Source organism: Xanthobacter sediminis (genome assembly GCF_043195015.1).
GTDB lineage: Bacteria > Pseudomonadota > Alphaproteobacteria > Rhizobiales > Xanthobacteraceae > Xanthobacter.
Genome location: NZ_JBAFWH010000007.1, coordinates 113437 through 170690 on the forward strand (window position 1 = coordinate 113437; position 57254 = coordinate 170690).

At 69.6% G+C, this 57254-nt stretch carries 48 protein-coding genes (1 of these 48 running past the window's edge); 23 read left to right on the forward strand and 25 right to left on the reverse strand.

The window, feature by feature from the left end; genetic code table 11:
* Positions 1–241: 241 nt before the first annotated feature.
* The 3 genes from V5F61_RS11325 to V5F61_RS11335 all read right to left on the reverse strand — a co-directional run bounded on the left by V5F61_RS11325 (position 242) and on the right by V5F61_RS11335 (position 3135).
* Positions 242–1147, reverse strand: a complete 906-nt coding sequence (locus V5F61_RS11325; RefSeq protein WP_393988086.1) for a TorF family putative porin — start codon at positions 1145–1147, stop codon at positions 242–244.
* A 211-nt stretch (positions 1148–1358) separates the two neighbouring features.
* Positions 1359–2099, reverse strand: a complete 741-nt coding sequence (locus V5F61_RS11330; protein ID WP_393988085.1) for a protease inhibitor Inh/omp19 family protein — start codon at positions 2097–2099, stop codon at positions 1359–1361.
* A gap of 79 nt (positions 2100–2178) precedes the next feature.
* Positions 2179–3135, reverse strand: a complete 957-nt coding sequence (locus tag V5F61_RS11335; protein ID WP_393988084.1) for a 2-hydroxyacid dehydrogenase — start codon at positions 3133–3135, stop codon at positions 2179–2181.
* A 196-nt stretch (positions 3136–3331) separates the two neighbouring features.
* On the opposite strand from V5F61_RS11335, the gene V5F61_RS11340 reads away from it, so the two are divergent.
* From V5F61_RS11340 to V5F61_RS11355, 4 genes are all read left to right on the forward strand, one after another.
* Positions 3332–3832, forward strand: a complete 501-nt coding sequence (locus tag V5F61_RS11340; RefSeq protein WP_393988083.1) for a TIGR00645 family protein — start codon at positions 3332–3334, stop codon at positions 3830–3832.
* Between the two features lie 232 nt (positions 3833–4064).
* Entirely contained in the window at positions 4065–4205 is a 141-nt protein-coding gene (locus V5F61_RS11345; RefSeq protein ID WP_393988082.1) for a DUF3096 domain-containing protein, read from the forward strand.
* 129 nt (positions 4206–4334) lie between these two features.
* The gene (gene ppdK, locus V5F61_RS11350) at positions 4335–7004 is read left to right on the forward strand and encodes a pyruvate, phosphate dikinase (protein ID WP_393988081.1); all 2670 of its coding nucleotides are present in this window, start codon (positions 4335–4337) and stop codon (positions 7002–7004) included.
* A gap of 96 nt (positions 7005–7100) precedes the next feature.
* Positions 7101–7676 carry a hypothetical protein gene (locus V5F61_RS11355; RefSeq protein WP_393988080.1) on the forward strand — a complete coding sequence of 192 codons (576 nt, stop codon included), beginning with the start codon at positions 7101–7103 and terminating at the stop codon, positions 7674–7676.
* Positions 7677–7854: 178 nt separating this feature from the next.
* On the opposite strand, the gene V5F61_RS11360 is transcribed toward V5F61_RS11355, so the two are convergent.
* From V5F61_RS11360 to leuS, 9 genes are all read right to left on the reverse strand, one after another.
* The gene (locus V5F61_RS11360; RefSeq protein ID WP_393988079.1) at positions 7855–7983 is read right to left on the reverse strand and encodes a hypothetical protein; all 129 of its coding nucleotides are present in this window, start codon (positions 7981–7983) and stop codon (positions 7855–7857) included.
* 226 nt (positions 7984–8209) lie between these two features.
* The gene (gene rplI / locus V5F61_RS11365) at positions 8210–8791 is read right to left on the reverse strand and encodes a 50S ribosomal protein L9 (protein WP_393988078.1); all 582 of its coding nucleotides are present in this window, start codon (positions 8789–8791) and stop codon (positions 8210–8212) included.
* A gap of 43 nt (positions 8792–8834) precedes the next feature.
* Positions 8835–9782 carry a DUF2232 domain-containing protein gene (locus tag V5F61_RS11370; protein WP_393988077.1) on the reverse strand — a complete coding sequence of 316 codons (948 nt, stop codon included), beginning with the start codon at positions 9780–9782 and terminating at the stop codon, positions 8835–8837.
* Between the two features lie 148 nt (positions 9783–9930).
* Positions 9931–10191 (reverse strand): 30S ribosomal protein S18, encoded by a 261-nt coding sequence (rpsR, locus tag V5F61_RS11375; RefSeq protein WP_393988076.1) that lies wholly within the window; start codon positions 10189–10191, stop codon positions 9931–9933.
* Positions 10191–10628: a 30S ribosomal protein S6 gene (rpsF, locus tag V5F61_RS11380; RefSeq protein ID WP_393988075.1), complete on the reverse strand. Its 438-nt coding sequence runs from the start codon at positions 10626–10628 to the stop codon at positions 10191–10193. The genes rpsR and rpsF overlap by 1 nt, the downstream gene beginning before the upstream one ends.
* A 239-nt stretch (positions 10629–10867) precedes the next feature.
* Positions 10868–11530: a hypothetical protein gene (locus tag V5F61_RS11385; RefSeq protein ID WP_393988074.1), complete on the reverse strand. Its 663-nt coding sequence runs from the start codon at positions 11528–11530 to the stop codon at positions 10868–10870.
* Between the two features lie 157 nt (positions 11531–11687).
* Positions 11688–12719: a DNA polymerase III subunit delta gene (gene holA / locus V5F61_RS11390; RefSeq protein ID WP_393988073.1), complete on the reverse strand. Its 1032-nt coding sequence runs from the start codon at positions 12717–12719 to the stop codon at positions 11688–11690.
* Positions 12720–12722: 3 nt separating this feature from the next.
* A complete protein-coding gene (locus tag V5F61_RS11395; protein WP_393988072.1) occupies positions 12723–13352 on the reverse strand; it encodes a hypothetical protein in 630 nt (209 codons plus the stop codon).
* The gene (leuS, locus tag V5F61_RS11400; RefSeq protein WP_393988071.1) at positions 13339–16002 is read right to left on the reverse strand and encodes a leucine--tRNA ligase; all 2664 of its coding nucleotides are present in this window, start codon (positions 16000–16002) and stop codon (positions 13339–13341) included. Before leuS ends, V5F61_RS11395 begins: the two co-directional genes overlap by 14 nt.
* A gap of 294 nt (positions 16003–16296) precedes the next feature.
* On the opposite strand from leuS, the gene V5F61_RS11405 reads away from it, so the two are divergent.
* Entirely contained in the window at positions 16297–17754 is a 1458-nt protein-coding gene (locus tag V5F61_RS11405) for a sodium:proton antiporter (RefSeq protein WP_393988070.1), read from the forward strand.
* 175 nt (positions 17755–17929) lie between these two features.
* On the opposite strand, the gene V5F61_RS11410 is transcribed toward V5F61_RS11405, so the two are convergent.
* Positions 17930–19201 (reverse strand): class I SAM-dependent methyltransferase, encoded by a 1272-nt coding sequence (locus tag V5F61_RS11410; RefSeq protein WP_393988069.1) that lies wholly within the window; start codon positions 19199–19201, stop codon positions 17930–17932.
* Between the two features lie 469 nt (positions 19202–19670).
* On the opposite strand from V5F61_RS11410, the gene V5F61_RS11415 reads away from it, so the two are divergent.
* A complete protein-coding gene (locus V5F61_RS11415) occupies positions 19671–20252 on the forward strand; it encodes a YqaA family protein (protein WP_393988068.1) in 582 nt (193 codons plus the stop codon).
* A 69-nt stretch (positions 20253–20321) separates the two neighbouring features.
* Here the strand turns inward: V5F61_RS11415 and V5F61_RS11420 are convergent, their stop codons facing one another.
* Positions 20322–21143 (reverse strand): hypothetical protein, encoded by an 822-nt coding sequence (locus tag V5F61_RS11420; RefSeq protein ID WP_393988067.1) that lies wholly within the window; start codon positions 21141–21143, stop codon positions 20322–20324.
* A 556-nt stretch (positions 21144–21699) separates the two neighbouring features.
* Here V5F61_RS11420 and gltB point away from each other — a divergent pair.
* Both gltB and V5F61_RS11430 read left to right on the forward strand, forming a co-directional pair.
* Complete coding sequence (gene gltB, locus V5F61_RS11425; RefSeq protein ID WP_393988066.1) at positions 21700–26412, forward strand: glutamate synthase large subunit; 4713 nt, start codon at positions 21700–21702, stop codon at positions 26410–26412.
* A gap of 281 nt (positions 26413–26693) precedes the next feature.
* Positions 26694–28115, forward strand: a complete 1422-nt coding sequence (locus V5F61_RS11430) for a glutamate synthase subunit beta (RefSeq protein WP_393988065.1) — start codon at positions 26694–26696, stop codon at positions 28113–28115.
* A gap of 196 nt (positions 28116–28311) precedes the next feature.
* Here V5F61_RS11430 and V5F61_RS11435 read toward each other — a convergent pair whose 3' ends face one another.
* Positions 28312–29301 carry an AraC family transcriptional regulator gene (locus tag V5F61_RS11435; protein ID WP_393988064.1) on the reverse strand — a complete coding sequence of 330 codons (990 nt, stop codon included), beginning with the start codon at positions 29299–29301 and terminating at the stop codon, positions 28312–28314.
* 163 nt (positions 29302–29464) lie between these two features.
* On the opposite strand from V5F61_RS11435, the gene V5F61_RS11440 reads away from it, so the two are divergent.
* From V5F61_RS11440 to V5F61_RS11470, 7 genes are all read left to right on the forward strand, one after another.
* Positions 29465–31132: an acyl-CoA synthetase gene (locus V5F61_RS11440; RefSeq protein ID WP_393988063.1), complete on the forward strand. Its 1668-nt coding sequence runs from the start codon at positions 29465–29467 to the stop codon at positions 31130–31132.
* Positions 31133–31224: 92 nt separating this feature from the next.
* Positions 31225–31992, forward strand: coding sequence for an SDR family NAD(P)-dependent oxidoreductase (locus V5F61_RS11445; protein ID WP_393988062.1), 768 nt, complete (start codon positions 31225–31227; stop codon positions 31990–31992).
* Between the two features lie 126 nt (positions 31993–32118).
* Positions 32119–33309 (forward strand): acetyl-CoA C-acyltransferase, encoded by a 1191-nt coding sequence (locus V5F61_RS11450; protein WP_393988061.1) that lies wholly within the window; start codon positions 32119–32121, stop codon positions 33307–33309.
* Positions 33310–33476: 167 nt separating this feature from the next.
* Positions 33477–34604, forward strand: a complete 1128-nt coding sequence (locus tag V5F61_RS11455; protein WP_393988060.1) for an acyl-CoA dehydrogenase family protein — start codon at positions 33477–33479, stop codon at positions 34602–34604.
* Positions 34605–34730: 126 nt separating this feature from the next.
* A complete protein-coding gene (locus tag V5F61_RS11460) occupies positions 34731–35918 on the forward strand; it encodes a CaiB/BaiF CoA transferase family protein (RefSeq protein ID WP_393988059.1) in 1188 nt (395 codons plus the stop codon).
* A 352-nt stretch (positions 35919–36270) separates the two neighbouring features.
* Positions 36271–36924, forward strand: a complete 654-nt coding sequence (locus V5F61_RS11465; RefSeq protein ID WP_393988058.1) for an FABP family protein — start codon at positions 36271–36273, stop codon at positions 36922–36924.
* A gap of 503 nt (positions 36925–37427) precedes the next feature.
* On the forward strand, positions 37428–38189 hold the full coding sequence (locus V5F61_RS11470; RefSeq protein WP_393988057.1) for a sulfotransferase domain-containing protein: 762 nt from the start codon (positions 37428–37430) through the stop codon (positions 38187–38189).
* 108 nt (positions 38190–38297) lie between these two features.
* Here V5F61_RS11470 and V5F61_RS11475 read toward each other — a convergent pair whose 3' ends face one another.
* The 6 genes from V5F61_RS11475 to V5F61_RS11500 all read right to left on the reverse strand — a co-directional run bounded on the left by V5F61_RS11475 (position 38298) and on the right by V5F61_RS11500 (position 44501).
* On the reverse strand, positions 38298–39422 hold the full coding sequence (locus V5F61_RS11475) for an NAD(P)/FAD-dependent oxidoreductase (protein ID WP_393988056.1): 1125 nt from the start codon (positions 39420–39422) through the stop codon (positions 38298–38300).
* A gap of 111 nt (positions 39423–39533) precedes the next feature.
* On the reverse strand, positions 39534–40292 hold the full coding sequence (locus V5F61_RS11480; RefSeq protein WP_393988055.1) for an iron ABC transporter ATP-binding protein: 759 nt from the start codon (positions 40290–40292) through the stop codon (positions 39534–39536).
* A complete protein-coding gene (locus V5F61_RS11485) occupies positions 40289–41185 on the reverse strand; it encodes an iron chelate uptake ABC transporter family permease subunit (RefSeq protein ID WP_393988182.1) in 897 nt (298 codons plus the stop codon). The genes V5F61_RS11480 and V5F61_RS11485 overlap by 4 nt, the downstream gene beginning before the upstream one ends.
* 61 nt (positions 41186–41246) lie before the next feature.
* Complete coding sequence (locus tag V5F61_RS11490; RefSeq protein WP_394104041.1) at positions 41247–42194, reverse strand: ABC transporter permease; 948 nt, start codon at positions 42192–42194, stop codon at positions 41247–41249.
* A 65-nt stretch (positions 42195–42259) separates the two neighbouring features.
* The gene (locus tag V5F61_RS11495) at positions 42260–43234 is read right to left on the reverse strand and encodes a siderophore ABC transporter substrate-binding protein (RefSeq protein ID WP_393988054.1); all 975 of its coding nucleotides are present in this window, start codon (positions 43232–43234) and stop codon (positions 42260–42262) included.
* A 934-nt stretch (positions 43235–44168) separates the two neighbouring features.
* Positions 44169–44501: a DUF2934 domain-containing protein gene (locus V5F61_RS11500; RefSeq protein ID WP_393988053.1), complete on the reverse strand. Its 333-nt coding sequence runs from the start codon at positions 44499–44501 to the stop codon at positions 44169–44171.
* A 288-nt stretch (positions 44502–44789) separates the two neighbouring features.
* Here V5F61_RS11500 and amaB point away from each other — a divergent pair, with 288 nt between their 5' ends.
* The 3 genes from amaB (at position 44790) to V5F61_RS11515 (ending at position 48190) form a co-directional block, all read left to right on the forward strand.
* Positions 44790–46328, forward strand: coding sequence for an L-piperidine-6-carboxylate dehydrogenase (amaB, locus tag V5F61_RS11505; protein WP_393988052.1), 1539 nt, complete (start codon positions 44790–44792; stop codon positions 46326–46328).
* A gap of 327 nt (positions 46329–46655) precedes the next feature.
* Positions 46656–47522: a DUF2092 domain-containing protein gene (locus V5F61_RS11510; RefSeq protein ID WP_393988051.1), complete on the forward strand. Its 867-nt coding sequence runs from the start codon at positions 46656–46658 to the stop codon at positions 47520–47522.
* Positions 47522–48190, forward strand: a complete 669-nt coding sequence (locus V5F61_RS11515; protein WP_393988050.1) for a hypothetical protein — start codon at positions 47522–47524, stop codon at positions 48188–48190. The genes V5F61_RS11510 and V5F61_RS11515 overlap by 1 nt, the downstream gene beginning before the upstream one ends.
* 293 nt (positions 48191–48483) lie before the next feature.
* On the opposite strand, the gene V5F61_RS11520 is transcribed toward V5F61_RS11515, so the two are convergent.
* A complete protein-coding gene (locus V5F61_RS11520; protein ID WP_393988049.1) occupies positions 48484–49086 on the reverse strand; it encodes a TetR/AcrR family transcriptional regulator in 603 nt (200 codons plus the stop codon).
* Between the two features lie 423 nt (positions 49087–49509).
* Here V5F61_RS11520 and V5F61_RS11525 point away from each other — a divergent pair, with 423 nt between their 5' ends.
* From V5F61_RS11525 to V5F61_RS11535, 3 genes are all read left to right on the forward strand, one after another.
* The gene (locus V5F61_RS11525; protein WP_393988048.1) at positions 49510–50706 is read left to right on the forward strand and encodes an acyl-CoA dehydrogenase; all 1197 of its coding nucleotides are present in this window, start codon (positions 49510–49512) and stop codon (positions 50704–50706) included.
* A 181-nt stretch (positions 50707–50887) separates the two neighbouring features.
* A complete protein-coding gene (locus V5F61_RS11530) occupies positions 50888–52078 on the forward strand; it encodes a CaiB/BaiF CoA transferase family protein (RefSeq protein WP_393988047.1) in 1191 nt (396 codons plus the stop codon).
* Between the two features lie 141 nt (positions 52079–52219).
* Positions 52220–53848, forward strand: a complete 1629-nt coding sequence (locus tag V5F61_RS11535) for a cisplatin damage response ATP-dependent DNA ligase (RefSeq protein WP_393988046.1) — start codon at positions 52220–52222, stop codon at positions 53846–53848.
* A 102-nt stretch (positions 53849–53950) separates the two neighbouring features.
* Here the strand turns inward: V5F61_RS11535 and V5F61_RS11540 are convergent, their stop codons facing one another.
* Positions 53951–54631 carry a S24 family peptidase gene (locus V5F61_RS11540; RefSeq protein ID WP_393988045.1) on the reverse strand — a complete coding sequence of 227 codons (681 nt, stop codon included), beginning with the start codon at positions 54629–54631 and terminating at the stop codon, positions 53951–53953.
* 153 nt (positions 54632–54784) lie between these two features.
* On the opposite strand from V5F61_RS11540, the gene V5F61_RS11545 reads away from it, so the two are divergent.
* Positions 54785–55138 (forward strand): DUF952 domain-containing protein, encoded by a 354-nt coding sequence (locus V5F61_RS11545; protein ID WP_393988044.1) that lies wholly within the window; start codon positions 54785–54787, stop codon positions 55136–55138.
* 131 nt (positions 55139–55269) lie between these two features.
* Here the strand turns inward: V5F61_RS11545 and V5F61_RS11550 are convergent, their stop codons facing one another.
* A complete protein-coding gene (locus tag V5F61_RS11550; RefSeq protein WP_393988043.1) occupies positions 55270–56607 on the reverse strand; it encodes an MATE family efflux transporter in 1338 nt (445 codons plus the stop codon).
* A 9-nt stretch (positions 56608–56616) separates the two neighbouring features.
* Positions 56617–56889: a DUF6460 domain-containing protein gene (locus V5F61_RS11555; RefSeq protein WP_393988042.1), complete on the reverse strand. Its 273-nt coding sequence runs from the start codon at positions 56887–56889 to the stop codon at positions 56617–56619.
* 158 nt (positions 56890–57047) lie between these two features.
* Between V5F61_RS11555 and V5F61_RS11560 the strand changes: the two genes are divergently transcribed.
* Positions 57048–57254 carry the 5' end (the start) of a VWA domain-containing protein gene (locus tag V5F61_RS11560; protein ID WP_393988041.1) on the forward strand. 444 nt of this gene lie beyond the right edge of the window, so only the first 207 of its 651 coding nucleotides appear in the window; it begins with the start codon at positions 57048–57050; its stop codon lies off the right edge, out of view.

Genomic DNA, 57254 nt, shown 5'->3' on the forward strand with positions numbered 1-57254 from the left:
CAAGGCCGCCGGCGGCGGACGTGCCGCGAGAAGGCCGGCGGATCTACACCGCCCGATCGCACGTGCCGGGCGCGCCACCCCCACATGAAATCCCTGCACCACAATGGTGCCGTGGGGCGCGACAGCGCACGGCGCCCTCGGCGGCCTTTCCGGCAAAGCAGCGCTTGAGAGGGCTCGCGCAACAAAAAAGGCGCCGCGCGATCGCGCGGCGCCCGGTTCCGTCGGGAGACGGAAGTTCAGATCACTTCAGCGCGTTCAGGCTGGTGTCGATCGAGAGGCTCGCCACGAAGCGGTCGCCGCAGGCGTTCGAGAGGCCAGACACCTGGCCGCAGGTGTTGAACGAGCCGTTGGGCAGGTAGCCCTCGGAGAGATCCGAGCCGTAGTAGCGCAGGTCGAGGGTGGCAGCCTTGTAGGTGAAGGCGGCACCGACGTTCCAGGTGGTGTAGGACGGCAGCTCGTAGTTCGCAACGAAGATGTTGCTGTAGTTGGTCGTGCCCAGCCACTGGTAGCCGACCTCGCCCGACACGTAGAAGCCGACGTCCTTGACGGGGCTCCACTTGGAGAAGTCAACCTTCAAGGTACCGGACAGGTAGGTGTCGTCCGAGCCGGTGCCCACATAGTTGCTGGAGTAGTACAGGTTACCGCCAACGGTGAAGATGTCATTGATGACATAGGTCGGCTTGAAGTACACTTCCCAGTAATTCATGTTCGCGGCGGGCACACCCAGCGCGTAGGAATTCTCGGAGAGCTGGCCGGGATAGTAGTAGTAGACGTAACCGACGTCGAGGGTGAGGCCACCCCAGGTGTGACGCAGGCCGCCGTAGATATCCATCTCGGCGGACGGATCGGTGAGGCCGGTGACCTGGTAGTTGTTGATGACCGCCGGGAAGTTCACGCTGGACATGAACAGGCCGCCGTACACCCAGTCGAACAGGCGCAGCTCGGCATAGCCCTGCACGGCCGGATCGCCGTTGGTCTGGGTCATGCCGCGGAAGATGTAGTCGCTGGTGAGCTTGGCGCCGAACGCGAGATCCCACACGGGAGTGGGCTCAGGAGCAGGGGCCGCCTTCACGGGCATGGTCAGGTCGGCGGCCGAGGCCGAACCGGCGATGAGCATGGAAGCGGCGACCAGTGCAATCTTCTTCATATGTGTTTACCCCCGCAGAGATTTAAGGTGATAAAAACCAGCTCTGCCTCCGAAGTCCAATGCGAAAATTCAGGCACGCCATGCTCGCCGAATAGGCAAAACCGCATGAATGCTGAATTCTCGTGTTGCTTTTGAGCAACGCAGGATGCGGAAGTGAAATTCGCATCTCTTCCTGAGAGGAAACTCCTCTGCCCAGGGACGTCCTCAGCCGTCACGGACGCGTCATGAGGAGGGGGCGATTCCGCTCCGGAACCCGTGCCCAAGCACCGTCTTCCTGCCGTGCGAAGCGAATCGTCGACCCATCGGCCACACCCCGCACCAGGATGTTACCCCCCGACAGTTCCCAGCTCACGGCACCGAACCGGGTGAGGGATTCGTCGCAGTCCGGCGCCACTTCCATTCGATAGCCGCCGCCGGGCGCGCGCGCCTCGCGCAGGGTCCAGCGGCATACCGCAACGCCCGGCCCGCGCGAGAGCAGCCATTCGCCCATCACCTCCTCGGGCGTGGCGGGCAGCCCCTCCCCGGTGCCGGGCGGCCCCAGGAAATAGACCCCGTCCCCCTCGCGCAGCGCCTCGAAGCTACCTCCGGTCGCCTCGGTGAACTCGGCGATCGTACGCCCCTGCGCGCCCAAAAGGCGGATGGAGCCGGCCGCGTCCGGCGTCCAGGCCCGCACCAGGGCGGCGAAGGAGATGGCGGCGCACGCCGCCGGATCGAGCGCTACCGCAAAGCCGCCCTCCACCGGCTCGGCGGCCAGGGCGAGGTCGCAGCGGCGCTCTCCATCGGCGCTGGCAAGGCGAAACGGCCCGGCGAGCCGCTTGGCCGCCTCGTCCGCACGGAAGGCCGGAGCCGCCGCTGGTGCGCTCTCGCGCGGCTGCGCGCGCACCGCCTGCGGCGCCCACCAGCACGCCATCATGAGCGCTGCAGCAGCGGCAACCCTGGACCGGACCGGCATCACATCCCTCCCTCGACCCATGCGCGCGAAGATTAGAGCGTTCCGCGCTCGCGCGCGTGCTTATTGACGGCCGGCGGCCTCAGGGCCTCGGCCAGGGGGTTTCAGGCACCGGTGTCAGGGGGCCCTTGCCGTCGAGCCACGAGAACAGATTGTCCACTACCAGCTGGCCCATCGCCTCGCGCGTGAAGGTGGTGGCGGAGCCCACATGGGGCAGCAGCACCACGTTTTCGAGGGCGAAGAAGGCTTCCGGCACCCGCGGCTCGTCGGCGAACACGTCGAGCCCGGCGGCGAGGATGGTGCCGGCCTCGAGCGCCGCGAGCAGCGCCCCTTCGTCCACCACGGAGCCGCGCGCCACGTTCACCAGCACGCCCTGCGGCCCCAGAGCCGCCAGCACCCCGGCATCCACCATGTTGCGAGTGGCGGGGCCGCCGGGCACGATCACCACCAGCGTGTCCACCGCCGCCGCCATGGCCGTGAGGTCCGGATAATGGGGATAGGCCACTTCCGGCACCGGCCGGCGGCTGTGATAGGCGAGGCCGACCCCGAACGCCTCCAGCCGGTGGGCGATGGCGCGGCCGATGCGGCCCATGCCCACCAGCCCCACCGTGCGCCCGCGCAGGGTGGCGGTGAGCGGGAAGGCGCCCTTCAGCCAGCCGCCCGCGCGCACGAAGCGGTCCGCCTGCGGCAGGCGACGCACGGCGGCCAGCAGCAGGCCCACCGCGAGGTCCGCCACCTCCTCGTTCAGGACATCTGGCGTATGAGTAACCGTGACGCCGCGCGCGGCGGCGGCAACGGCGTCCACGGTGTCGTAGCCGACGCCGAAATTGGCGACGATCTCCAGGGCCGGCAGGCGGCTTATCAGCGCCGCGTCCACCGGCCGGCCGCCGCGGGTGGCGATGGCGCGCACCGTTGCCGCGTCCAGCCGGTCGAGATCGGCGAGGCTCGCCAGGGTGAAGCGTCCGGCGAGCTGGCGCTCCACCACGGATTCCATGATGGGGCCGGTGAGCAGGAGGGTCGGGCGGGTGCTGGAGGTCATGGCGGTTTCGGCTCCCGGTGCGTCGCGACCTCCTGTTTACGGCATTTGCGCGCGCGGGGGAGCCCGGCCGCAGGGGAAGCCGCCCCTTCCCCTGCGAAGCTTTGACCGCTTGCCGCGCGGCGCGGCCCATGGCACCCCTGGGGCAACAGGCCGGCGCGCGGCGCGGCGTTTCCATTCAGGCGAGAGGGCGAGGGTGATGGTCGAGCGGGTGATCGAGTCGATACTGTTCCGCAGCCGCTGGATCATGGCGCCCTTCTACCTCGGGCTGGTGGTCGCGCTGTTCGTGCTGCTGTTCAAGTTCGGCTCGGAGGTGGTGCATTTCGTCACCCACGCCCTCGGCGCCTCGGAGAGCGACACGATTCTCGGCATCCTGGCGCTGGTGGACCTGACCCTCACCGGCAACCTCGTGCTCATCGTCATCTTCTCGGGCTACGAGAACTTCGTCTCGAAAATCGACCCCGCCGGCCACCCCGACTGGCCGGAGTGGATGACGCGGGTGGACTTCACCGGCCTCAAGCAGAAGCTGCTCGCCTCCATCGTCGCCATCTCCGCCATTCAGCTCCTGAAGGCGTTCATGGACCTGCCCAAGGGCTTCAGCCAGGACACGCTGACCTGGCTCGTCGTCATCCACGTGGTGTTCGTGGGGTCGAGCCTGCTGCTCGCGTGGTCGGACAAGCTCTCCAGCGACAAGCACTGAGGATGGCCAGGGAGCGGTAGCGGCGTGCTCCAAGAACGCCGCTCGCGCCACGGGGCAAGAAACAGGCACGCCCTGTTCTTCGGCAAAAGGGAACATTGCGCGAGACGAAAGGGGGCGCGGCAGCCCTCTTCCTGCCGCAATGCGAAAATCCCCGAGCCGGCGCCGCATCTCACCTTGAGAAATCCTGCGTGAGGGTGCAGAACGTTGCGCGCCCAGGGGCGGAGCGTTCACGATGCATTTCGACATGGTCATCATCCAGCCGGCGGTGGCGCTGATCGCGGGGGTGCTGATCCTCGTCTTTCCCCGCCTGCTCAATGTGCTGGTGGCGCTCTACCTGATCATCGTCGGGGTCACTGGCCTGCTGGGCCACTAAGGATTTCGCGCAAACAGGACGAAAGGAGCGCCCTAGAACCTGCCGGTGCGGTTGATGCCTTGCGTGCCGCAAGCTAAAGCATCCGCCCATCCCGCATGTCCCGCGCCCCTCCACAAGGGATCTCTCTAGATGACGAAATGGGTCTACACCTTCGGCGACGGCAAGGCCGAGGGCAAAGCCGACATGAAGAACCTGCTCGGTGGCAAGGGCGCCAACCTCGCCGAGATGTCCAACCTCGGCCTGCCCGTCCCGCCCGGCTTCACCATCACCACCGAAGTGTGCACCTATTACTACGCGCACGGCGAGACCTATCCGGCCGAGCTGAAGGGCGACGTGGAGAAGGCCCTTGCCCAGGTGGGCGAGCTCACCGGCAAGTCCTTCGGCGACGCCGCGAACCCGCTGCTGGTCTCGGTGCGCTCGGGCGCCCGCGCCTCCATGCCCGGCATGATGGACACGGTGCTCAACCTCGGCCTCAACGACGAGACCGTCGAGGCCGTGGCTAAGCTCGCCGGCGACCGGCGCTTCGCCTATGACAGCTACCGCCGCTTCATCACCATGTATTCCGACGTGGTGATGGGGGTCGCGCACCACCACTACGAAGAGATCCTCGAGCACTACAAGGCCCAGAAGGGCTACACCCTCGACACCGAGCTCTCGGCGGACGACTGGGCCTTCCTCATCACCAAGTACAAGGCCAAGTACCAGGAAGAGCTGGGCAAACCCTTCCCGCAGGACCCGAACGAGCAGCTCTGGGGAGCCATCGGCGCCGTGTTCGGCTCCTGGATGAACAACCGCGCCATCACCTACCGCCGCCTGCACTCCATTCCGGAGAGCTGGGGCACCGCGGTGAACGTCCAGTCCATGGTGTTCGGCAACATGGGCGAGACCTCGGCCACCGGCGTCGCCTTCACCCGCAACCCGTCCACCGGCGAGAACGCGCTCTATGGCGAGTTCCTGGTGAACGCCCAGGGCGAGGACGTGGTGGCGGGCATCCGCACCCCCCAGGACCTCACCGAGAAGGCCCGCATCCACGCCGGCTCCGACAAGCCCTCCATGGAAGCGGCGCTGCCGGACGCCTTCAAGGAGTTCGAGCGCATCTCCCACGTGCTTGAAAACCACTACCGTGACATGCAGGACCTTGAGTTCACGGTGGAGAAGGGCAAGCTCTGGATGCTGCAGACCCGCTCCGGCAAGCGCACCGGCAAGGCCGCCCTGCGCATCGCCGTGGAGCTGGCCAACGAAGGGCTCATCACCCAGGAGGAGGCCGTGGGCCGCGTCGAGGCCAGCGCGCTCGACCAGCTCCTGCATCCCGCCATCGACCCCAAGGCCGACCGCACCATACTCACCACCGGCCTTCCCGCCTCTCCCGGCGCCGCCTCCGGCGCCATCGTGTTCTCAGCCGACGAGGCGGAGGCCTGGAAGGAGAAGGGCCGCAAGGTCATTCTCGTCCGCGCCGAAACCTCGCCCGAGGACATCAACGGCATGCACGCGGCCGAGGGCATCCTCACCTCCCGCGGCGGCATGACCTCCCACGCCGCCGTGGTGGCCCGCGGCATGGGCAAGCCGTGCGTCTCCGGCGCCGGCGCCGTGCGCATCGACTATGCCGCCCAGACCATGACGGTGACCGGCCAGACCTTCAAAAAGGGCGACCTCATCACCATCGACGGCGGCAACGGCCAGGTGCTGAAGGGCGAGGTGCCCATGCAGCAGCCCGAGCTTTCCGGCGAGTTCGCCACCCTCATGGGGTGGGCCGACAAGGTGCGCCGCCTGAAGGTGCGCGCCAATGCCGAGACCCCGGCCGATGCCCGCATGGCCCGCTCGTTCGGCGCCGAGGGCATCGGCCTGTGCCGCACCGAGCACATGTTCTTCGATGCCGGCCGCATCCTCGCCGTGCGCGAGATGATCCTGGCCGACGACGAGGCCGGCCGCCGTGCCGCCCTCGCCAAGCTGCTGCCCATGCAGCGCGACGACTTCGTCGAGCTGTTCGAGATCATGAAGGGCCTGCCGGTCACCATCCGCCTGCTCGACCCGCCGCTGCACGAGTTCCTGCCCCACACCGAGGCGGAAACCCTTGAGGTGGCCAAGAGCCTCGGCGTGGACGCGGAGCGCATCGAGCGGCGCAACAAGGAGCTGCACGAGACGAACCCGATGCTCGGCTTCCGCGGCTGCCGCATCGCCATCGCCTATCCCGAGATCGCCGAGATGCAGGCCCGCGCCATCTTCGAGGCGGCCGTCATCGCCGCCAAGAAGACCGGCGAGACCGTGGTGCCTGAGATCATGGTGCCGCTCATCGCCACCAAGGCCGAGCTGGACATCGTGGGCGCCGTCATCCGCAAGACCGCCGCGGCGGTGGAAGAGGAGACCGGCACCAAGCTCACCTTCCAGGTGGGCACCATGATCGAGCTGCCGCGCGCCGCCCTCCAGGCGGACAAGATCGCCGAGAGCGCCGAATTCTTCTCCTTCGGCACCAACGACCTCACCCAGACCACGTTCGGCGTCTCGCGCGATGACGCCGGCACCTTCCTCGGCACCTACGTGCAGAAGGGCATCGTGGAGACCGACCCGTTCGTCTCCATCGACGTGGACGGCGTGGGCCAGCTGGTGAAGCTCGGCGCCGAGCGTGGCCGCGCCACCCGGCCGCACCTCAAGCTCGGCATCTGCGGCGAGCACGGCGGCGATCCGGCGTCCGTGCGGTTCTGCGACAGCATCGGGCTCGATTACGTGTCCTGCTCGCCGTTCCGCGTTCCGATCGCGCGGCTCGCGGCGGCCCAGGCCGCCCTCGCCAACCGCAAGGGCTGACGCGACATCCGCCCGCACGGGCCCAGGCCCGTGCGGGTTCCCCCGCGCCCCATTCGCCCGCCGTGCGCCACAGGGCGACGGTGCGGAGGACCCAGAATGACGATGATCTCAACTTGTCGGATCACCGCCCCGAAGGCAGCGCTGGCCATCGCCACCGCTGCCTTTTTCATGGCGACGACGCCGGGCCGCGCGGTGGAGCTCGACACCTTCCTTTCAGGCGTGGAGGAGTGCAGCCTGCCCGCCCAGCACAGCCCGCTGGAAGCGTTCGTTCGCTCCGTCGTCCAGCGCTACGGCAACGCGCCGGGCAACCCCCGCGCCTATACCGCCGACCGCACGAACGTGCCCATCGTCCTGCCGGCGGAGATCGCATCCGCCTTCGGACCCGCCACTACCCGGAACTTCGGCGAGTACACCCAGGTGACCCTGCCCGTGGCCGGCACCTTCGGCGGCCTGCCCCTCAGCCACATGACCTTCCGCATTGGCAACCGGAACGGCATCAAGGCCTTCATGCTGGTGTTCACCGCCAGCCGCGCCGATGTGGTGGATGTGTTCGGCGATTCCATCGAGTATGGCGACAACCTCGGTCAGGACGCCGGCCGCCACGGAGACGGCTACTCGGCCGAGATCCCCTTCGGCGAGCCCGGCCGCATCGCCTGCGACTGGTCGAGCTGAACGGCCGGCGGTTCCGAATTCTTAACCAAGTCCGCTTAAGATCCAGGGCATTGAAGCACGCGGCAGCCTGAAGCAAGGCAGCGCGAACGGACCTGAAAAGCAATTCGCCCGCCGAGAGGTCCCGGCGGGCGAATGGATACTATTGCCTTGATGACACGCCGCCCGAAGGCGACATCGTCTACTCTACCGCGCTCGCATCGGCTGCGACCGGCGCACCGGCATTGCTCGCCTGACTGGCGTTGAGCGCCATGCCGGTGAGCGCGTAGCCGAGCACCAGAGCGGCAAACACGGCAATTCGCTTGAACATCGCTTCTACCCCGACCCAGAATATCACGCCGGGGCTCTCGGCCCCCGTCGACGAATCCCGGCGCGGGGTGTGTTCTAGCGCCACAAATCCCAACGGACGATGAACACCGCACGGAAATCCGCGCGGTGCCCCAAATGCCTGCCAGCCTGTTGCAGAGATGCCACAACCGATGCCGCTGCGTCCACCTCACCGGGCGATGCAGCGGCCGGAAAGCAGCCGCCCCGCCTCAGGCTTCCTCGCCTTCCTCGGCGGCGACTTCGGCGGCCACCTCGGCGCGGGCCACGGCGAGCTCGGCCTCGATCTCCGCATCCTCGTCACGGGCGGTGCGCACGTCCTCGCCACGGGCCTGGCGCTCGCCTTCCTCGGCGTTGCGGGCAACGTTGACGGTCACGCTCACCTCGACCTCGGGGTGCAGGGTCACGGGCACGACATGCAGGCCCAGGGCCTTGATGGGGTGGTTCAGCACCACCTGGTGACGATCCACGGTGAAGCCGGCGGCCGCGAGGCCCTCGGTGATGTCGCGGGTGGAGACCGAACCATAGAGCTGGCCGCTCTCGCCGGCCTGGCGGATCATCAGGACCACCTGGCCGTTGAGCTTCTCGCCCACGGCCTCGGCCTCCTGGCGGCGCACCAGGTTGCGGGCCTCGAGCTCCACCTTCATGTGCTCGAAGCGCTCGCGGTTGGCCTTGGTGGCGCGCAGCGCCTTGCCGCCCGGCAGCAGGAAGTTGCGGCCGAAGCCGTCGCGCACCTTCACCACATCGCCCATCTGGCCGAGCTTGGCGACGCGCTCAAGAAGAATGACGTCCATTTTTGTCTCCTGGAATGTCTGGATTTGGGATTGAGGGAACCGGTCAGCGATCGTTCGCCGCCGGCGGACCAAGGCCGGAGGGAAAGCGCGACCGGAAATCGAACAGGGCGTCGGCGAAGCCGAGCACCGCCATGGCCAGCACCGGCCAGCCCAGCACCAAGGTGATGAGCCAAAGGCCGGAGAGGATCAGGAACCGGGCCGAATTGCCGATGGTGAGCGCATGCACCACCGCGAAGCCCACAAGCGCATAGGCGAACACAAGCGTTGCCGCCGCCACGGAGCCCAGCAGGCCAGGCATGCCCGGCAGCAGCGTCACCAGCAGCGCGCCGGCCAGCAGATACGCCGCCATCGGCGGCAGCCGCATGCCCGAAATCATCGGCCAGGGCCGCGCCAGGCGCTGCGAAATCCGCGCCGCACGCCCCGCAAGATAGAGGCACGCAAGCTGCGAAAGCATGGTGATCAGCCCCGCCATGGGCGGCAGCACATGGGCCATAAAGGCGCCCATGGCCTCCCGGTCCTGCGCGGACGCCCCCGGGCTGGGACCCACCATGGCATCGAAGGCGATCGTCACCGCCGCCTTGTAGCTCTCGTAGTCCGTGGCCATGGCGAGCAGGGCCACCCACACGCTGACCGTGGAGAAGACAGCGGCCAGTAGCGCAAGGCTGCCCACCGGATACCACAGGAGGGCTTCCCCGCCCGCGGCGTCCTGCCGCGCCAACAGGGCCGCGTAGGCGAGCGCGAACGCGGGCACGCCCATGCCCACCGCATAGGCCAGCAGGAACGTACCGCCGAACATCACCCCGAGGCCGATGCTGGCAAATACCACCGCAAGCCCCGCCGCGACCGGCGAAAAGGCGACCCCGGTTATCATCACCGGCAGTGGCGCGAGATAGAAGAGAGGGACGGCCAGCACCGAGCCCGCCGCGACTCCGGCAGCGAGAAGGGCGGACGCCGCAGCCGCGGCGATGGCGATGAGAAGCGTGGGTCCCATAGCGACGAGCTGTCCCGCATCGTGCGGTTAGAGGCGGCACTCCCGCCCCAGCCAGCGCCCCGGGGCTCATTCCCCGCGACGTGTCGAAGAAAGAAGGGCCGCCGAAGCGGCCCTTCGCGTGTCTTGTCCGGTCAGCCGACCCTGACGGTCAGCGGATCACGAAGGGCAGCAGGCCCAGGAAGCGGGCGCGCTTGATGGCCGCGGCCAGCTCGCGCTGCTTCTTGGCGGACACCGCCGTGATGCGCGACGGCACGATCTTGCCGCGCTCGGAGATGTAGCGCTGCAGCAGCCGCACGTCCTTGTAGTCGATCTTCGGCGCGTTGGGGCCGGAGAACGGGCAGGTCTTGCGACGACGGAAGAAGGGGCGGCGCTGGCCGCCGCTGGCGCCACCGGCAGAAGCGAAAGCCATCAGTTCTGCTCCTCGCTCTGGGTCTCTTCAGTCGGACGCGGACGGCGCGGGCGATCCTCGCGGCCGCCGAAACCACGCTCGCCGCGCTCACCACGCTCGCCGCGGTCGTCGCGGTCGCGCTTCTGCAGCATGGCGGACTGGCCTTCCTCGTGCTCCTCCACGCGGAGGGTGAGGATGCGCAGCACGTCCTCGTCGATGCGCTGCTGGCGCTCCAGCTCCTGGACAGCCGCCGCCGGGGCGGTGATGTTCATGAGCGTGAAGTGCGCCTTGCGGTTCTTGTTGATGCGATAGGTCAGGGACTTCACGCCCCAGTACTCGGTCTTTCCGACCGAGCCGCCATTCGCCTCGATGACGCCCTTGAACCGGGCGGTGAGTTCCTCGACCTGCTGCGCCGTCACATCCTGGCGCGCGAGGAACACGTGCTCGTAAAGCGGCATGTGCTCTTTTCGCCTTTCGTTTCCTCCGTCCACCGGCGCCGAGCCCTTCTCGCCTTTTCCGAAAGGCGCGAAGCACGGAAGGCGGGGACACGGGACGACGGGCTTAGCGCCCTGCCCTTGCGCTCACCCTCTCGGGATGTGCGCGAGAACCGTCCGTTCAGCCCCCGGCCGGGTGCGACGGAAGCGGCGCGTATAGCAGGTTCGACCGCAAAAGCAAGCGCAGCGGGGTGCGCGCCCTTTCAGCCCGCCTGTCGGATGGCGGCATCGAGAGCCGCGCGGTTGGCCTCGATCTGGATGATGACGGCGGCGAGGTGGCGGCCGGATGACTTCAGGCGGTGCAGCTCGGGCGGCTCCGTCGGCATGCCCGCTTCAAGGAATTCGGCGATCTCGTTCTCACCTGCCAGAAGCCGGCGATAGACGGCCCATTCGTCCGAGGCCATGGCATCTGGAACGATGTCCTGCAGGTCCGCGCCGAGCGCATCGATTCTCTTGAGTGCGGCCACCACGCCGTCGCGGCAGCGCTCCCACTCGTGGGCAAGCGCATCCCACTTGCGCTCCCTGCGGCGGTTGAAGTCCTCCTCGTCCTCGTCGGGACGGGGCGCCAGCATCAGAAGGGCATCGTGGCGCGCCAGCCACACCTGCAGCCGGCTGCGGAGCGGCCGCTTCGCGCCGGGGTCCTCCAGATTTCGGCGCACCTCCTCAAGGCGCGCGCGCGCCTCCACGAGGAAACGATAGCGGCGCTGACGCAGCAGATAGTAATAGCACTCGTCCAGGGTCGGCGGCGCAAGCGAGACCGAGGCGGTAAACCACGCCAGCTCTGTCTCCGGCCATGCCGCCCGCAATGGCCTGGGCAGCGCCACGAGACAGACCGCTGCCGCGAGCACACGACGCCGTGTCGGCATCTCACACTCCACGCCGCAAGGAGCCTAGAGTCTGGCGCAGGCGCGCCCCAGACGCAACTCCACGAGAACAGAACGGGCCGCCGGCGAAACGCCGGCGCCCAACGCATCGCGCCGGCGCCGCACCGCACGGCGGCCGGAAACCGTCGCGCCGACGCCCTCACCCGCCACGCCGACGGCCGGCGAGTTGCGCCACCTGGAGCACCGCGCGTTCGCAGATGGCGGGGGCCAGCGCCGCATTGCGGCGCGCCGCCAGGACGGCCTCGTCCACCGCCAGCAGCGCTTTCAGGCAGCGGGCGGGATCGAAGGCACGCAAGGCCTTCTCCAGCTTGGGCTTGCGCGAGAAGTGCACCATCGGCCGCGCACTGTCGATCACGCGGTCCGGGCTCTGGCCCGCGGCCACCTGAAGGGTCATCTGGTGCAGGCTGGAAAGCGCCCGCAGCAGGGCGCCGAGCACGGCATCCGGCCGCGTCGCCGCGCCCAAGGCCTTGGCGAGCGCAGCCACCGCCTCGCCCGTGGCGCCGGAGACGGCGGCGTCCACCACATCGTCCAGCGCCAGGGCCGAGGCATCGCCGACGATGGTGCGCACGTCATCCACCGTGACGCGCCCCTGACCCTGGGCATAGAGCGTGAGCTTCGCGATCTCCCCGCGGGAGGCCAGCCGGTCGCCGCCGATCAGCGAGACTAGGAGGTCACGCGCGTCACGGTCGATGCCGAGACCCGCCTCAGCCATCATGCTGTCCACGAGCCGCGCGAGGTCGCGCTCGGTGTCCGCATAGCAGGCGATGGCGAGGGCATTGGGGGATGATTCGCAAGCCGCGCGCAGCGGGGCGCCGCGCTTCAGGTCTCCCGCCTCCACCACCACCAGCGTGCCGGAGGGATGGTCCAGCACCGGCTGCAGCGCCGGTACGAAATTGCGGCCGCCGGCGCGCACCCACACCACGCGCTCGCCGCCGAACAGGCCGATGGTGGAGGTCTCGTCGATCAGCCGCCGGGGATCGGAAGCCAGCTCGTCACCTTCGAGCCGCACCAGGGCGAAGGGGTCGTGCGCATCGGGGATGGAGCGGCGCACCAGCCCCTCGACGCGCTCGCGCACCAGCCCCGCGTCGGGGCCGAAGATGAGCACCACATGGCGCTTCGGATCACGCCGGGCGAGGGCCGCCTCGGCGTCGCCGGGGCGGACCGCCACCATGGGTCAGTGCCCGGCCGCCTTGGCGGGCTCGGGCTTCGGCTGCTCCTTGCCCAGGCCGAGGAAGTAGGCCGCGAGCTGCGTCTTGATCTGGTCCACCACCTCGTGCGAGGCGCGGGTCTCCGCGTCGTTCTTGGCGCTGTAGTTGGCGAAGCGCTGGTCGCTCAGGTCGATGGTGGCGGTGGCCGCCGCCGAGCCGCCGGTGACCGGCTTCTTCTGAGGGTCGTCGCCCCGCACGAGGCGCCAGTTGGACGAGACCTTGATGATCGCGTTCTCGGGCAGGCCCGAGGACGAGTTCACGATAGCGCTGGTCGCGGAGGTGTCCACTGCGATGTAGAGCTGGAACGGTGCGCCCTTCGGGTTCCCGGCGCCGCCACCCAGGCTGTAGATCATCTCGTTGCGCAGATCGTTGCCGAGGCGGCCCTGGATCTGCATCACCTCGATGTCCGCCAGCTTCTGCTGGAGGCCGGGCCCGCCCACGGTGGCATTGTCCGCATAGAGCGGCTGGAAGCAGCCCGCGAGCCCTGCGGAGAGAAGCCCCACCACGGCGAGGCGCGCCAGCAGGCGCGCGCGGGGGCGGGAAACGAGGCCGGGCGCCAGCGCGGCCCCGGCGGAGGAGGTGTCAGGCAACGACATTCACGATCCTCTGCGGCACCACGATGATACGCTTCGGCGCACGGCCGTCGAGAGCCCGCTGCACGCTTTCCAGCGCCAGCACCGCCGCCTCCACCTCCGAGGGGGTGGCGGCGCGGGGCACCACGATGTCGTCGCGCTTCTTGCCATTGATCTGAATCGGCAGCGTGACGGTGTCCTGCGTGAGCAGCTCCGGCTCGGTGGCAGGCCAGGGAGCCTCGGCCACCAGCTCGCCATGACCCAGCAGCGCCCAGCATTCCTCGGCGAGGTGGGGGGTCATGGGCGCCACCACGCGCACCACCATCTCCGCCGCCTCGCGCAGGGCGAAGGCGAGATCCGCGGGAACACCCTCCTTCGCCGCGCGGGCCGCTGCGACCACGCCGCCGAACACGTTGGCGAACTCATGCACATGGGCCACGCCCACGTTGAAGCGCAGGCGCTCGATGTCCTCCGCCACCGCGGCCACCAAGCCGTGGGAGGCGCGGCGCAGCCCGAGCGCAGCCTCGCCGAACGCCTCCGGCTTCGGCGCCCCCGGCGCGGCGCCGAGCTCGATGGCCTCGCCCACCAGGCGCCACACGCGCTGCACGAAGCGCCAGGCGCCCTCGATGCCGCCCTGGGTCCACTCGCTGTCGCGCTCGGGCGGGGTGTCGGAGAGCATGAACCAGCGGGCGCAATCCACGCCGTAGGTGTCGGCCACCACTTCCGGCGCCACCACGTTGCGCTTGGACTTGGACATCTTCTCCGGCGGGGAGACGGCCACCGGCGTGCCGTCGGAGAGCTTCACCGCCTTGCCCGGGCCGGTGATCTTCACCTCCTCGGGGAACAGCCACTTGCCGTCCTGGTCCTTGTAGGTCTCGTGGACGATCATGCCCTGGGTGAAGAGGCCGGCGAACGGCTCGCTCACGTCCACCCGGCCGCACTTTTTCAGCGCACGGGTAAAGAAGCGCGAATAGAGCAGGTGCAGGATCGCGTGCTCGATGCCGCCGATATACTGGTCCACCGGCAGCCAGTGGGCCACCGCCGCCTTGTCCAGCGGCTTTTCCGCGGTGTCGGAGGCGTAGCGCAGGTAGTACCAGGACGAATCCACGAAGGTGTCCATGGTGTCCGTCTCGCGCCGGGCGGGCTTGCCGCACTTGGGGCACGGCACATCGCGCCATGCCGTGGCGCGATCCAGCGGATTGCCCGGCTTGTCGAAGCTCACGTCATCGGGCAGCTGCACGGGAAGCTGGTCGCGCGGGACGCCCACCGGGCCGCAGCTCTCGCAATGGATGATCGGGATGGGGCAGCCCCAGTAGCGCTGGCGGGAGATGCCCCAGTCGCGCAGGCGGAAGTTCACCTTGCGCACGCCCTGGGGCGCCTCGCCCACCCGGAAGCGCTCGAGCTGGCGGGCCACCGCCTCCTTGGCCTTCTCGATGCTCATGCCGTCGAGGAAGCCGGAATTGAACAGCGTGCCCTCGCCGTCATAGGCGATGTCCTCGACGCGGAAGGCGCCGGGGTCTGTGTCCGGCGGCAGCACCACGGGCACCACGGGCAGCCTGTACTTGCGGGCGAAATCGAGGTCGCGCTGGTCGTGGGCGGGGCAGCCGAAGATGGCGCCGGTGCCGTAGTCCATCAGCACGAAATTGGCCACGTAGACCGGCACCGTGCGCCCCGGCTCCAGCGGATGCACCACCTTGAGCCCGGTGTCGAAGCCCTTCTTCTCCTGGGTCTCGATGGCCTCGGCGGAGGTGCCGCCCTTCTTGCACTCAGCCACGAAGGCGGTGAGCGCGGGGTTCTTCGCGGCCAGTGCCTGGGTCAGGGGATGGTCGGGCGAAAGCGCCACGAAGGCGGCGCCGAACAGCGTGTCCGGCCGCGTGGTGTAGACCTTCACCGCCTTCTCGCCGCTCGCGGGCGAAAAGCCCTTGGCGAACTCGAACAGGACCTCCAGGCCCTCCGAGCGGCCGATCCAGTTGCGCTGCATCAGGCGCACCTTCTCGGGCCAGCGATCGAGGGTGTCGATGGCGTCCAGCAGCTCCTGGGCGAAATCGGTGATGCGCAGGAACCATTGGGAGAGCTTGCGCCGCTCCACGATGGCGCCCGAGCGCCAGCCGCGCCCGTCGATCACCTGCTCGTTGGCGAGCACGGTGTGGTCCACCGGGTCCCAATTCACCTCGCTCTCCTTGCGGTAGGCGAGGCCGTGCTCCAGGAAATCCAGGAAGATGCGCTGCTGCTCGACATAATAGCTGGGATCGCAGGTGGCGATCTCGCGGCTCCAGTCGAGGGAGAGGCCGAGCAGCTGGAGCTGCTCGCGCATGGAGGCGATGTTCTCGTAGGTCCAGCTCTTGGGGTGGATGCCCCGCTCGATGGCGGCATTCTCCGCCGGCAGGCCGAACGCATCCCAGCCCATGGGGTGCAGCACGTTGAAGCCGCGCATGCGCTTGTAGCGCGCCAGCACGTCGCCCATCACATAATTGCGGCCGTGGCCGATGTGGATGCGCCCCGACGGATAGGGGAACATCTCCATCACATAGAATTTCGGCCGCGGGTCGTCATTGCGGGTGCGGAAGATGCCGCGCTCGGCCCAGGTCTTCTGCCAGCGGGGCTCCGCCTCGCGGGCGTTGTAGCGCTCGGAGCCGCGCTCCGCATTGCGATCTTGGGTCCGATCTTGGGTCATCGTGCCGTTCATATACCTTGCGCCGGGGCATTCCCGGCAGAAAGCTCAAGCGCCGTGGGGGCTTGTCCGATGGCTGCGGGCGACTCGCAGGAGCGCGCGCGGGCCTTCGGCATCGGGGATCTCGAAAGCGGCGGGACTAGGACAGAAACCGGCGCGCCGGTCAACCACCGCATCGCAGCAGCGCCGCCATACACCTCCACCCTAAGGGCCGGCGCCGGCCGCGGCCAAGGGCCGGTTTGACTTGCCTCAATGGCCGCCATCGTCCATCAAACGCAGGCAACAAGGAGGATGGCGATGGGCCTTGCGCGCCACGGAACGCTGCTGAAAGTCGCGACCGCGACACTCGCGACCGCCACATTCGCGACCTTGGCGACATCGGACGCAGCCGCGGCGGAAGGCGCGGCGAGCCTCCGCGGCGCCGGGCTCTCGCCCCTGTGGGCCATCCCGTTCGCCGGAATGCTGCTTTCCATCGCGCTGTTCCCGCTGCTGGCCGGGCGCTTCTGGCACCACCACTACGGCAAGGTGGCACTGTTCTGGGCGGTCGCCTTCGCCGTTCCCTTCGCCCTCACCTACGGGCCGGAGCTGGCCGCCCGCGAGGTGGTGCACACCGCGCTGCTGGAATACATCCCCTTCATCATCCTGCTTTATGCGCTGTTCACGGTGTCCGGCGGCATCCTCATCACCGGCAACCTGCACGGCAGCCCGGCGGTGAACACCGCCATCCTCGCCTTCGGCACGGTGATCGCGAGCCTCATCGGCACCACCGGCGCCTCCATGGTGCTCATCCGCCCGCTGCTGCGCGCCAACGACAGCCGCCGCTACAACGTGCACACGGTCGTGTTCTTCATCTTCCTGGTGTCGAACATCGGCGGTTCGCTCACCCCGCTCGGCGATCCGCCCCTGTTCCTGGGCTTCCTGAAGGGCGTGAACTTCTTCTGGACCACCACCCACCTGCTGCACGACACGGCGGTGATCGCGGCGCTGCTGCTCGTCGCCTTCTACCTGCTCGACCGCTACTTCTACGCCAAGGAGAACGGCAGCCGGCCAAAGGCGGACCCCACGCCCGACACCGAGCGCCTGGGCATGCGCGGGGCGCAGAACCTGCCGCTGCTCGGCGGCATCATCGGCGCCATCCTCCTCTCCGCCTTGTGGAAGCCCGGCATCGTCTTCGACGTCTACGGCACCCATGTGGAGCTGCAATGGATGGTGCGCGACGTGCTGCTGGTGCTCATCGCCCTGGTTTCCCTCTCCATCACCCCCAAGATCATCCGCGAGCGCAACGGCTTCGACTGGGAGCCCATCCTGGAAGTGGCCAAGCTGTTCGCCGCCATCTTCCTCACCATCATCCCGGTCATCGCCATCCTGAAGGCGGGTCTCTCCGGCGCCTTCTCGCCTCTGGTGCAACTGGTGACGGACACCAATGGCGAGCCGGTAAATGTGTGGTACTTCTGGCTCACCGGCGCGCTCTCCGCCTTCCTGGACAATGCGCCCACCTACCTCGTGTTCTTCAACCTCGCGGGCGGCAACCCCCACCAGCTCATGGGGCCGCTGGCGGTAACGCTGGAGGCCATCTCGGCCGGCGCGGTGTTCATGGGGGCCATGACCTACATCGGCAACGCGCCGAACTTCATGGTGCTCTCCATCGCCCGCCACCGCGGCGTGAAGATGCCGAGCTTCTTCGGCTACATGGCGTGGTCGTTCACCTTCCTGCTGCCGTGCTTCGCGCTGCTCACCTTCCTCTATTTCCTGTGAGGCGCGGGCACGCCCGAAATGGCGACGCCCGCCCCGGAAAGCCGGGACGGGCGCGAAACTATTGGCTCCTGAAGTGCTTTCGCGCGCATCGAGCGCGACCACACGACGGGCCGGAAGTCCCTCCATGCCCCCCTGCCAATGGAGGGCGCATCCGGGCGATACGCGATTGCGCGCCTCACTCCCCCGCGAGGCGCAGAGGCGAGGCGAGGCTCGCCTCCACCCGGCGCAGGCGCGCTTCCGCCTCCTCGATATAGGCGCGGGTGAGCGGCACCGCTTCCTGCCGGCGCGCGATCTGGATGTGGAATACGTCCAGCCCCTGGTGGCGGAAGCCCATCTCGCTGCCGGCGAGGTAGAATTCCCACATGCGGCAGAAGCGTTCGTCGGTGAGGCGCACCGCCTCGTCCCAGCGTGCGAGGAAGCGCTCGCGCCACGCCTTCAGCGTCTCCGCATAGTGCAGGCGCAGCAGCTCGACGTCGGTGACCACGAGCCCGGCGCGCTCGATGTGCGGCAGCACCTCGGACAAGGCGGGAATGTAGCCGCCGGGGAAGATGTACTTGGCGATGAAGGGATTGGTGATGCCCGGCGGGTCCGAGCGGCCGATGGCGTGCAGCAGCATCACCCCGTCCTCCCTCAGCAGGGTGCGGACCTTGCGGAAGAACTCGCCATAATGGTCCACGCCCACATGCTCGAACATGCCCACCGAGACGATGCGGTCGAAGGTTTCGGGGATGTCGCGATAATCCTGCAGGCGGAACTCCACCCGGTGGGCAAGGCCGGCGTCATCAGCCCGCTGGCGGGCAAGGGCCAGTTGCTCCTTCGAGAGCGTGACGCCGGTCACCTTCGCACCCGCCACCTGCGCGAGATAAAGGCCGAGCCCGCCCCAGCCGGAGCCGATGTCGAGCACCGAGAGCTTTTCGCCGTCCAGCATCAGCTTGGCGGCGATATGGCGCTTCTTGGCGAGCTGGGCATCGTCCAGGCTCTGGCCGGGATATTCGAAATAGGCGCAGGAATATTGCCGGTCGGCATCGAGGAAGAGGGAGTAGAGACGCCCGTCGATGTCGTAATGGTGCGCCACGTTGCGCCGGGAGCGGTCACGCGGGTTGAACTGGGCGATCCGCCGCACCAGCATGCGTGCCCAGAACAGAAGCCTGGCGCCGAAAGTGGTGGAAGCGCTGGCGGTCGCCGGCTGCGCCATCAGCAGGGCGAGGAGATCGGCGATGGAGCCCTCCTCCAGCACCAGCGTTCCGTCCATGTAGGCTTCACCGAGCTTCAGCTCGGGATCGAGGAGGATCGCGCGCTCCGCCGCCCCGATGGTAAAGCGCACCGCAAGCGGCGGCTGGCCCGGCTGCGGCCGGCCGATGGTGACGGCCCGGCCATCGGCCATGGTCACCTTCAGGCCGCCATTGACAATCACACGACGCAAAACGTTCTCAAGCAACCGCGACATCGGCCGCCTCCGCGTTCATGGTCCGAGATCGTTGCCCTGGTCGTTCTCCCGTTCGGCGTCGTTCGCAGCCTGGGAACCCGTCGATTTGCACCGGTTTCCGGCCGTGTCGCGCACCCGTTCTGCGAGTGCAACCGCCGCTTTCTCTCATGCCCGAAAAACCGGCAGATGCACATCTACCGGATGGGATACCCCGGAGGCTCACCGGTCCGGTTGCGGCCGGAAGGGCGTAGCCGGTGGAATGAAACCATCAAGATTCCCGGAGGGCAAGTTTCGCGCCCGCCCCGACGCATAATTTTTCGCCGGCCGGTGCGATCGCCCAAGCGGGAGGCAGCCGGCTCCCGTGGTGCCGTTGCGGAATACCATCGCATCGGCGCGGCCACTCCGCCTGCGGCCTCTTGCCGGGAGCTTCGCCTTTACTCCGCCGCTCCGGCCGCTTAAGCGGGGGCACCTTCGGAAAAAGAAGTCCCCGATGCTCCGCAAGCTCTACGACTGGGTCATCGCCTATTCGGCGAAGCCCTCCGCCCCCTGGGCCCTCGCCTTCGTCTCGTTCGCAGAGAGCTCCGTCTTTCCCATCCCCCCCGACGTGCTGCTGGTGCCCATGACCCTGGCGCGCCCCGACCGGGCATGGCGCTACGCGCTCATCGCTACCATCGCCTCGGTGCTGGGCGGTCTCGTCGGCTACGCCATCGGCGCCCTGCTCTATGAAAGCGTCGGCAAGTTCCTGATCGATCTCTACGGCTACGGCAACAAGGTGGACGCCTTCCGCACCGCCTATGCCCATTACGGCCACTGGGTGATTCTGCTGAAGGGGCTCACCCCCATCCCCTACAAGCTGGTGACGATCACGTCCGGCTTCGCCGAATACAGCCTCGGCTGGTTCATCGCGCTCTCGATCATCACCCGCGGCGCCCGCTTCTTCCTGCTGGCGGCTCTGCTGCATTACTTCGGGCCCATGGCCCGCGAGTTCATCGAGAAGCGGCTGGGGCTCGTCACCCTCGGCCTGCTGGCGGTGGTGGTGCTGGGCCTGCTGGCGGCGGCCTACGTGATCTGAGGCAGGCGTACGCTCCATCAAGGAGGCAAGTTCCATCGCCCCCCGGTCCATGGCCGGGGGGCGATAGCGTCACTGGGTGCCCGACGGCCGGGACAGGATCGAGGCGGAGCCCGCCGTGGTGTCGCCCGGCGTGGCGCTGCCGGCCGAGGTGGGCTCCGACGCCGGCGCGGCCTCCGGGCTCGCGGCCACGGGCGGCGGCGCCCCGGCATCCGGCACCGGAACGGGTGCCGCCTCAGGCGAACCGGCTGGCGGCACGGCGGCGGGTTGCGATGCCGGTGCCGCGTCCGCCGGAGGCGGCACGGCAGGTACAGCGGCAGGCGCCGAGAGGGCCACATCGGCCTCCGGCGGGCGCGGCTGCGGCAGCGGGACGCTGGCGGGCGGCGCCACCGGGCGCGGCGGCGCGACGGTGATCCTCCCCGGCGGCACCATGGGCGCCCGCCCGGCCCCCGGCGGCAGCGCGCCAACCGGATGCGCCCGCAGCACCTCGCCGGAATAGGCATCCACCTGCAGGCTCAGCAGCCCCTCGTCGTCCGCAGCCGTGAGCACATAGACGCGCCCGGAAAGCACCGGGCGGGAAACCTGCCAATAGCCCATGGCCTGGAGCCGGCGCCGCACCTCCGAAGGGGGCAGCATGACATAATGCAGCGGGCCACGCGGGCGCGGCACATAGACGGGCGGACGCTCGTAGCCATAGGGCGGCGGCGCGGCGCCGTAGGGCTCCTCATAGATGAGATACTGGGCCGCGGCGGGAGCGGGCGCCGCGAAAGCCGCCGGAAGCGCGGCCACGCCGCAGGCGAGAAGCAGGGTCGCACGCGGGCGGGGAGCAGAACCTTGGGGCGATACGGCGCGGGCCATTCGGCCGGCGCGCCGCAGGAAGGCGGGAAGAGGCATGGTCCGTCGTCACCTGCACAGGCAGTAAATCAATGACGGCACTACATCTGCCCAATGCGGCGTCGGTGGGACCACAGGGCGGCGGCATCGGCCCCGTTCGTGACAGTCCGTTGCCAAACCATCCGCCCGCGCACCGCAAGGCCGTTGCGTGCCAGGGCATGCGCCCGCACCCTATCTTTCGCAGCAGACGTGCCATGCGCAATTTTTGGTCATAAAGGTGTCAGAGACACCACTGCACCGCTTGTGAAATGTTCAGTTTTCTGGCATCTTCCGATGGATAGGGAAGTCGTGCTGCCCTATCCCCCACATCAAAGGCTCCTTCCGCGCAACGCACACGCATGCGGATGGGCGCGCTCGGGCCTCGTGGCGTGGAAGTTGCAGTGCACGGCGAGACAGATAGGCCATTGCGCCGGGGGCGGCCGCGCGGCAGTTTGGGGCGAACGGCGCCAGCCGGGCCGCACCGCAGGCCGCCGGGCGAATACGCCGAAACGCAATGGGATCAGCCGGGCCGGAGGCGGAACGCACTTCGGCCCGACAATTGAAAAAGGGACGTAAAATGGCAGGGACTGATCGCAGGGATGGCTTGAGCGGAAGCGTGGCGACCGGTGCCGCCGCCGTGAAAGGCACGGCGATCGTCGGTCGTCCGGCGCCGTTCGGCCTGTTCGACCCGGCCCACGAGCGGGACGCCTGCGGCGTCGGCTTCGTGGCGGACATCAAGGGCCGCAAGTCCCACAAGATCGTCGAGGACGGGATCAAGATCCTCCTGAACCTCGAGCACCGCGGCGCCGTGGGCGCCGACCCGCGTGCCGGCGACGGCGCCGGCATGCTGGTGCAGATCCCGCACAAGTTCTTCGCCAAGGAGGCCGCACGCCTCGGCTTCACCCTGCCCGAGCCCGGCAAGTATGCGGTCGGCCACATCTTCATGCCCCGCGACGCGGAGGGCCAGGAGATCGTGCGCGCCACCTATGAGCGCGTGGTGGCGGAAGAGGGCCTGGTGCTGCTCGGCTGGCGCGAGGTGCCCACCGACAACTCCTCCCTCGGCGTCACCGTGCTGCCCACGGAGCCCAAGCACATCCAGGTCTTCATCGGCCACGGCGAGGACCTGACTGACGAGGACACCTTCGAGCGCCGGCTCTACGTGCTGCGCAAGGTCATCTCCAACAGCGTCTACAATGCCGGCGACGCCCGCATCGCCGGCTACTATCCGGTGTCGCTGTCGTGCCGCACCCTGGTCTACAAGGGCATGTTCCTGGCGGACCAGCTCGGCGCCTATTATCCGGACCTCTCCGACCCGGACTTCGAGAGCGCGCTCGCCCTCGTACACCAGCGCTTCTCCACCAATACCTTCCCGGCCTGGCCGCTGGCCCACCCCTATCGCATGGTGGCCCACAACGGCGAGATCAACACCCTGCGCGGCAACGTCAACTGGATGGCGGCGCGGCAGGCGAGCGTGGATTCGGAGCTGTTCGGCGCCGACATCTCCAAGCTCTGGCCCATCAGCTACGAAGGCCAGTCGGACACCGCCTGCTTCGACAACGCGCTCGAATTCCTCACCCAGGGCGGCTACTCCCTGCCGCACGCCGCCATGATGCTGGTGCCCGAGGCCTGGGCCGGCAACCCGCTCATGGACGAGGAGCGTCGCGCCTTCTACGAGTACCATGCCTCCCTCATGGAGCCGTGGGACGGCCCGGCCGCCATCGTCGCCACCGACGGCCGGCAGATCGTCGCGACCCTCGACCGCAACGGCCTGCGCCCCGCCCGCTACATGGTGACCACCGACGACACCATCGTATTGGCTTCGGAAATGGGCGTTCTCACCCTCCCCGAGGAGAAGATCGTCACCAAGTGGCGCCTCCAGCCCGGCAAGATGCTGCTGGTTGACCTTGAGGAAGGCCGCCTCGTTCCCGACGAGGAGATCAAGTCCGAGCTCGCCAAGGCCCACCCCTACAAGGAGTGGCTGAAGCACACCCAGCTCGTCCTGGAAGACCTGCGCCCCGTGGAGGCGCGCGAGGTGCGCACCGACGTGTCGCTGCTCGATCGCCAGCAGGCATTCGGCTACACCCAGGAGGAGCTGAAGCTGCTCATGGCGCCCATGGCCATCACCGGCCAGGAGGCGGTGGGCTCCATGGGCACCGACACGCCCATCTCCGTGCTCTCCAACAAGTCGAAGCCGCTGTTCTCCTACTTCCAGCAGAACTTCGCGCAGGTGACGAACCCGCCCATCGACCCGATCCGCGAGGAGCTGGTGATGAGCCTGGTGTCGTTCATCGGCCCGCGGCCCAACATCTTCGACCTGGAAGGCACCGCCCGCCGCAAGCGGCTCGAGGTGCGCCAGCCCATCCTCACCAATGAGGACCTGGAGAAGATCCGCTCCATCGGCTTCATGGAGGAGCGGTTCGACACCCGCACGCTGGACATCACCTACGCCGCAGACAAGGGCGCTGCGGGCCTCGAAGGCGCGCTGGAGCACCTGTGCGACCGCGCCGAGGCGGCCGTGCACGGCGGCTACAACATCATCATCCTTTCCGACCGCATGACCGGGCCGGATCGCATCCCGATCCCGGCGCTGCTGGCCACGGCGGCGGTGCACCACCACCTCATCCGCAAGGGCCTGCGCACGTCTGTGGGCCTCGTGGTGGAGACCGGCGAGGCGCGCGAGGTGCACCATTTCGCATGCCTCGCGGGCTATGGCGCCGAGGCCATCAACCCCTATCTCGCCTTCGAAACCCTGCTCGCCATGAAGGACGAGATTCCGGAGGAGGTCGACGACAAGGAGATCGTCAAGCGCTTCATCAAGTCGGTGGACAAGGGCCTGCTGAAGGTGATGTCCAAGATGGGTATCTCCACCTACCAGTCCTATTGCGGCGCACAGATCTTCGACGCGGTCGGCCTCAACTCCGAACTCGTGAACAAGTATTTCTTCGGCACCGCCACCACCATCGAGGGCATCGGCCTTGCCGAGATCGCCGAGGAGACGGTGCGCCGCCACCAGCTCGCCTTCTCCGACGCGCCGGTCTACCGCCTCGCCCTCGACGTGGGCGGCGAATATGCCTTCCGCATGCGTGGCGAGGACCATGCCTGGACGCCGGACACGGTGGCCACCCTCCAGCACGCCGTGCGCGGCAATGCGCAGGACCAGTACCGCGCCTTCTCCAGCATGGTGAACGCCAGCAACGAGAAGCTGCTCACCGTCCGCTCGCTGTTCCGCATCCGCGAGGCGGAGGAGATCGGCCACCAGCCCCTCGACATCACCGAGGTCGAGCCCGCGTCCGAGATCGTGAAGCGGTTCGTCACCGGCGCCATGTCGTTCGGCTCCATCTCGCGCGAGGCGCACACCACGCTTGCCATCGCCATGAACCGGATCGGCGGCAAGTCGAACACCGGCGAGGGCGGCGAGGAGCCGGAGCGCTTCAAGCCCCTGCCCAACGGCGACAGCATGCGCTCCGCCATCAAGCAGGTGGCCTCGGGCCGGTTCGGCGTCACCGCTGAATACCTCGTCAATTCCGACGTGATGCAGATCAAGGTGGCTCAGGGCGCCAAGCCCGGCGAGGGCGGCCAGCTTCCCGGCCACAAGGTGGACGCGGTGGTGGCCAAGGTGCGCCACTCCACGCCGGGCGTGGGCCTCATCTCCCCGCCCCCGCACCATGACATCTACTCCATCGAGGATCTGGCGCAGCTCATCTACGATCTCAAGAACGTGAACCCCGACGCGGACGTGTCGGTGAAGCTCGTGTCCGAGGTCGGCGTGGGCACGGTGGCGGCGGGCGTCGCGAAGGCGCGCGCCGACCACATCACCATCTCCGGCTTCGAAGGCGGCACGGGCGCGAGTCCGCTCACCGCCATCAAGCACGCAGGCTCGCCCTGGGAGATGGGCCTCGCCGAAACCCAGCAGACGCTGGTGGCCAACGGCCTGCGCTCGCGCGTGGCGCTGCAGGTGGACGGCGGCTTCCGCACCGGGCGCGACGTGGTGATCGGCGCGCTCCTGGGGGCAGACGAGTTCGCCTTCTCCACGGCGCCGCTGATCGCCGCCGGCTGCATCATGATGCGCAAGTGCCACCTCAACACCTGCCCGGTGGGCGTCGCCACCCAGGACCCGGTGCTGCGCAAGCGCTTCAAGGGCACGCCCGAGCACATCATCAACTACTTCTTCTTCGTCGCCGAGGAAGTGCGCGAGTACATGGCCCAGCTCGGCTTCCGGAAGGTCGAGGACATGGTCGGCCGCGCCGACGTGCTCGACCAGCAGAAGGCCATCAACCACTGGAAGGCCAAGGGCCTGGACTTCTCCAAGCTGTTCGCCCAGCCCGAGCGGCCCGCCGACGAACGCCTCGCCGGCATTCGCCACACCGAGCGCCAGCACCACCCCATCGAGAAGGTGCTCGACCGCACCCTCATCGCGAAGGCGGCGCCGGCCCTGGAGCGCGGCGAGAGGGTGGTGATCGAGACCCCCATCCGCTCGGTGGACCGTTCCGCCGGCGCCATGCTCTCGGGCGCGGTCGCCAAGCGCTACGGCCATGCGGGCCTTCCGGACGACACCATCCACGTGAAGCTCTCCGGCACGGCGGGCCAGGCCTTCGGCGCCTTCCTTGCCGCAGGCGTCACCTTCGATCTCGTGGGCGAGGCCAACGACTACGTGGGCAAGGGTCTCTCGGGCGGGCGCATCATCGTGCGGCCTCCGGCCCATTCGGCCATCGTGCCCGAGCACTCGATCATCGTCGGCAACACGGTGATGTACGGCGCCACCGAGGGCGAGTGCTACTTCCACGGCGTGGCGGGCGAGCGCTTCGCGGTGCGCAACTCCGGCGCCATCGCGGTGGTCGAGGGCACCGGCGACCACGGCTGCGAGTACATGACCGGCGGCGTGGTGGTGGTCATCGGCCCCACCGGGCGCAATTTCGCGGCCGGCATGTCCGGCGGCGTGGCCTATGTGCTCGACGAGGACAAGACCTTCGCCAAGCGCTGCAACCTCTCCATGGTCGACCTGGAGCCGGTGGAGGAGGAGGAGGACCTGCTGGAGCGCCTCCACCACCACGGCGGCGATCTGGAGTTCAAGGGCCGCATCGATGTGCACTCCGACATGTCGCGCCACGACGAGGAGCGCCTGCACCAGCTCATCGCCAAGCACCTGCACTACACAGGCTCGGCGCGGGCGCAGGCCATCCTCGACAATTGGGCGGACTACCGCTCCAAGTTCGTAAAGGTGATGCCGGTGGAATACCGGCGCGCCCTGCGTGACCTGGAGAAGCTGCGCGGCCTCGTGGCGGCGGAATAAGCCGACATCCGCCCTCGCCCGGCTCCCCGCCCGCAAGCGGGAAGGGCCGAAGCGGGGGCGCCGCCGGCGGCTGCGGAGCACCTCTTTCCGCGCGGCCCGGCCCGGCAGGGGCTCGCCCCCTCCCCCGCACGCCGGCCGCCCGCTCGGCCCCCGCATCCGGCTCGGACCGGCGCAACACGTTCCGGCACGCCAATTCCGAGTCCTCAAGCTGTTATAATTCTTGTAATGGAGCTGAGGTGCGCAGACGCGGCGCGCGCGGCGGCTCCCGCAACGAGGTTCCAATGGGCAAGGTCACGGGTTTCCTGGAAATTGATCGGCGCGAGCAGAAGTATCAGCCCGCCTCCGACCGCATTCGCCATTTCCGCGAATTCACTCTGCCGCTGCCCGAAGCCGAGGTGGTGAACCAGGCCTCGCGCTGCATGGATTGCGGCGTGCCCTTCTGCCACGGCCCCACCGGCTGCCCGATCCACAACCAGATTCCGGACTGGAACGACCTCGTCTATCGCGGCGAGTGGGAGGAGGCAGTCCGCAACCTGCACTCCACCAACAATTTCCCCGAGTTCACCGGCCGCGTCTGCCCCGCCCCCTGCGAGGAGGCGTGCACGCTGAACCTCGAAGACGTGCCCGTCACCATCAAGACGGTGGAGCAGTCCATTGCCGACATGGGCTGGAAGAAGGGCTGGATCCGCCCCGAGCCCGCCGCCGTGAAGACCGGCAGGAAGGTCGCCGTGATCGGTTCCGGCCCTGCCGGCATGGCCGCCGCCCAGCAGCTCGCCCGCGCGGGCCACGAGGTTCATGTCTACGAGCGCGAGCCCAAGGCCGGCGGCCTGCTGCGCTACGGCATCCCCGACTTCAAGATGGAGAAGAAGCACATCGACCGCCGCGTGGCGCAGATGGAGGCCGAGGGCGTCACCTTCCACTACGGGGTGAACGTTGGCGTCACCACCCCGCTCCAGGCGCTGCTCGATGGCCATGACGCGGTACTGCTCGCCGGCGGCTCGGAGGCCCCGCGCGACCCGCAGCTCACCGGCCAGGAATTCGAGGGCGTGCATTTCGCCATGCCCTATCTGGTGCAGTCCAACCGCCGCGAAGGCGACGAGCAAATCAACGAGCTGCCCATCATCGCGGCCGGCAAGCACGTGGTGGTGGTGGGCGGCGGCGACACCGCCTCCGACTGCGTGGGCACCGCCTTCCGCCAGGGCGCGCTCTCGGTCACCCAGCTCGACATCCGCCCGGTGCCGCCCATGAAAGAGGACAAGCTGGCGGTGTGGCCCTACTGGCCCACCAAGTTCCGCACCTCCTCCTCCCAGGCCGAGGGCGCCGAGCGCGAGTTCGCCTGCGCGACGCTGGGCATCGAGGGCCGCAACGGCCGCGTCACCGGCGTGAAGTGCGCCCGCGTGGATGCCAAGCGCCAGCCCATCGCCGGCACCGAGTTCGTGCTGCGCGCCGATCTCGTGTTCCTGGCCATCGGCTTCGCCCACCCCCTGCACGCGGGCATGCTGGCCGACACCGGCGTCACCCTCGACAAGCGCGGCAACGTCAGCGCCAATGACGACGACTACGCCACCTCCGTGCCCAAGCTGTTCGCGGCGGGTGACATGCGGCGCGGCCAGTCGCTCGTGGTGTGGGCCATCCGCGAGGGCCGGCAGGCCGCCCACGCCATCGACGTCGCGCTCATGGGCGCCTCGACCCTGCCGCGCTGAGCCCCTGTCGCACTGAGCCCTTGGGCGCATCTCGGCCCGAAATGATGGGCCCCTCTTTCCCGGCGGGAGAGAGGGGCTTTTTCATGCGCTGAAGGGGGCGCCTCGCACCATCGGCCCAGGCGCTTGACCGGCATGGGGCGGACCTGAGCGAGGACCATGGAAACGGCCCGCCGGAAAAGCTCGCGGGCCCCTCGAATCAGCCCGAAGCGTCGGTACGCCAGGCCCCGGGGCTCTTCCCGGTCCATTTGCGGAAGGCGCGGTGGAAAGCGCTGGGCTCCGAGAAGCCGAGATCGACGGCGATCTCGGCCACGTCCCGCCCCCCCTCCGACAGTGCCGCCATGGCGAGCGCGCGCCGCAGCTCATCCTTGATATCGCGATAGGTCTGGCCCTCCAGGCGCAGGCGCCGGCGCAGGGTGGGCTCCGGCATGCGCAGCTGGGCCGCCAGCTCCTGGAAGCTCGGCCACCGGGCCGGCGGCGTGGCGCGCAGCCGCGCGCGCACCTTGGCGAGAAGCCCCGCATCATGCCGGTAGCGCACCAGGATGTTGGCCGGCGCCCGGCGCAGGAACTCGCGCAGCGCCCGCTCGTTACGGATAGCGGGCAGCTTCAGGAAATCGGCATCGTAGGCTAGGCGGCTCTCGGGCTGGCCGAAGCGCACGGGCGCCCCGAAAAACTGCCCGTAGTCGGCCCCATGCGCTGGCGGCCCGCAGCGGAAATCCACCCGCCGCAGCGGCACGCGCCGGCCCACCAGCCAGCAGGTGATGCCATGCACCACGATCCAGAACGTGCGGTAGGCGAAGGCGGAGCGCGGCGCGCCGGCATCCTTCAGCACCACCTGGGCGAGGCCATCAGCCACCACCAGCTCGCCATGGGGATCGTCCATCACCAGGCGCAGGAAGCGCAGGGCCCGCCGCAGGGCCTGTTCCAGGGTGGCCGCGGAGAGGATGGCGTGGCACAGCAGGGTGAAGCTGCCGGAGCGCATGGGCCGCGCCCCCTCACCGAAGAACTCGTCGTCGATGGTGGCGGCGATGGCGAGCCACAGGGCGCCGTAGCGCTCGGCCGAAACCGGCTCGCGCACCACCTCCGGCAGGCCGGCGCGCGCCAGCAGCGGCCGTTCGTCGAGGCCGCGGCGGCGCAGGCATTGCAGGGCGTCCTCCACGAAGCCGGGCGAGATCATGCGCCGTTCCATGTGCCCCTCCCTGGCGCCGGGCTGGCTGGCCGCACATGGCAAAACCGATCACGAATTTAGCTCCATTCGGTCATCGTATGCCACCCATCTTCGTCGCTAGATCGAGCCAATCGAGAATGCGTCCCCGCCCGTCCGGAAGCCGGGGACCGATGGAGGAACGAAAATGGCCGACGCCACGAATCCCACCCCCACCCATGCGGAGGCCGCCCGCGACTTCCGCCTCGCCGACGTGGCGGCCCTGCTCGACGGCGACTTGGAGAGCGGCATCAACGCCTGCGTGGAGTGCTGCGACCGCCATGCGGCCTCGGGCGGCACCGCCCTCGACTGGGAGAGCGCAGACGGCCGGCGCGCGAGCTACACCTTCGCGCAGATGAAGGCGCTGTCCGCCCGCTTCGCGAACCTCATCACCGCCCAGGGCATCAAGCCCGGCGATGTGGTGGCGGGCCTTCTGCCGCGCACACCGGAGCTGCTCATCACCATCCTGGGCACCTGGCGGGCGGGGGCGGTCTACCAGCCCCTGTTCACCGCCTTCGGCCCCAAGGCCATCGAGCACCGGCTGAAGACCTCCGGCGCGAAGCTGGTGGTCACCGACACCCACAACCGCCCCAAGCTGGATGAGGTGGAGAAGGCGCCCCCGGTGGCGCTCGTCACCCGCCCCGGCGAGGCCGCGCCGCGTCCGGGTGACCTCGACTTCCACGCCGAGCTGGCGCGCCAGGGCGCCGAGTTCGAGCCCGTGCTGCGCAAGGGCACGGATCTCTTCCTCATGATGTCCACCTCCGGCACCACCGGCCTGCCCAAGGGGGTCCCGGTGCCGCTCAAGGCCCTGCTCGCCTTCCTGATCTACATGCGCGACGCGGTGGACCTGCGGCCCTCGGACAAGTTCTGGAACATCGCCGATCCCGGCTGGGCCTACGGCCTCTATTACGCGGTGACGGGCCCGCTGCTGCTGGGCCACGCCACCACCTTCTATGACGGCCCGTTCACCGCGGCCGGCACATATGACGTCATCAAGCGCCACGGCATCACCAACCTTGCCGGCGCGCCCACCGCCTACCGCCTGCTCATCGCCGCCGGTCCCGAGGCGGCGGCCAAGGTGAAGGGCCAGCTGCGCGCCGTCTCCAGCGCCGGCGAGCCGCTGAACCCGGAGGTGATCCGCTGGTTCGCGGAGCATCTCGACGCCCCCATCTTCGACCATTACGGCCAGACCGAGCTGGGCATGGTGGTGAACAACCATCACCGCCTGAAGCACGCGGTGCATCCCGGCTCCGCCGGCTTCGTCATGCCCGGCTACCGGGTGGCGGTGCTGGACGAGGCGGGCCGGGAGCTGCCCCCAAACGTGCCGGGCGTGCTCGCCATCGACATTGCCCATTCCCCCCTGCTCTGGTTCACCGGCTACTGGCGGCAGGAGACACCGGCCATGGCCGGCGGCTACTACCGCACCGGCGACACGGTGGAGCTGGAGGAGGACGGCCGCATCAGCTTCGTCGGCCGGGCGGACGATGTCATCACCTCGTCCGGCTACCGCATCGGCCCGTTCGACGTGGAAAGCGCGCTCATCGAGCATCCGGCGGTGATCGAGGCGGCGGTGATCGGCAAGCCCGATCCCGAGCGCACGGAGATCGTGAAGGCGTTCGTGATCCTGCGCGAGGGCCTCGCCCCCTCGGAGGAGCTGGCGGAGGAGCTGCGGCAGTACGTGAAGCACCGCCTCTCGGCCCACGCCTACCCGCGTGAGATCGAGTTCATGGCGGAGCTGCCGAAGACGCCGAGCGGCAAGCTCCAGCGCTTCATGCTGCGCAACCGGGAAACCGGCAAGGCGAACGGCGCGGCCTGAAGCCAAGCCCACGGCTCGGAGGGCGGATGCGCCAGCATCCCGCGCCCTGGCCCCGGGGGGCCGCGCACAACCATACGGGGGAGGAACAACCCATGCAGATCAAGGACCGCGTGTTTCTCGTCACCGGCGCCGGCTCCGGCCTCGGCGCCGCCGTCTCCCGCCTGCTGGTGGGCGGGGGCGCGAAGGTGGTGGGGCTCGACATCAACGCTGCAGCCGGCGAGGCCATCGCCGCCGAGCTGGGCGAAAGCTTCCGCTTCCAGAAGGCGGACGTGACCAGCGAGCCCGACGGCCTCGCCGCCGTGGCGCTGGCGAAGGCGGCGTTCGGCCACCTGCACGGCCTCGTCAATTGCGCCGGCGTCGCGCCGGGCGAGAAGGTAGCGGGCCGCGAAGGGCCGCACCGGCTGGAAAGCTTCGCCCGCGCCGTCTCCATCAATCTCGTCGGCACCTTCAACATGCTGCGCCTCGCGGCCGATGCCATCGTGAAGGAGGAGCCGGGCGCCGACGGCGAGCGCGGCGTCATCATCAACACCGCCTCCATCGCCGCCTTCGACGGGCAGATCGGCCAATGCGCCTACGCCGCCTCCAAGGGCGGGGTGGCGGCCCTCACCCTGCCGGCGGCGCGCGAGCTGGCGCGGTTCGGCGTGCGGGTGGTCACCATCGCCCCCGGCATCTTCGAGACGCCCATGATGGCCGGCATGGCCCAGGAGGTGCAGGACGCGCTGGGCAAAAACGTGCCCTTCCCGCCCCGGCTCGGCCGGCCGCCGGAATATGCGGCGCTGGTGGAGCACATCATCGGCAACGTCATGCTGAACGGCGAGGTCATCCGCCTCGACGGCGCGCTGCGCATGCCGCCGCGCTGATCGTGATGCCCAAGGTCCGCGCGCATCGTTCACGGACCTTGGACCAAGCCCGCGCGCGACTTGAGCAAAACCCACCCGGCGCCGGTCGAACACCGGGCCACGGTATAATAAGGGAGGAAACAACACATGACGGCCTCTGATCCCATCGTCATCGTCGGCGCCGCCCGCACCCCCATGGGCGGCTTCCAGGGCGACCTGAAAGATGTGAACGCCTCCACCCTGGGCGCCGCCGCCATCGGCGCCGCGCTGGAACGGGCGGGCGTCGCGCCCGACCAGGTGGAGGAAGTGGTGTTCGGCTGCGTGCTGCCGGCCGGCCAGGGCCAGGCCCCGGCGCGCCAGGCGGGGCTGGGCGCCGGGCTGCCGCTCTCGGCGGGCGCCACCACGGTCAACAAGATGTGCGGCTCCGGCATGAAGGCGGCCATGTTCGCGCACGACCTGCTCACCGCGGGCTCGGCGGGCGTGGTGGTGGCGGGCGGCATGGAGAGCATGACCAACGCCCCCTACCTGCTGGACCGCGCCCGCGCCGGCTACCGCATGGGCCACGGCCGGGTGCTCGACCACATGTTCCTCGACGGGCTGGAGGACGCCTACGACAAGGGCCGCCTCATGGGCACCTTCGCGGAGGATTGCGCGCAGGAATACCAGTTCACCCGCGAGGCGCAGGATGCCTTCGCCATCGCCTCCCTCACCAAGGCGCAGAAGGCCATCATCGACGGCTCCTTCGCGGCCGAGATCGTTCCCGTGACGGTGAAGGCCGGCAAGGCCGAGCGCGTGGTGGCGAGCGACGAGCAGCCCCCGAAGGCCAAGCTCGACAAGATCCCCACCCTCAAGCCCGCCTTCCGCGAGGGCGGCACGGTGACGGCGGCCAACTCCTCTTCCATCTCCGACGGCGCGGCGGCGCTGGTGCTGATGCGCCGTTCGGAAGCGGAGAAGCGCGGGCTGACCCCGCTCGCCGCCATCGCCGGCCACGCCACCCACGCCCAGGCGCCGAGCCTGTTCACCACCGCCCCCGTCGGCGCCATGCGCAAGCTCATCGAGAAGACCGGCTGGGCGCTCGGGGACGTGGACCTGTTCGAGATCAACGAGGCCTTCGCCGTGGTACCCATGGTGGCCATCAAGGACCTCGCTTTGCCGGCGGAGAAAGTGAACGTGCACGGCGGCGCCTGCGCGCTGGGCCACCCCATCGGCGCCTCCGGCGCGCGGGTGATGGTGACGCTGCTGGCCGCGCTCCAGAAGTACGGCCTGAAGCGCGGCGTCGCCTCGCTCTGCATCGGCGGCGGCGAGGCGACGGCGGTCGCCATCGAGCGCCTGAACTGAACCTTGGCGCCCCGGTTCCCCTCCGCGGGGGGAGGACGGCGCCGGGGCTCCGGAGGGCGGCATCCGGACCGGGCCCGGGCCTGGCCGGAGTGCCGCCCTCCCCCACCACAGGGCCAAGAACGGGCAGAAGAAACCACCAAGAAGAAATCCGCCAAGGGAGCGAAACCGTGATCCTCACCGATACCCAAAAGGACATCCGCGACATGGTCCGCGCCTTCGCCGGGGAGCGCCTCGCCCCCGGCGCCGCCGCGCGCGACCGGGCGCACGCCTTCCCCCGCGCCGAGCTCGCGGAGATGGGGACGCTGGGCTTCCTCGGCATGCTGGTGCCGGAGGAATATGGCGGCTCGGCCGCCGATCTCGTCTCCTACGCCCTGGCGCTGGAGGAGATCGCGGCGGCCGACGGCGCCACGTCCACCATCGTTTCCGTGCATTCCTCTGTGGGCTGCGGGCCCATCGTGAAGTTCGGCACCGAGGAGCAGAAGCAGCGCTTCCTGCCCAGGCTCGCCTCCGGCGAATGGATCGGCGGCTTCGCCTTGACCGAGCCGCACACCGGCTCGGACGCCGCCGCCATCCGCACCCGCGCCCGGCGCGAGGGCGACCATTATGTGCTGAACGGCGCCAAGCAGTTCATTACTTCCGGCAAGAACGGCAACCTCGTCATCGTGTTCGCGGTGACCGATCCGGAGGCGGGCAAGAAGGGCATCTCCGCCTTCATCGTGCCCACCGACACCCCCGGCTACGAGGTGGTGCGGGTGGAAGACAAGCTGGGCCAGCACGCGTCCGACACCTGCGCCCTCGCCTTCAACGACATGCGCATTCCCGAGAGCCTGCGCCTGGGCGCCGAGGGCGAGGGACTGAAGATCGCGCTCGCGAACCTGGAGGGCGGGCGCATCGGCATCGCCTCCCAGGCGGTGGGCATGGCGCGGGCGGCGTTCGAGGCGGCACAGGCCTATGCGAAGGACCGCGTGACCTTCGGCAAGCCCATCTTCGAGCACCAGGCGGTGGCCTTCCGCCTCGCCGACATGGCGACCCGCATCGAGGCCGCCAGGCAGATGGTGCTGCATGCCGCAAGCCTGCGCGAGGCCGGCCTGCCCTGCCTCACCGAGGCCTCCATGGCCAAGCTCCTCGCTTCCGAGACGGCGGAGCAGGTGTGCTCGGCCGCAATCCAGATCCACGGCGGCTACGGCTATCTCGCCGACTTCCCGGTGGAGCGCATCTACCGCGACGTGCGGGTGTGCCAGATCTACGAGGGCACCAGCGACGTGCAGCGCATCGTCATCGCCCGGAGCCTTTGAGAGGAAGCTTTCGACACGCTCCCGCTCCCCCATACCGGAGCGGGAGCGCCGCACGGCCCCGCCGCGACCCCCTCGCGCAATGCCCGAAAACGGGCCGCGAGCCGACCACACCCGAGGAAACGCCAGATGACCGATTCCCACCCCGCGGGCACCGCCCAGAACACGCCCGAGGACATGCCCACCGGCCCCCTCGCCGGCCTGCGCGTCGTTGATCTCTCCCGCCTCGCACCGGGACCCTACTGCACCATGCTGCTGGCCGACCTCGGCGCCGAGGTGATCGTGGTGGGCGGCGGGCGCGCGGGGGTGCCCATTCCCGAGCTTTCGCGCGGCAAGCGCTTCATCTCGCTCGACCTGAAGGCGCCGGAGGGGCGCGCCGCGCTGCAGGCGCTGGTGAAAACCGCCGACGTGCTGGTGGAGGGCTTCCGCCCCGGCGTCGCCGACCGCATCGGCGCCGGCTATGCGGAGCTGGCGGCGCTCAACCCGAAGCTCGTCTACTGTTCCGTCACCGGCTTCGGCCAGGACGGGCCGCGCGCCCAGGAGGCCGGACACGACATCACCTATCTCGCCCTGTCCGGCGTGCTCGGCGGCCTGGGGCCGAAGGAGGCCCCGCCCGCCGCGCCGCTCAACCTGGTGGCGGATTTCGCGGGCGGCAGCCTCATGGGGGCCATCGGCATCCTGGCGGCGGTGATCGAGGCGCGCCGCTCGGGGCGGGGCCAGAAAATCGACGCCGCCATGCTGGACGGCGCGCTCTCCCTCATGGCCATGCACCTGCCCCTGTGGCGCACGCCCCACTGGCCCGCGCGCGGCGAGGGGCTGCTGGCGGGCGACACCCCCTTCTACCGCACCTATGCCTGCGCCGACGGGCGCTTCATCGCCGTCGGCGCCCTGGAGCGCGGCTTCTTCGAGACCCTGTGGCGCACCCTGGAGCTGGGCGCGGCGCCCGACCACATGGCCCGCGCCAACTGGCCGGAGATCGAGAGCCGGCTCGCCGCCGTATTCCTCACCCGCCCGCGCGACGCATGGGCCGCCCTGTTCGCCGGAACGGACGCCTGCGTCGCCCCGGTGCTCGAGCCGCACGAAGTGTGGGACGAGCCCCACAACGCCGCCCGCCACCCCGGCTCGGGGCCGAGCCGGGTGCCGGCAGTTCCCCGCCTGTCCCGTACCCCGGCCCTCGCCCGGCCCCTGGACGAGACCGACCAGAGCCGCGCCGTGCTCGGCACCCTCGGCCTCTCGGAAGCGCAGATGGACGCGGCCATCGCGCCCGCGAGCAAGGACGGGCGCACCGGCCTCGACTGGCCGCCGGAGCTGCGCTGACGCAACGCGGAGGGCCAGCCCGGTACGGCGCAGGCCCTCCGTCACGCGAGCATCGACCACACAACCCTTGGTCGCATCGACTTTTTCCTGAGCCTGAAACGCCCCTGATGCCATCCGCTCCGGTCTTCGACCGGCGCCGGGCGGGTTCGCCCGAACGCCGCGCGGGCTCGGCCAAAGGCCCATGAGACATGCGCGCTTGAGAAAAGCGCATAGGCCTTTGGCCTGAGCCGTTTCGCCGCCCTTGTGGCGCTCCCCCTGCCCGCCTTAAACAAGCCGAGGCGTCGCAGGAGCGCCGAGGCCGGCCGGAACAACGGCCCGGCCGGCGAAATCATATCTCTCAGGATGTTGCCCGATGTCGAACATTGTCGATGACATTTATACCGAGCCCGAGGATTACTCGCCCGACACCCTCGCCAACCTCGGCCCCCTGCGCCGCCTCGCCGGCACCTGGCAGTCCGACACCGGGGTGGACGTGAACCCGAAGGCCGACGGCCCGGAGCGGCGCGTGTTCAGCGAGGTCATCCGCATGGAGCCGATCGACCCGCAGACCAACGGCCCGCAGTTGCTCTACGGCCTGCGCTACCACATCCACATCACCGCGCCGGGCGAGGCGGGCACGTTCCACGACCAGGTGGGCTACTGGCTGTGGGAGCCGGCGACCGGCCTCATCATGCAGACCATCGCCATCCCGCGCGGCCAGGTGGTGCTGGCCGGCGGCAAGGCCGGCGTCGACGACAAGACCCTCACGGTCGAAGCGCGACGGGGGGATACCCGCTTCGGCATCGCCTCCACCACCTTCCTCGAGGAAGCCTTCCGCACCGATTATTACCGCATCGACATCACCTTCAACGCGGACGGGAGCTGGACCTATGTGACCCGCACCGATCTCGCGATCCGCGGGCAGGTGCCGGCGTTCAACCACACGGACACCAACACCCTGCGCCGCATCCTGCGCCCGCGCCCGAACCCCATGGCCGCCCCGCCGCTGGAGCCCGCCGAGGCCTGAGCCGCGTCCGCGACGGCAGACGGGTACGGAAAAATGCGGGGAGGTGCGCGACCCGCACCCGGCGCTTCTCCGCTGAGCCCAAGGGACGGGTGCGCCTCGCAGTCGGCGGGCGCGGCCCCATCCCGCGGCATCATGCGTGAAGACGCCTGGTGTGCCGGCAACCGTTGGGGCCGGCTGAGAGAGACTGCCGGGCCGCCGGGGTCGATACCGAAGGGCGATTGCGTTCGGCCCGCGCGACCGGATCAATCGCACGCATGGGCAGACCGGTGCGGACCGAGACGGCGCCCCTATTCTGTTCTGCAGGCGAGACATCACAAGCGGCCTGCCGCGACACGCGCTTCTCCCCAATGGCGCCGGCACGACGACGTGCAGTCGCCATATCGGAGATCGCATGCAAAGAGTAGCATCAGCGCTGATAGCACCCCCAGGAGGACTCGGGGGGTGCATCTGGCGGCTGCCCCGGCAGGAAAAACATCAGCCCCCCTGCGGTATCGAGGTCATCGATGGCGAAACCCAATCTGTTCATCCTGGGTGCGGGGAAATGCGGCACCACCTCGCTTTATCATCTTCTGGAGCGCCATCCGGAGATAAAGGCAAGCGAGATCAAGGAGCCAAGCTTCTTTTGCAGCTACTTTCAGGTGGTACAAAATCCCATAGTATACTTCCACCTTTTCGATCCCCCTAGAAAATACAGGCTGGATGCGTCCCACGTCTATTTTTCAAACCCAGAGACGCCTCAGGTCTTGTTCGACCTTTTTCCTGACGCAAGATTCATTCTCAGCTTGCGGCATCCCAAGGCACGTGCGCACTCGCTTTATCAGCACATGCGCCGGGCCCGGCATGCCGATGGAAGGCCGCTTGAGCTGGTCGAGACCTTCCAGGACGCGCTCGCGCTTGAGGCTGAAAGATTTCACTCCGATTCCTTCTTTTCGACCTGCAGGCATTATTTCTGGAATTTCATGTATATGCGCTCCTCGCTCTACGATGAGCAGCTAAAGCGTTATTTCGCCCTATATCCGCGCGAGCGCTTCCTCATCATGAGTCTTGCGGAATTGCAGCGGGAGCCGCAGGCGGTCCGTCAGTCCATCGCGGATTTCCTCGACATTGATGCGGCGGGCTTTGGCGACGAGATTCCCCGCGCCAACGTGGCCCCTGCCTACAGCCCGTTCGAGCCCGAGAGCGATGCCCTCATGGAGGCCCAGTTCGGCAACCTGACCGAGCGGTTGGACCGCATGGTCGGCCGCCCGCTGGACTGGTCGTGCTGAGTGCCTCTCGCCCCTCTTGGCGCAGCTCTTGTCAGCTTTTCGGGCTTTGGGGCGCGCGATGGATGCGCGGCATGGGATGAAGCCGCTCGCCGGGCAAGGACCTCCGGCTCAGACCGGAAAGTCTGCCGTCTTCGCCTCCGCCATTCCGGCCACCATGCCGCCGATGGTGAGCGCGCTGGTCAGGCCCGGCGATTCGATGCCGAACAGGTTCACCAGTCCCGGAAGGCCGTGCGCCTCTTCCCCCTGCAGCACGAAATCTGGGGTCGTCCCCTCCGGCCACTCCAGCTTGGGGCGGATGCCGGCATAGCCGGGCTGGAGGTCATCCTCCCGCACATCCGGCCAATAGCGGCGGATGGAGGCGAGGAAGGGCGCGCGGCGCGCCGGGTCCACCGCATAGTCGCGCCGCTCCACCCATTCCACGTCCGGCCCGAAGCGGGCCTGCCCGCCGAGATCGAGGGTCAGGTGGGTGCCCAGCCCGCCCGGTTCCGGCACCGGATAGATGAGGTGGCGGAACGGTACCTTGCGGGCGCACGTGAAGTAATTGCCCTTGGCCAGCCGGGGCTTCGGCACGAAGCGGGCTTCGAGCCCGCTGATGCGCGTGGCCACGCCGGTGGCGTCGAGCCCGGCGCTGTTCACCAGCAGCCGGCAGCGCAGGGTGAGCGGGCTCGTGCCGCCCGCCGTCACGATGAAGCCGCCTGCGTCCGCCTCGGCGCGCGCGAAGGGCGTGCGGAGCGCCACCATGCCGCCCGCGTCCTCCAGGTCTCCTTGCAACGCCAGCATCAGCCCGTGGGCATCGATGATGCCGGTGACGGGGGAGAGGAGCGCCGCATGGACGCGCAGGGCCGGCTCCAGCGCCAGCGCCCCGGCGGCGTCCAGCATGGCGAGGCCCTCCACCCCGTTGGCTTCGCCGGTGGCCTTCAGCCGCTCCAGATAGGGCACCTCGCCCGGCGCGCCCGCCACGATCAGCTTGCCCGGACGGGCGATGTCCACGCCGTGGGTGGCGCAATAATCGAAGAGGCGGCGACGGCCCTCCACGCACAGCCGCGCCTTGAGGGTGCCGGGGGCGTCATAGAGGCCGGCGTGGACCACCTCCGAATTACGGGCGCTGGTGACGGTGCCGATGGCCGCCTGCGCCTCCAGCACGATCACCTCGCGGCCCGCGCGCGCCAGCGCCCGCGCCACCGCGAGGCCCACCACGCCGGCGCCGACGACGATGCACTCCACCCGATCCATGCCCGCACCCCGTGCCCGCGAAGGAGGGTGGCAGCATAGCCTGCCCGGCCGCGCCGCGGCACGCGCGGGGCGCAAGGCGCCTCTTCGCCCGGCGCCGGCCGGCTCCGCAGCTCAGCGGTAGAACAGGCCCACCCGCGCGCCATCCACCTCCATCACCGCGATGTCCATGTCGTAGATGGCGCGCAGCACCTCCCGGCGCATCAGCTCGGCCGGCGGGCCCTGGAAGGCGAGGCGCCCGTCCTTCATGGCGACGATGCGGTCGGCATGGCAGGAGGCGAAGTTGATGTCGTGGAGCACCACCACCACGGTCTTGCCCAGCTCGTCGGCGGCGCGGCGCAGCAGGCGCATGGTGGCGGCGGCATGCTTCATGTCGAGATTGTTCAGGGGCTCGTCGAGCAGCAGGTAGTCCGTGTCCTGCGCCAGCACCATGGCGATGAAGGCGCGCTGGCGCTGGCCGCCGGAAAGCTCGTCGAGAAAGCGGCCGCCGAGGGCTGCGAGGTCCACATAGCCGATGGCGGCCGCCACCTTCTCGCGGTCCTCCGGCGTGAGGCGCCCGCGCGAATGGGGAAAGCGCCCGAACGCCACCAGCTCCTCCACCGTGAGGCGGGGCGTCACCGCATTGTCCTGCCGGAGGATGGCGAGCCGGCGCGCCAGCTCGGCGCCGGGCGTCGCCGCCACGTCCCGCCCGTCGAGGGTGACGCGGCCGGCGCTCGCCGGCATCAGCCGCGCGACGATGGAGAGCAGGGTGGATTTTCCCGCCCCGTTCGGCCCGATGAGGGCGGTGAGGCCGCCCGGTGGCAGGTCGAGGCTCACATCGTCCAGCACCCGCGCGGCGCCGTAGGACTTGGAGAGATTGCGGATCTCGATCACGGCCGGTCCTTCCGCAGCAGCAGCAGGATGAAGAAGACCCCGCCCACGAATTCGATGACGACGCTCAAGGTGGTGCCGAGGTTCAGGAGGCGTTCCAGCACCATCTGCCCGCCGGCGAGGCAGATCACCGCCACCAGCACCGCCGCCGGCAGGGTGTAGCGATGCCGGTCGGTGCCGACGAGATGGTAGGCGAGGTTGGCCACCAGCAGGCCGAAGAACAGCACCGGCCCCACCAGCGCCGTGGAGACGGAAACCAGCACCGCCACCACCGCCATCAGCAACGCCACCGTGCGCGGATAATCCACCCCCAGGTTGATGGCGTTCTCCCGCCCGAGGGAGAGCACGTCCAGCGTGGGAGCGAGGCGGAAGGCGAGCGCGCCCGCCGCCGCGATGGCGACCCCCGCGAGCGGCAGCAGCGTCGTGTCCACCGCATTGAACTGGGCGAACAGCATGCCCTGGAGCACGGAGAAGGCGTTGGGATCGAGAATGCGCTGGAGCATGGCGGCGAGGCTCCGGCACAGTACGCCGAACACCACGCCCGCCAGCAGCAGCAGGTGCAGGCTGTTGCGCCCGTCCGAGAACAGCAGGCGGAACAGAGCGAGCGCCGCCACCACCATCACCGCCGCCTCCGCGAGGAAGCGCGCGCGGGGGTCGATGGCCAGCACCGCCTGGGCGCCCAGCACAAACACGAGGAGGGTGCGGAACACCACGAACAGGGCGTCGAAGCCCATCACCGCCGGGGTCAGGATGCGGTTTCGCGTGAGGGTCTGGAACACCACGGTGGAAATCCCCACCGCCGCGCCCACCGCCACCAGCCCGGCGAGCTTGGTGCCGCGGAAGGCGAGCACGAAGCTCCAGCTGCCGCGCGCACCCACCGTGAGGAAGGCCAGCATGGAAAGGAGCGCGAGGAGGGAGAGCACGAACAGCACCTGCCCCGGCCTCCGGATCGGAATATTATCCAAGGCGATAGCGCCGCCCGAGCAGCAGATAGAGGAACACCGCGCTGCCCAAGACCCCCGCCACCGTGCCCACCGGGATCTCATAGGGAAAGCGGATGAGCCGGCCGGTGATGTCACAGGCGAGCAGGAAGATGGCGCCGCACAGCGCCACCCACGGCAGGGTGCGGCGCAGGTTGTCGCCCAGCACCAGGGCCACCACGTTGGCGACGATGAGGCCCAGGAAGGGCACCGTGCCGGCCGTGACCACGCAGGCCGCCGTCACCAGCGAGACGATGACGAGCCCGAACGACACCACCTTGCGGTAGTCGAGCCCTAAGTTGGTGGCGAAGGCGTCGCCCAGCCCCGCCACGGTGAAGCGGTCGGCGGCGAGATAGGCGAGCACGGCCAGGGGCACGGCGATCCACAACAGCTCGTAGCGCCCGCGCAGCACGCCGGAGAAGTCCCCCGTGGTCCAGGCCGCCAGCGCCTGCAGCAGATCGAAGCGATAGGCGAGGAAGACGGAGACGGAATCGATCACCCCGCCCAGGATCAGCCCCACCAGCGGCACCACCAGGGTGGTGCGCAGGCTCAGCCGCTCGACGATCCGCAGGAACAGGAAGGTGCCGGCCAGGGCGAAGGCCGCCGCCACCAGCATCTTGCCCAGCATGGGCAGCTCCGGCGCCGCGAGCATCACGCTCACGAGGCCGAGGCGCGCCGCCTCGGCGGTGCCGGCGGTGGTGGGCTCCACGAAGCGGTTGCGGAACAGCATCTGCATGATGACAGCCGCCACCCCCATGGAGAGGCCGGCGAAGACGAGCGCCAGCGTGCGCGGTACCCGGCTCGCCGCCAGCACCAGCAGCGCCGCCCCGTCCTCTCCCGACCAGAGGGCGGACAGGGTCATGTCGCCGGCGCCGACGAGGAGGCTCGCCGCCACCAGCGCCAGCAGCACCGCCAGCGCCACCACGAAGGCAGCCGGCGCCGCCGGCCCCGCCCCATGTCCCCGTCCATGTCCCGGCACGGCGACCGCGCTCACGGCTTCGGCCCGTCCTGGGGAACGCCTTGGAGGGCGGCTGCCAGTTCCTCCACCGACAGCGCGAGCGCCCGCGCGCCGCCGGTGGTGACATACCAGCGCGGCGCGTCGAGGTAGACGATGTGATCTTCCTTCGCGGCCGTGGTGGCGGCGACGATGTCGTTGTCGAGCGCGCTGCGGGCGGCGGCCGCGGCCTGGCCGATGGCGACGTCGCGGTCGAGCACCAGCAGCCAGTCCGGATTGGCCTTCAGCAGATATTCGAAGGAGATCACGTCGCCGTGGGTGTCCGCCTCCTTGCCGGTGGTAAGGGGGGTGAGGCCGAGGTCTCCGTGGATCCAGCCGAAGCGCGAGCCCGCCCCGTAGGCGGAGAGCTTGCCGCCATTGACCATGATCAGGAGCACGCGGCCCGCCTTCGGCGCCGCGGCCCGCACCGCCGCGATGCCGGCGCCGATGCGCGCATCGAGGGCGGCGGCCTCCTGCTCCTTGCCGAAAAGGCGGCCGAGGGTCTGCGCGTTGGCGCGCACGCCGGCCACGAAATGCTTTGGATCGACCGTGAGATCGATGGTGGGCGCGATCTTCGCGAGTTCGGCATATTTGGGCGCCGAGCGTCCGCCGATGATGATGAGGTCCGGCGCCAGGGCCGCCACGGCCTCGTAGTCGGGCTCGAACAGAGTGCCGACCTTCGCGTAGCGGTCGTCGCGATACTTCGCGAGCGATTGGGGCAGGTTGGAGCCCGGCACGCCCGCCACCTCCACGCCCAGGGCGTCGAGGGTATCGAGGGCACCGGCGTCGAACACCACCACCCGTGCCGGCCGCGCGGGCAGCACGGCCTCGCCCCTGGCGTGCTTCACGCTCACCGGCTCGGCGGCGGCCGGCGACCATGCGGGCGCGGCGAACAAGGCGAGAACGGCCAAAGCCGCCGCGCACCGGCGGGTGATGGCGGCGCGTGCGGAAGGGACCGCGGCAGGGATCATGGCGATCATCCTTGATGCATCGGGAAACGGGAGGAGCCGGTGTCTCCGGGCCTGCGGAGCGGCGATGCCGGCCCGACATGACGCAATGGGAGGCACGGGGATTTAGGGCGAAGATTCGCGTCTTGATAATTTAGAATCAATAAAAACAAGACGAATGCCTCGAATGGGAACGCGACTTCAAATCTCAGCACCGCGACATCAGAATGTTTTGCCGTCATCTGTGCTCAGGTAGTCATCTTATACACAGCATGCCACGTCAAGTTCATGCGGGCGGCAGGGCGGCCCATGCGCGAGACCATCGCGCCCCACAACCGCTGGCGTTCCCTGAGAAACCCCTTCGGCCTCTGCCGCGGGCCTCACCCCGGCGCTGCGGCCCGGGCGTGGGAAAAATAGACGCGGGAAAAGGGCGGGGCCTCGACGCGGGCGTCGCGGCGGGCCCGCACAGCGCCCGCCGATGGCGCTCCGGCGAAATACCGCGCTTCTCCCTGCGCGAGAGATGTGGGGAGGAAGGGAAGCGGCCGGACAACAGACCGGCAGCAGGCCAGGGCCGCAGCATCGCATAGGGCCCATTCGCCACGCCCCAGGCGCGGACCAGGCCTCGATGCCCCCGCATCCGCCATGCGCCCGGCCCCCTCAAAAAACCGACATCGTCCCGAACGGCCGGCGCGGCCAAGTCTCGCCGCGCCGGGGGAAGGATAGAAGGCCAAGCGGCCCCATGCGCCGCGCGCATCAGTGACCACCCTCCTGCGGATGCAGGCCGGATTCGGCGCCTCCCATTTGACCGGCGCCTGTCATCCCCCCCCAAAGGGACAGGCGGCTTGCCCCGCCCCGGCGCCCGCGGAGCGGCTGGTCTGGCCAGCGCGCGGGGGCCGTCCAACCCGCGCCGGAGCCATGCCGGTAGCCCCGGCGAACGCAGACCCGCCGCCGCGCGATCCTAAGGGCGCACGCCGGACTTCAGCACCTGCAGCTCGGCGAGCGCCCAATGCTCGCGGTCGCGGCCGGAGGGACACCCCTCCTCGCGCCAGATGGCGCGCGCGCGGCGGCGGATCTGGTCGCGCTCGGAAGGGGAAAGGCCGTCCGCCGCTGCGGGCGCAGAGACCGGCATCGTCTCGGCGTGGATCTTCACGGCAGCGCCCTTCCTGGTCGCGCTCCTGACGGCGACGCTCGCCGTGACCGTGCTTTTCGCAGCGGTGCTGTTCGTAGCGGTGCCTTGCGCAGCAGTGCCTTGCGCAGCGGCGCCTTTCGCAGCGTTGGCCTCGTGGCTCATGGGGTCCTCCTTCCGTCTGCCCTGGCGGGCAACGGCCGCGCCGGGGGCGGGAGCGGTCTTCGATGCGCGCCCTCACGTGAGACGCAACGACCGGCGGGCCCGCGGGTTCCCGCCCCGCTTGCCGCCTGCCGGTTCCCTCCCGCGCCGTCCGGCGCTAGAGGGCTTCCTCGTTTCATGGAATCGGGGAAGCCCTCTAGACTCTTGCATTGATGCGCCTTCTTCACGCGAACCGGTTTCCACTTCACTCGAAAACGCTCTATGCGTGGGCGAAGGCACAGGAGACGGACCATGCCGGCGGCGAACCTTCCTTCCCTCGACACGCTTCCCCGGCTCGCGGGGGAGATCCTCTCCCGCCTCGGCGTCCCCGCCGCGCGGCTGCGCGGCGCGCGCGCCGCCCGCACGCCGCTGACCGGCGAGGCCCTCGCTTATGTCTCGGACAGCGGGCCAGACCAGGTGGAGGCCGCCGTGGCACGGGCGGAGGCGGCGTTCCATGCCTGGCGCGCGGTGCCGGCGCCGCGCCGGGGCGAGCTGGTGCGGCTGCTGGGTGAGGAACTGCGCGCCGCCAAGGGCGATCTGGCCCGGCTGGTCAGCATCGAGGCCGGCAAGATCGCCTCCGAGGGCGCCGGCGAGGTGCAGGAGATGATCGACATCTGCGACTTCGCCACCGGCCTCTCGCGCCAGCTCCACGGCCTCACCATCGCCACCGAGCGGGCCGAGCACCGCATGATGGAGACGTGGCATCCACTGGGCCCGGCCTGCGTCATCACGGCCTTCAACTTCCCGGTCGCGGTGTGGGCCTGGAACGCGGCCCTGGCGCTGGTGTGCGGTGATCCGGTGGTGTGGAAGCCCTCGGAGAAGACCCCCCTCACCGCGCTGGCGGTGGAGGCGCTGTTCGCCCGCGCGGCGGCGCGCTTCGGCGATGCGCCGGAAGGGCTCCTCACGGTGCTGACCGGCGGCGCGGAGGTGGGCGAGGCGCTGGTGGACGACCCGCGCCTGCCGCTCGTCTCGGCCACCGGCTCCACCACCATGGGCCGGGAGGTAGCGCCGCGCCTCGCCCAGCGTTTCGCGCGCGCTATCCTGGAGCTGGGCGGCAACAATGCCGCCATCGTGCGCCCCTCGGCCGACCTCGACCTGACCGTGCGGGCGGTGGCGTTCGCGGCCATGGGCACCGCCGGCCAGCGCTGCACCACCCTGCGCCGGCTGATCGTGCACGATGACGTCCACGCCCCGCTGATGGCGCGCCTCGAACGGGCATTCGCCTCGGTGCCGGCGGGCGATCCGCTGGCGGCGGGCACGCTGGTCGGCCCCCTCATCGACGGCGCGGCCTACGACGCCATGCAGGTGGCACTGGAGGCGGCGCGGGCGGACGGCGGGCGCGTCATCGGCGGCGAACGGCTGGGGGCGGAGGCCCTCCCCGACGCCTATTATGCCCGCCCCGCCCTGGTGGAGATGCCGGCCCAGACCGGCACCGTCGCCGCCGAGACCTTCGCCCCCATCCTCTACGTGCTCAGGGAAAGCGAGCTGGAGGCGGCCATCGCCCTCAACAACGCCGTGGGCCAGGGCCTCGCCTCCTCCATCTTCACCACCGACCTGAGGGAAGCCGAGCGCTTCCTTTCCGCCGCGGGCTCCGACTGCGGCATCGCCAACGTGAACATCGGCCCCTCGGGCGCGGAGATCGGCGGCGCGTTCGGCGGCGAGAAGGAGACCGGCGGCGGTCGCGAGGCGGGCTCCGACGCATGGAAGGGCTACATGCGCCGGGCCACCAACACCATCAACTACGGCCGCGCCCTGCCGCTGGCGCAGGGCGTCTCCTTCGACATCGGTTGAGGCGGGCGGATACCGCGCGCAAGCGACGCAGCGGTAGCCGCATGGTTCAACCGTCGCGAAATCTGATCTAACGTGCGGTTGCGTCGGCGGATCGGGCGAATCGGCCGGATGGCCGGGGGCTAATCGCCGTCATCGCGGGTCTTTTAGGGCCCGCGCGACGGCGGCGACCCTCAAGGGAGCCGGCGCGTCATCGTGATGTGCTCTAAGGGCCGCTCCATGCCAACCATGCACCCAACCCCAAGACCGACCCGTCCCGCGGGCTGGTGCGGGAGCAGAACGGGCGTTGGCGCCTCTCAGGGCCTCTCTTCCAGCAGGAAAGGCATGTTTATGCTGCATCCCAAGAGCCTGATCCGAGCCGCAGCGGCACTCGCCGTCGCAGGGCTGGTGGCAGGCACCGGCGTTCCCCTCGCCTTGGCGGCCCCACCCGAGCCGGCGGAGGACCGCGCCGCCGCCACCCTTGATCCCGGCGCCGCCGCGGCCCTCACCCGCATGGGCGAATACCTCGCCGGCCTCAAGAGCTTCGAGCTCACCGCCAGGACCACTATCGAGGTGGCCCTGCGCGAGGGCCACCAGGTGGAGATCGGCGGCCTCGTCCACTATTGGGTGAAGCGGCCCGACCGCATCCGCATCGACAGCGAGACCGACACCCTCTCGCGCCAGTATTTCTTCGACGGCAAGACCTTCACCGTGGTGGCGCCGGACCGCGGCTTCTTCGCCCAGACCGAGGGCAAGGGCTCCATCGGCGACACCCTCGGCCATGCCGCCGAGACGCTGAACATCGAGGTGCCGCTGGCCGACCTGTTCGCCTGGGGCACGCCGCAGTCGCCGCTCAAGCAGTTCGAGCGCGGCTTCTACGTGGGCGCCGCCAAGATCGACGGCACCGCCACCGACCATTACGCGCTGATCGGCCGGGATATCGACCTCGAGGTCTGGATCCAGCAGGGCGATGTGCCGCTGCCGCTGAAGATGGCGCTGGTGGACCGGCGCGTACCCGGCAGCCCGCGCTTCTCCGCCGTGCTCGCCTGGGTGCCGGACGCAGCCATTCCCGACGCCGCCTTCACCTTCACCCCGGCCAAGGGCGTGGCACGCATCCCATTCTCCAAGCCCGCACCGGCCCAGCCTGCCGAGGCGAAGCCAGCCGATGCGAAGCCCGCCGCCGGCGCCCCGGCGAACGCGCAGAAGGGAGGCCAGTGATGAGCCAGGACACGCGCAATCAGGACACGCGCAACCTCATGCCGGGCCGCGCTGCGGCTGCCTGCCTCTTCCTCCTCGCCTCCGCCGCGATGCAGCCGGCCATGGCCGCCGGCGTAGGGTTCCACGGCGGCTTCGGTGGCGGCGGCTTCGGTGGCGGCGGCTTCGGCGGGGGCGGTTTCGACATGGCCGCGCCGCACTTCAACGCAGCGCCCAATTTCAACGCCAACCCCGCCTTCAACCGGCCGATCTCGCCGGGCCATGCCTTCGTGCCACCTCCGGGGCCACACCCCCTGCCGCCGCCGGGACCTGGGCCCTACCCGCCGCCTGGGCCGGGTCCCCACCCCTATCCGCCCGGCCCCGGCCCCGTGCCCCCGGGCCCCATGCCGCCCCCGCCGGGGCCCGGGCCCTATCCGCCCTACCATCCCGGCTACTGGCCAGGCCCCTATTATCCCAGCGGCTGGGGCGCGCCGCTGGTGGCGGGCGCCGTGGCGGGCGCAGCCACGGCGGCGATGATCGGCTCCACCGTCTATTCGCTGCCGCCCGACTGCCAGCAGATCTCCATCAATGCCGTCACCTACCAGCAGTGTGGCGGAAGCTGGTACCTGCCGCAATTCACCGGCAGCCACGTGGTCTATGAGGTGGTTTCGCCGCCGCCCTCGCCCTACTGAGGGCAAAGGCCCGTGAGCCTGCCTCACGGGCCTTTGCTCAAGCCCGCGCGGCTTGAGCGGTCGAGAACCGGCCCCGGTCAAGGACCGGGCCGGTGGCATCAGGTGGCAAGAGGCGCTCGCGCCCGGCCCGCCTGGGAACCGGGACGTCGCCGCAGGGCGCCGTTCCCCCTCCCTCCATGGGCGACGCCGGGGGCAGCCCCGGCCGCATGGGCGTTTTCCGTCCGCGCCGGCTCGCCAACCACGCTCCGGCCTTTTGGGCTAATGCACCACTTTGTACGCGGGCCCCCGCGCGCTCAGGCGGGCAAGAGGCCGCGCACCAGCAGGTCGTGATACTCGCTCGCCACTTCCTCGGCGGACTTGCCGCGCCCCGGCTTGAACCAGCGCACCATCCAGCTCAGCAGCGACAGCACCGCGCGGCCCGCCATCGCCTCGCCCACCGGGCGGAAGGAGCCATCGGCCACGCCGTCGGCGAGGATCTGCCGCAGCAGCCCCTCGTGGGCATCGCGCAAGGCGAGCGCATCATCCTTCAGCTCGGTATTCGCCATGCCGGAGAAGCCCACCAGCATGGTGACGAAGCAATCGTAGTTGTCTGCCAGGAAGCGCGCATGCGCGACCATGTATTGGCGCAGTTGATCTACCGGCGGATCGCTCCGGTTCACCGCTTCCGCTGAAGCCTCATAAAGGCCGTTGAGGGTGAAAATGATGATGGCATCGTAGATCTCCTGCTTCGAGGAGAAATAATTGTAGATGGCGCCCTTGGAGTAGCCCATGGCGCGCGCCAACTCGGCCAGGGAGCCGGAGGCGAAGCCCTTTTCCGCGAACAGGCGGGCCGCCTGCTGGAGGATTTCCGCGCGCGGGTCGTCCTTCAGCGGCGGGCGGCCGAGCGGGCGGGGCACGGCCGCCGCCTTGGCCGGAGCGGGCTTTTCAGACTCCGGAGCTGCGGGCGGATGCGCGATCTTCGCGCCTTTCGCACGGCCGGCCGGCGGCTGTGCCGCCTCCGCGACACGGCGCCGGGGGCGACCGGCCGCGGGTTTCTTTTCCGTCTCGCTCACCCGGCCCTCCTCCTGGAGCGTTTTCAAGCGATGTGGCCACCGGTTCGCGTGAAAACGCGTTGATGCCCGAACGCCTGGCGCGTCGGCGCGCCGTCTCGATTCGCCCTGTCCTTCCCCGCTCTTAGAGCCCGCCGCCCGCGGGTGGAACCCGTCCACGACCGCCGATGGCAGAGACCCGCAAGAAGGCACTTGACCGGGTTGCGTGATTTATATACCGACTGGTCGGAAAGTAAATCACACCGACCAACCATCGCAGGAGGCACGTCCATGGCCGCATCGTCCCCCAAGCCGCAGTTCGACTGGGCCGATCCGTTCGATTTCGAGAGCCAGCTCAGCGAGGAAGAGCGGCTGGTGCGCGACACCGCCCGCGACTATGCGCAGGAGAAGCTGCTGCCGCGTGTCACCTCCGCCTACCTGGAGGAGCGGTTCGACCGCGAGATCATGAACGAGATGGGCGAGCTCGGCCTGCTCGGCCCCACCATCCCCGCCGAGTACGGCGGCGCCGGCCTCAACTACGTCTCCTACGGCCTCGCCGCGCGTGAGGTGGAGCGGGTGGATTCGGGCTACCGCTCGGCCATGAGCGTGCAGTCCTCGCTGGTCATGCACCCCATCTATGCCTACGGCTCCGAGGCGCAGAAGAAGAAGTACCTGCCGAAGCTCGCCACCGGCGAGTGGGTGGGCTGCTTCGGCCTCACCGAGCCCGACGCCGGCTCCGACCCGGCCGGCATGCGCACCCGCGCCGAGAAGATCGACGGCGGCTACCGCCTCAAGGGCGCGAAGATGTGGATCACCAACTCCCCCATCGCCGAGCTCGCGGTGGTGTGGGCGAAGTCGGCGGCCCATGACGGCGCCATCAAGGGCTTCGTGGTGGAGCGGGGCACCAAGGGCTTCACCACCCCGAAGATCGAGGGCAAGCTCTCGCTGCGCGCCTCCATCACCGGCGAGATCGTGCTCGACGACGTGGAGATCCCGGAGGAGAACCTGCTGCCGGGCGTGTCCGGCCTCGCCGGCCCGTTCGGCTGCCTCAACCGCGCGCGCTACGGCATCGGCTGGGGCGCCATCGGCGCGGCGGAAGCCTGCTTCGCCCAGGCCCGCCAGTACACGCTGGACCGCAAGCAGTTCGGCCGCCCGCTGGCCAACACCCAGCTCGTGCAGCTGAAGCTGGCCAACATGGCGACCGAGATCGCCCTCGGCCTCCAGCTCGCCCTGCGCGCCGGCCACCTGCTCGACGCGGGCAAGCTGCCGGTGGAGAGCATCTCCTTCCTGAAGCGCAACAATTGCGGCAAGGCCCTCGACATCGCCCGCGTCGCCCGCGACATGCACGGCGGCAACGGCATCTCGGCCGAGTTCCACGTGATCCGCCACGCGGCGAACCTGGAGACCGTGAACACCTACGAGGGCACCCACGACATCCACGCCCTCATCATCGGCCGCGCCATCACCGGCCTGCAGGCGTTCTTCTGAGCGCATCCTTCGGCGCTCTCCCGAGCGCCCTTGTGCCCTCTCCCGGTTCGGGAGAGGTTCGGGCGCGGCCATTCCGCCCGGAGCGTCCACGCGAAAGCGTCCGACCCGATCGAAGCGGCCCGCCCCTCCTTCCCCCTCTCCCGTCAGGGAGGGGGGTCCTGTTCCGCCTGGGAAGAGTGACATGTCCGCCGAAAAGCCCGCCCCCCTCGCCGGTCTCCGCGTCCTCGAGCTTGCCCGCATCCTCGCCGGCCCCTGGTGCGGCCAGATGCTGGCCGACCTCGGCGCCGAGGTGGTCAAGGTGGAGCGCCCCGGCGCCGGCGACGACACCCGCACCTGGGGCCCGCCCTTCCTCAAGGGCGCCGACGGAGCCGACCTCGGCGCCGCCTACTTCCACGCCACCAACCGCGGCAAGCGCTCGGTAGCCATCGATTTCGAGACCGCCGAGGGGCAGGCCGCCATCCGCGCGCTGGCCGCCCAGAGCGACGTGCTCATCGAGAACTTCAAGCTCGGCGGCCTGAAGAAGTACGGGCTCGACTACGAGAGCCTGAAGAAAATCAATCCCCGCCTCGTCTATTGCTCGGTCACCGGCTTCGGCCAGGACGGCCCCTATGCGCCGCGCGCCGGCTACGACTTCCTGGTGCAGGGCATGGGCGGCATCATGGACCTGACCGGCGACCCGGACGGCGAGCCGCAGAAGGTGGGCGTCGCCTTTGCCGACATTTTCACCGGCCTCTATGCCACCATCGGTATCCTCGCGGCCCTGCGCCGGCGCGAGACCACGGGCGAGGGCGGCCATGTGGACATGGCCCTGCTCGACACCCAGGTGAGCGTGCTCGCCAACCAGGCCATGAACTACCTCGCCTCGGGCAAGGCGCCCAAGCGCATGGGCAACGCCCATCCCAACATCGTGCCCTACCAGGTGTTTCCCTGCGCCGACGGCTATTTCATTGCCGCCGTGGGCAATGACGGCCAGTTCGCGCGCTTCTGCGCCGTGCTCGGCGCGCCGGAGCTGGCTGGAAATGCCGACTACGGCACCAACCCGGCCCGCGTCGCCCATCGTGCCGCGCTGGTGCCGCAGCTCTCCGCCCTCACCGCCGCCTTCAGGCGCGACGACCTGCTCGCCGCCCTGGAGAAGCAGGGCGTGCCCGCCGGCCCCATCAACACCGTGCCCCAGGTGTTCGACGACCCGCAGGTGATCCACCGCGGCCTGCGCGCCGACCTACCGGAGGCCGGCGGCGGCACCGTGCCCGCCGTGGCGAGCCCCATCGTGCTCGACGGCGCGCGGCAGATGGCCGCCACCGCCAGCCCACGCCTGGGCGCCGACACCGAGGCCGTGATGGCGCGCATCAAGGACCTCATCGGAAAGGTGTGACGGCCCGCGCCGTTCCACCCCGCCGGACGGCGGCCTGCGGGCGGGGGCTCCGCCGCCGTCCGGCAAACCCTTTCGGGCTCCCTCGGCCAGAGGCCGGCCGCCTTGCGCGCGCCACGGGCCGGTGCCATGGATCGGGCGGCCATGAACCGCTTCGCCGCCCTCATCGACCGGCTCGGCTTCGAGCCGGGGCGCAATGCCAAGATCCGCCTGATGGCGGACTATTTCCGCGCCACGCCAGATCCCGAGCGCGGCTATGCCCTGGCGGCGCTCACGGGCGCCTTCTCGTTCGCCAATGCCAAGCCGGGCCTCGTCCGCGCCCTCATCATGGAGCGCGCAGACCCGGTGCTGTTCGAGCTGTCCTATGATTACGTGGGCGACCTCGCCGAAACGGTGGCCCTCATGTGGCCGCGGCCGGAGGGCGCGACGGCCCACGCGCCCCTTCTCTCGCAGATCGTCCACGATCTCTCCACCCTGCCGAAGAGCGCCCTGCCGCGCACCCTCGCCGCATGGCTCGACGGGCTCGACGAAACCGGCCGCTGGGCGCTGCTGAAGCTCATCACCGGCGCGCTCCGGGTGGGCGCCTCGGCGCGGCTCGCGAAGACGGCGGTGGCGAGCCTCGGCGCGGTGACGCCGGACGATGTGGAACTGGTGTGGCCGGGGCTGGAGGCGCCCTACGCGCCCCTGTTCGCCTGGGTGGAAGGCAGGGGCCCGCGCCCCGAGACCTCGAACCCCGCCCCCTTCCGCCCGGTGATGCTGGCCCACGCCATCGAGGAGGCCGACTTCTCCACCCTGGCGCCGGAGGATTTCCGCGCCGAATGGAAATGGGACGGCATCCGCGTGCAGGCGGCGGCCGGCACCGGGCCGGACGGCGCGCGCGTGATGCGCCTGTATTCGCGCACCGGGGAAGACATCTCCGCCGCCTTCCCGGACCTCGTGGAGGCGCTCGATTTCGAGGGGGCGCTGGACGGCGAGCTGCTGATCGTCCGCGACGGCAGGGTGCAGCCGTTCAACGTTCTCCAGCAGCGGCTCAACCGCAAGAGCGTCACCCACAAGCTGCTGGCCGAGTTCCCCGCCCACATCCGCGCTTACGACCTCCTGGCCGAGGGCGCGCAGGACCTGCGCGCGCAGCCCTTCACCGCGCGGCGGGCCCGCCTCGCGGCGCTGGTGGCGCGGATCGCCTCGCCCCGGCTCGATCTTTCGCCCCTCGTGCCGTTCGCGGCGTGGGACGACCTCGCCGCCGCGCGGCGCGACCCGGCCGCCGCCGGGGCCGACGCCGACGCGGAGGCGGTGGAGGGCGTGATGATGAAGCGCGCCGACAGCGCCTACCTGCCCGGCCGCCCCAAGGGCGCGTGGTGGAAATGGAAGCGCGACCCGCACACGGTGGACGCGGTGCTCATGTATGCCCAGCGCGGCCACGGCAAGCGCTCATCCTATTATTCCGACTACACCTTCGGGGTCTGGACGGCGGGGCCGGAGGGCGACGTGCTGGTGCCCGTGGGCAAGGCCTATTTCGGCTTCACCGACGAGGAACTGAAGACCATCGACGCCTTCGTGCGCAAGTTCACGCTCAACCGCTTCGGCCCGGTGCGCGAGGTGGTGCACGAGAAGGACGCCGGGCTGGTGCTGGAGGTGGCGTTCGAGGGCCTCGCCCGCTCGCCGCGCCACCGCTCCGGCCTCGCCATGCGCTTCCCGCGCATCGCGCGCCTGCGGTGGGACAAGCCGCCGGGCGAAGCGGACCGCCTGGAAAGCCTGGAAGCCCTGCTGAAATAAAGCTGGAGCGCTTCATCTTCTCATGAAATCGATGAAGCGCTCCGATCGATTGATGTCACGCGTTTTCGAGCGAACCGGCGTCCGCTTCGCCCAGAAGCGCCTCTATTGGCTCGCCCACACGATGCGCGCCATCCACTCCACCTGGTCGAGCGGGATCTGGCGATCCTCGTGCGCAGGGTTGAGGGAGCGCAGCTCGATCTGGCGGGCGGTCCTGCGCACCAGCTCCTTGGCCATCACCTCCCCCTCGCGGGTCTTCACCACCACCCGGTCGCCGCGACGGATGTCCGCCTGAGGCGAGACCACCACGATGTCCCCGGCCCGATACACCGGCTCCATGGAATCCCCTGCGATCTCCAGGGCATAGGCATGGGGGTCGCTCACCTCCGGAAAGGCGATCTCGTCCCAGCCGGCGCCCACCGGGAACCCGGCGTCGCCGAAGAAGCCACCGGTGCCCGCCTGGGCGAAGCCGATCTGCGGAATGGAATGGGCCGCACCGCGCGGCGCGGCGCCGCCCCCCTCCCCGAAGCCGTCCACGCCGGGGCTGCCGGCGCGCCCCGGTTCCAGCAGGGCGAGGAAATGGCCGAGGCCGGTGCCGGTGGCTTCCAACGCCTTGGAAATACTTTCCGTGGAAGGCCAGCGCGGCCGCCCGTCGGCGGTGATGCGCTTCGAGCGGTTGAAGGTGGTGGGATCGAGCCCCGCCCGCCGCGCGAGGCCCGAGGTGGAGAGCCCCTGCCGCTCGGCGAGCTGGTCCACAGCCTTCCATATCTGCCCGTGGGTGAGCATGGTGATCTCAAATCCTTGCCAGCCACGCCAAGCATAAGAATTTGTTCCTCACGTGTCAAGGAATTAAATCCTTACACATATGAACCGCTTTGCGGGGCTTGGCGGCGGCGGCGCGCCTCTGCTCTAAGAGCATCTCCAGCCGGGAGCCTGCCCATGCCGTCCGTCGTCTACAAGATCACCCCCGCCGAACCATGGGCCGCAGCCGAGGCGGAAGGCGCCTTCACCGGCGCGCCGGTGGATGTGGCCGATGGCTTCATTCACTTCTCCACCGCCGCGCAGGTGCGCGAGACGGCGGCGCGGCACTTCGCGGGCGCCCACGGCCTCAGGCTCGTGGCGGTGGATGCTGCCACCCTCGGCGCGGCCCTGCGGTGGGAGCCCTCGCGCGGGGGCGCGCTGTTTCCCCACCTCTACGGGCCGCTGCCCGTCTCAGCCGTGCTGTGGGTGAAGGACCTGCCGCTCGGTGCCGACGGCGCCCACGCCTTCCCGCCACTGGACGAAGACGCTTGAGGCCAAGGGCGCCAGCCCTTACGCATTAGCCTTTGCTCAGGCCCGCACGGAGCCTGGGCGAAACCCGCTTGTGAGAGAACCCCATTGGGCGCCGCTCGAAGACCGGGGCCGATGGTAGGAGGCGGGCCGGCTCACGCGGGGCGGAAAGTGCGCCGCACCAGCGCCGGCAGGCGCGCGCCCTGCAGCACGCCGCGCGCCACCAGGAACACCATCATCGCCCCCCACAGGCCGTCGTTGCCGAACGGCCGCAGCAGCCACCACGCGGCCACATAGATCCCCACCGCCAGCAGCATCAGGTTGCGCATGTCGCGCGACCACAGGGCGCCGATGAACACCCCGTCGAAGGCGAAGGCGCTCACTCCCGCCACCGGCAGAAGCGCCGCATAGAGCAGGTAGCGCCGCGCCTCCTCCCGCACCGCGGGGCTGGCGGTCATCAGGTCGATGAGCGCGGGGCCGACCGCGAGGTAGATGAGCGCCGCCGCCAGGGCGAAGCCGAACCCCCACACCAGCACCAGCGTCACCCCCCGGCCGAACGCCTCCAGCCGCTGCGCACCCACGGCGGCGCCGCAGATCTGCTCGGCCGCGGTGGCAAAGCCGTCCAGGAAATAGGCGGCGAGAAGGCCGAGGTTCTGCAGCACCGCATTGGCCGCCAGGGTCACGTCGCCCGCCCGCGCGCCCTGGGCGGCGAAGAAGAAGAAGGCGAACATCAGCGCCGCCGTGCGGATCATGATGTCGCCGTTGAGCAGCATGGCCTCCCGCAACCGGGCGCGGTCGAGCAGCACCGCCCGCGGCACCCTGTCGAACAGGCCGATGACGCCCGTGCCCCCGAGCCGCGCGCACAGGAGGAGGCCGACCATCGCGCCCACCACCTCTGCCGCCAGCGTGCCCGCCGCCGCCCCGGTGATGCCCAGGCCGAGCTGCAGCACCAGGAATGCGGTCAGCGCCATGTTGAGCAGGTTCATTCCCACCTGCAGCGCCAGCGCCCGCCCGGTGCGCCCGAGCCCGGTGAGCCAGCCCAGCACCGCATAATTGGCGAGGCTGAAGGGCGCGGCGAAGATGCGCACGTTGTAATAGTCCGCCACCGCCCCGTTCACCTCCGCGCTCGCCCCCGCGAGCCGCAGCGCCGCCGCGAGGATGGGCACCTGGAGCGCCACCAGCACGAGGCCGCAGGCAAGCGCGATGAGCAGCGCGCGGGCGAGCACGGCGCGCTGCTCCACCGCATCGCGCCGACCCACCGCCTGGGCCGCCAGCCCCACCGTGCCCATGCGCAGGAAGCCGAAGCCCCAGAACAGCATGTCGAAGATGACGGCGGCCAGCGCCACGCCGCCGAGCAGGGCCGCATCCCCCAGCCGCCCCACCACCGCCGCGTCCACCACGCCCAGCATGGGGGTGGTGAGGTGCGCCACCGTCATGGGCAGCGCGATGGCGAGCACCCGCCGGTGGGTGACGGGCCCGGTTCCGGCATTCACGGCGCCGCCTCAGCGCCGGGCGCCGGCGATACGCATGATGAGCCAGAGCGGCACCACGATGACCGCCCCCAGCAGGAAATAGCGCCAGATCCGCTCCACCGCCTCGAAGCCGAAGGAGAACAGGCTGCGCACCAGGCGCTCCAGGCTCTGGAAAATGTTCATGGGATCGAGCCCCAGCGCCGCCAGGATCACGCCCACCACGATGGAAAGCACCACGAGGCGCACCAGCACCCAGGCGGGCGAGCCGCCGAAAAAGCGGGTGAGCTCGGTGTTGTCGGACATGGCGGCCTCCTGTGCCCGCATCGTTTAACATGCCGCAGGCGGGAAGAGGAATCGCCCGTGCGCGGCAGCTCGACAAGCCGCGCCCGCAACGCTACAGCGCTTGCGCGAACGCGTTTGCTCGCGCGCGAGATTTGAAGATCCGCCGGAGGTTCATACCGATGAGGCTCGCCCGGACGATGCTCGCCTTGCTCGCGGCTCTCTGCGCCGCGCCGGCCCTGGCCGGAGAGGCGCCGCGCACCCTCATCATCCTCGACGGCTCGGGCTCCATGTGGGGCGTGGCCGGCGGGCAGCGCAAGCTCGCCGCCGCGCGGGAGGCGATCGACAAGGCCGCCGCCCGACTGCCGGCGGACCGCCCGGTGGGACTG

Excerpts from the sequence above, each read along its gene's own strand:
- V5F61_RS11530 (WP_393988047.1), top strand. The coding sequence starts at position 50,888 with ATGTCCGCCGAAAAGCCCGCCCCCCTCGCCGGTCTCCGCGTCCTCGAG.
- V5F61_RS11420 (WP_393988067.1), bottom strand. The coding sequence starts at position 21,143 with ATGCCTCTTCCCGCCTTCCTGCGGCGCGCCGGCCGAATGGCCCGCGCC.
- V5F61_RS11465 (WP_393988058.1), top strand. The coding sequence starts at position 36,271 with ATGTCGAACATTGTCGATGACATTTATACCGAGCCCGAGGATTACTCG.
- V5F61_RS11545 (WP_393988044.1), top strand. The coding sequence starts at position 54,785 with ATGCCGTCCGTCGTCTACAAGATCACCCCCGCCGAACCATGGGCCGCA.
- V5F61_RS11355 (WP_393988080.1), top strand. The coding sequence starts at position 7,101 with ATGACGATGATCTCAACTTGTCGGATCACCGCCCCGAAGGCAGCGCTG.
- V5F61_RS11485 (WP_393988182.1), bottom strand. The coding sequence starts at position 41,185 with ATGCTGGCCTTCCTCACGGTGGGTGCGCGCGGCAGCTGGAGCTTCGTG.
- V5F61_RS11330 (WP_393988085.1), bottom strand. The coding sequence starts at position 2,099 with ATGCCGGTCCGGTCCAGGGTTGCCGCTGCTGCAGCGCTCATGATGGCG.
- V5F61_RS11535 (WP_393988046.1), top strand. The coding sequence starts at position 52,220 with ATGAACCGCTTCGCCGCCCTCATCGACCGGCTCGGCTTCGAGCCGGGG.
- V5F61_RS11395 (WP_393988072.1), bottom strand. The coding sequence starts at position 13,352 with ATGTCGTTGCCTGACACCTCCTCCGCCGGGGCCGCGCTGGCGCCCGGC.
- V5F61_RS11445 (WP_393988062.1), top strand. The coding sequence starts at position 31,225 with ATGCAGATCAAGGACCGCGTGTTTCTCGTCACCGGCGCCGGCTCCGGC.
- rplI (WP_393988078.1), bottom strand. The coding sequence starts at position 8,791 with ATGGACGTCATTCTTCTTGAGCGCGTCGCCAAGCTCGGCCAGATGGGC.
- V5F61_RS11515 (WP_393988050.1), top strand. The coding sequence starts at position 47,522 with ATGAGCCAGGACACGCGCAATCAGGACACGCGCAACCTCATGCCGGGC.
- V5F61_RS11345 (WP_393988082.1), top strand. The coding sequence starts at position 4,065 with ATGCATTTCGACATGGTCATCATCCAGCCGGCGGTGGCGCTGATCGCG.
- rpsF (WP_393988075.1), bottom strand. The coding sequence starts at position 10,628 with ATGCCGCTTTACGAGCACGTGTTCCTCGCGCGCCAGGATGTGACGGCG.
- V5F61_RS11540 (WP_393988045.1), bottom strand. The coding sequence starts at position 54,631 with ATGCTCACCCACGGGCAGATATGGAAGGCTGTGGACCAGCTCGCCGAG.
- V5F61_RS11475 (WP_393988056.1), bottom strand. The coding sequence starts at position 39,422 with ATGGATCGGGTGGAGTGCATCGTCGTCGGCGCCGGCGTGGTGGGCCTC.
- V5F61_RS11410 (WP_393988069.1), bottom strand. The coding sequence starts at position 19,201 with ATGTCGCGGTTGCTTGAGAACGTTTTGCGTCGTGTGATTGTCAATGGC.
- V5F61_RS11430 (WP_393988065.1), top strand. The coding sequence starts at position 26,694 with ATGGGCAAGGTCACGGGTTTCCTGGAAATTGATCGGCGCGAGCAGAAG.
- V5F61_RS11555 (WP_393988042.1), bottom strand. The coding sequence starts at position 56,889 with ATGTCCGACAACACCGAGCTCACCCGCTTTTTCGGCGGCTCGCCCGCC.
- V5F61_RS11370 (WP_393988077.1), bottom strand. The coding sequence starts at position 9,782 with ATGGGACCCACGCTTCTCATCGCCATCGCCGCGGCTGCGGCGTCCGCC.
- holA (WP_393988073.1), bottom strand. The coding sequence starts at position 12,719 with ATGGTGGCGGTCCGCCCCGGCGACGCCGAGGCGGCCCTCGCCCGGCGT.
- V5F61_RS11435 (WP_393988064.1), bottom strand. The coding sequence starts at position 29,301 with ATGGAACGGCGCATGATCTCGCCCGGCTTCGTGGAGGACGCCCTGCAA.
- rpsR (WP_393988076.1), bottom strand. The coding sequence starts at position 10,191 with ATGGCTTTCGCTTCTGCCGGTGGCGCCAGCGGCGGCCAGCGCCGCCCC.
- V5F61_RS11450 (WP_393988061.1), top strand. The coding sequence starts at position 32,119 with ATGACGGCCTCTGATCCCATCGTCATCGTCGGCGCCGCCCGCACCCCC.
- gltB (WP_393988066.1), top strand. The coding sequence starts at position 21,700 with ATGGCAGGGACTGATCGCAGGGATGGCTTGAGCGGAAGCGTGGCGACC.
- V5F61_RS11405 (WP_393988070.1), top strand. The coding sequence starts at position 16,297 with ATGGGCCTTGCGCGCCACGGAACGCTGCTGAAAGTCGCGACCGCGACA.
- V5F61_RS11385 (WP_393988074.1), bottom strand. The coding sequence starts at position 11,530 with ATGCCGACACGGCGTCGTGTGCTCGCGGCAGCGGTCTGTCTCGTGGCG.
- V5F61_RS11340 (WP_393988083.1), top strand. The coding sequence starts at position 3,332 with ATGGTCGAGCGGGTGATCGAGTCGATACTGTTCCGCAGCCGCTGGATC.
- V5F61_RS11415 (WP_393988068.1), top strand. The coding sequence starts at position 19,671 with ATGCTCCGCAAGCTCTACGACTGGGTCATCGCCTATTCGGCGAAGCCC.
- leuS (WP_393988071.1), bottom strand. The coding sequence starts at position 16,002 with ATGACCCAAGATCGGACCCAAGATCGCAATGCGGAGCGCGGCTCCGAG.
- amaB (WP_393988052.1), top strand. The coding sequence starts at position 44,790 with ATGCCGGCGGCGAACCTTCCTTCCCTCGACACGCTTCCCCGGCTCGCG.
- V5F61_RS11510 (WP_393988051.1), top strand. The coding sequence starts at position 46,656 with ATGCTGCATCCCAAGAGCCTGATCCGAGCCGCAGCGGCACTCGCCGTC.
- V5F61_RS11440 (WP_393988063.1), top strand. The coding sequence starts at position 29,465 with ATGGCCGACGCCACGAATCCCACCCCCACCCATGCGGAGGCCGCCCGC.
- V5F61_RS11500 (WP_393988053.1), bottom strand. The coding sequence starts at position 44,501 with ATGAGCCACGAGGCCAACGCTGCGAAAGGCGCCGCTGCGCAAGGCACT.
- ppdK (WP_393988081.1), top strand. The coding sequence starts at position 4,335 with ATGACGAAATGGGTCTACACCTTCGGCGACGGCAAGGCCGAGGGCAAA.
- V5F61_RS11525 (WP_393988048.1), top strand. The coding sequence starts at position 49,510 with ATGGCCGCATCGTCCCCCAAGCCGCAGTTCGACTGGGCCGATCCGTTC.
- V5F61_RS11460 (WP_393988059.1), top strand. The coding sequence starts at position 34,731 with ATGACCGATTCCCACCCCGCGGGCACCGCCCAGAACACGCCCGAGGAC.
- V5F61_RS11360 (WP_393988079.1), bottom strand. The coding sequence starts at position 7,983 with ATGTTCAAGCGAATTGCCGTGTTTGCCGCTCTGGTGCTCGGCTACGCG.
- V5F61_RS11335 (WP_393988084.1), bottom strand. The coding sequence starts at position 3,135 with ATGACCTCCAGCACCCGCCCGACCCTCCTGCTCACCGGCCCCATCATG.
- V5F61_RS11325 (WP_393988086.1), bottom strand. The coding sequence starts at position 1,147 with ATGAAGAAGATTGCACTGGTCGCCGCTTCCATGCTCATCGCCGGTTCG.
- V5F61_RS11495 (WP_393988054.1), bottom strand. The coding sequence starts at position 43,234 with ATGATCCCTGCCGCGGTCCCTTCCGCACGCGCCGCCATCACCCGCCGG.
- V5F61_RS11470 (WP_393988057.1), top strand. The coding sequence starts at position 37,428 with ATGGCGAAACCCAATCTGTTCATCCTGGGTGCGGGGAAATGCGGCACC.